Source organism: Sphingopyxis sp. LK2115 (assembly GCF_014595975.1).
GTDB lineage: Bacteria > Pseudomonadota > Alphaproteobacteria > Sphingomonadales > Sphingomonadaceae > Sphingopyxis.
In genome coordinates this window covers 1-54253 of the sequence record NZ_JABWGQ010000016.1, presented here as the reverse complement: position 1 = coordinate 54253, position 54253 = coordinate 1, and the positions used below count along the sequence as shown (strand labels likewise).

The 54253-nt window shown below is 67.0% G+C and carries 60 protein-coding genes and 2 pseudogenes (1 of these 62 cut by a window edge); 42 read left to right on the top strand and 20 right to left on the bottom strand.

Annotation, left to right across the window (positions count from 1 at the left end; translation table 11 throughout):
- The 20 genes and pseudogenes from HUW43_RS03155 to HUW43_RS03065 form a co-directional block, all read left to right on the top strand.
- A protein-coding gene (locus tag HUW43_RS03155) for an AAA family ATPase (protein WP_223181235.1) crosses the window boundary here: on the top strand, positions 1 to 1921 show its 3' portion. 401 nt of this gene lie to the left of the window's left edge; 1921 of the gene's 2322 nt are visible here — the last part of the coding sequence; its start codon lies beyond the left edge, outside the window; its stop codon occupies positions 1919 to 1921.
- 434 nt (positions 1922 to 2355) lie between these two features.
- Positions 2356 to 2889: a crossover junction endodeoxyribonuclease RuvC gene (locus HUW43_RS03150; protein ID WP_113453648.1), complete on the top strand. Its 534-nt coding sequence runs from the start codon at positions 2356 to 2358 to the stop codon at positions 2887 to 2889.
- The gene (locus HUW43_RS03145; RefSeq protein WP_188236048.1) at positions 2886 to 3338 is read left to right on the top strand and encodes a DUF6362 family protein; all 453 of its coding nucleotides are present in this window, start codon (positions 2886 to 2888) and stop codon (positions 3336 to 3338) included. The genes HUW43_RS03150 and HUW43_RS03145 overlap by 4 nt, the downstream gene beginning before the upstream one ends.
- 54 nt (positions 3339 to 3392) lie before the next feature.
- A complete protein-coding gene (locus HUW43_RS03140; protein WP_086620131.1) occupies positions 3393 to 3668 on the top strand; it encodes a DUF1778 domain-containing protein in 276 nt (91 codons plus the stop codon).
- Positions 3665 to 4183 carry a GNAT family N-acetyltransferase gene (locus tag HUW43_RS03135; protein WP_086620132.1) on the top strand — a complete coding sequence of 173 codons (519 nt, stop codon included), beginning with the start codon at positions 3665 to 3667 and terminating at the stop codon, positions 4181 to 4183. The genes HUW43_RS03140 and HUW43_RS03135 overlap by 4 nt, the downstream gene beginning before the upstream one ends.
- Positions 4184 to 4718: 535 nt before the next feature.
- The gene (locus tag HUW43_RS03130; protein ID WP_027442681.1) at positions 4719 to 6095 is read left to right on the top strand and encodes a site-specific DNA-methyltransferase; all 1377 of its coding nucleotides are present in this window, start codon (positions 4719 to 4721) and stop codon (positions 6093 to 6095) included.
- A 1-nt stretch (position 6096) separates the two neighbouring features.
- A pseudogene (locus HUW43_RS16000) lies at positions 6097 to 6606 on the top strand (DNA cytosine methyltransferase); the annotation flags it as partial.
- 202 nt (positions 6607 to 6808) lie between these two features.
- Positions 6809 to 7291 (top strand): hypothetical protein, encoded by a 483-nt coding sequence (locus tag HUW43_RS15615; RefSeq protein ID WP_027442683.1) that lies wholly within the window; start codon positions 6809 to 6811, stop codon positions 7289 to 7291.
- Complete coding sequence (locus tag HUW43_RS03120; protein WP_188236047.1) at positions 7288 to 7548, top strand: hypothetical protein; 261 nt, start codon at positions 7288 to 7290, stop codon at positions 7546 to 7548. The genes HUW43_RS15615 and HUW43_RS03120 overlap by 4 nt, the downstream gene beginning before the upstream one ends.
- Positions 7549 to 7577: 29 nt before the next feature.
- A complete protein-coding gene (locus tag HUW43_RS03115) occupies positions 7578 to 8156 on the top strand; it encodes an elements of external origin (RefSeq protein ID WP_223181234.1) in 579 nt (192 codons plus the stop codon).
- Complete coding sequence (locus tag HUW43_RS03110) at positions 8101 to 10143, top strand: phage terminase large subunit family protein (RefSeq protein ID WP_188236045.1); 2043 nt, start codon at positions 8101 to 8103, stop codon at positions 10141 to 10143. Before HUW43_RS03115 ends, HUW43_RS03110 begins: the two co-directional genes overlap by 56 nt.
- Positions 10144 to 10153: 10 nt before the next feature.
- Positions 10154 to 10366, top strand: a complete 213-nt coding sequence (locus HUW43_RS03105; RefSeq protein WP_188236044.1) for a phage head-tail joining protein — start codon at positions 10154 to 10156, stop codon at positions 10364 to 10366.
- Positions 10367 to 10369: 3 nt separating this feature from the next.
- Complete coding sequence (locus HUW43_RS03100; protein ID WP_188236043.1) at positions 10370 to 11842, top strand: phage portal protein; 1473 nt, start codon at positions 10370 to 10372, stop codon at positions 11840 to 11842.
- 10 nt (positions 11843 to 11852) lie between these two features.
- Complete coding sequence (locus HUW43_RS03095) at positions 11853 to 12191, top strand: MerR family transcriptional regulator (protein ID WP_188236042.1); 339 nt, start codon at positions 11853 to 11855, stop codon at positions 12189 to 12191.
- 10 nt (positions 12192 to 12201) lie between these two features.
- Complete coding sequence (locus HUW43_RS03090; protein WP_188236041.1) at positions 12202 to 13557, top strand: S49 family peptidase; 1356 nt, start codon at positions 12202 to 12204, stop codon at positions 13555 to 13557.
- 11 nt (positions 13558 to 13568) lie between these two features.
- The gene (locus HUW43_RS03085; protein ID WP_188236040.1) at positions 13569 to 13958 is read left to right on the top strand and encodes a head decoration protein; all 390 of its coding nucleotides are present in this window, start codon (positions 13569 to 13571) and stop codon (positions 13956 to 13958) included.
- A 94-nt stretch (positions 13959 to 14052) separates the two neighbouring features.
- Positions 14053 to 15075: a major capsid protein gene (locus HUW43_RS03080; RefSeq protein WP_188236039.1), complete on the top strand. Its 1023-nt coding sequence runs from the start codon at positions 14053 to 14055 to the stop codon at positions 15073 to 15075.
- Positions 15076 to 15077: 2 nt separating this feature from the next.
- The gene (locus HUW43_RS03075) at positions 15078 to 15392 is read left to right on the top strand and encodes a hypothetical protein (protein WP_188236038.1); all 315 of its coding nucleotides are present in this window, start codon (positions 15078 to 15080) and stop codon (positions 15390 to 15392) included.
- Positions 15389 to 16030 (top strand): DUF6441 family protein, encoded by a 642-nt coding sequence (locus HUW43_RS03070; protein WP_188236037.1) that lies wholly within the window; start codon positions 15389 to 15391, stop codon positions 16028 to 16030. The genes HUW43_RS03075 and HUW43_RS03070 overlap by 4 nt, the downstream gene beginning before the upstream one ends.
- A 19-nt stretch (positions 16031 to 16049) precedes the next feature.
- Entirely contained in the window at positions 16050 to 16481 is a 432-nt protein-coding gene (locus HUW43_RS03065; RefSeq protein ID WP_027443815.1) for a hypothetical protein, read from the top strand.
- Between the two features lie 149 nt (positions 16482 to 16630).
- Here the strand turns inward: HUW43_RS03065 and HUW43_RS03060 are convergent, their stop codons facing one another.
- From HUW43_RS03060 to HUW43_RS03035, 6 genes are all read right to left on the bottom strand, one after another.
- Positions 16631 to 16933, bottom strand: a complete 303-nt coding sequence (locus tag HUW43_RS03060; protein WP_027443816.1) for a HigA family addiction module antitoxin — start codon at positions 16931 to 16933, stop codon at positions 16631 to 16633.
- On the bottom strand, positions 16933 to 17217 hold the full coding sequence (locus tag HUW43_RS03055) for a type II toxin-antitoxin system RelE/ParE family toxin (RefSeq protein WP_027443817.1): 285 nt from the start codon (positions 17215 to 17217) through the stop codon (positions 16933 to 16935). The genes HUW43_RS03060 and HUW43_RS03055 overlap by 1 nt, the downstream gene beginning before the upstream one ends.
- A gap of 120 nt (positions 17218 to 17337) precedes the next feature.
- Complete coding sequence (locus HUW43_RS03050) at positions 17338 to 17532, bottom strand: hypothetical protein (protein WP_027443818.1); 195 nt, start codon at positions 17530 to 17532, stop codon at positions 17338 to 17340.
- Between the two features lie 3 nt (positions 17533 to 17535).
- Positions 17536 to 18243 (bottom strand): DUF3489 domain-containing protein, encoded by a 708-nt coding sequence (locus HUW43_RS03045; RefSeq protein ID WP_188236036.1) that lies wholly within the window; start codon positions 18241 to 18243, stop codon positions 17536 to 17538.
- A 23-nt stretch (positions 18244 to 18266) separates the two neighbouring features.
- Positions 18267 to 18482, bottom strand: a complete 216-nt coding sequence (locus HUW43_RS03040; protein ID WP_027443820.1) for a hypothetical protein — start codon at positions 18480 to 18482, stop codon at positions 18267 to 18269.
- A gap of 19 nt (positions 18483 to 18501) precedes the next feature.
- A complete protein-coding gene (locus HUW43_RS03035; protein ID WP_036857850.1) occupies positions 18502 to 18765 on the bottom strand; it encodes a hypothetical protein in 264 nt (87 codons plus the stop codon).
- Between the two features lie 170 nt (positions 18766 to 18935).
- Between HUW43_RS03035 and HUW43_RS03030 the strand changes: the two genes are divergently transcribed.
- The 3 genes from HUW43_RS03030 (at position 18936) to HUW43_RS03020 (ending at position 20887) form a co-directional block, all read left to right on the top strand.
- A complete protein-coding gene (locus HUW43_RS03030; RefSeq protein ID WP_188236035.1) occupies positions 18936 to 20207 on the top strand; it encodes a phage tail tube protein in 1272 nt (423 codons plus the stop codon).
- Between the two features lie 15 nt (positions 20208 to 20222).
- Entirely contained in the window at positions 20223 to 20660 is a 438-nt protein-coding gene (locus tag HUW43_RS03025) for a hypothetical protein (protein ID WP_188236034.1), read from the top strand.
- 71 nt (positions 20661 to 20731) lie between these two features.
- Complete coding sequence (locus tag HUW43_RS03020; protein WP_223181244.1) at positions 20732 to 20887, top strand: hypothetical protein; 156 nt, start codon at positions 20732 to 20734, stop codon at positions 20885 to 20887.
- An 8-nt stretch (positions 20888 to 20895) separates the two neighbouring features.
- Here the strand turns inward: HUW43_RS03020 and HUW43_RS03015 are convergent, their stop codons facing one another.
- On the bottom strand, positions 20896 to 21276 hold the full coding sequence (locus HUW43_RS03015) for a type II toxin-antitoxin system VapC family toxin (RefSeq protein ID WP_188236033.1): 381 nt from the start codon (positions 21274 to 21276) through the stop codon (positions 20896 to 20898).
- Positions 21276 to 21488, bottom strand: coding sequence for an AbrB/MazE/SpoVT family DNA-binding domain-containing protein (locus tag HUW43_RS03010; RefSeq protein WP_188236032.1), 213 nt, complete (start codon positions 21486 to 21488; stop codon positions 21276 to 21278). Before HUW43_RS03010 ends, HUW43_RS03015 begins: the two co-directional genes overlap by 1 nt.
- A 72-nt stretch (positions 21489 to 21560) precedes the next feature.
- On the opposite strand from HUW43_RS03010, the gene HUW43_RS03005 reads away from it, so the two are divergent.
- A complete protein-coding gene (locus tag HUW43_RS03005; protein ID WP_188236031.1) occupies positions 21561 to 24074 on the top strand; it encodes a phage tail tape measure C-terminal domain-containing protein in 2514 nt (837 codons plus the stop codon).
- A 7-nt stretch (positions 24075 to 24081) separates the two neighbouring features.
- Here the strand turns inward: HUW43_RS03005 and HUW43_RS03000 are convergent, their stop codons facing one another.
- Together HUW43_RS03000 and HUW43_RS02995 are read right to left on the bottom strand one after the other, a co-directional pair.
- A complete protein-coding gene (locus HUW43_RS03000; RefSeq protein WP_188236030.1) occupies positions 24082 to 24507 on the bottom strand; it encodes a type II toxin-antitoxin system VapC family toxin in 426 nt (141 codons plus the stop codon).
- Positions 24507 to 24752 (bottom strand): FitA-like ribbon-helix-helix domain-containing protein, encoded by a 246-nt coding sequence (locus tag HUW43_RS02995; RefSeq protein WP_188236029.1) that lies wholly within the window; start codon positions 24750 to 24752, stop codon positions 24507 to 24509. The genes HUW43_RS03000 and HUW43_RS02995 overlap by 1 nt, the downstream gene beginning before the upstream one ends.
- A gap of 83 nt (positions 24753 to 24835) precedes the next feature.
- On the opposite strand from HUW43_RS02995, the gene HUW43_RS02990 reads away from it, so the two are divergent.
- The 17 genes and pseudogenes from HUW43_RS02990 (at position 24836) to HUW43_RS02910 (ending at position 39537) form a co-directional block, all read left to right on the top strand.
- On the top strand, positions 24836 to 25465 hold the full coding sequence (locus HUW43_RS02990) for a DUF2460 domain-containing protein (protein WP_086620089.1): 630 nt from the start codon (positions 24836 to 24838) through the stop codon (positions 25463 to 25465).
- Positions 25462 to 28362: a DUF2163 domain-containing protein gene (locus tag HUW43_RS02985; protein ID WP_188236028.1), complete on the top strand. Its 2901-nt coding sequence runs from the start codon at positions 25462 to 25464 to the stop codon at positions 28360 to 28362. Before HUW43_RS02990 ends, HUW43_RS02985 begins: the two co-directional genes overlap by 4 nt.
- Positions 28363 to 28446: 84 nt before the next feature.
- Positions 28447 to 28641, top strand: coding sequence for a hypothetical protein (locus tag HUW43_RS02980; RefSeq protein WP_188236027.1), 195 nt, complete (start codon positions 28447 to 28449; stop codon positions 28639 to 28641).
- Complete coding sequence (locus tag HUW43_RS02975) at positions 28638 to 29081, top strand: hypothetical protein (protein WP_188236026.1); 444 nt, start codon at positions 28638 to 28640, stop codon at positions 29079 to 29081. The genes HUW43_RS02980 and HUW43_RS02975 overlap by 4 nt, the downstream gene beginning before the upstream one ends.
- Positions 29035 to 29211, top strand: coding sequence for a hypothetical protein (locus HUW43_RS02970; RefSeq protein WP_188236025.1), 177 nt, complete (start codon positions 29035 to 29037; stop codon positions 29209 to 29211). The genes HUW43_RS02975 and HUW43_RS02970 overlap by 47 nt, the downstream gene beginning before the upstream one ends.
- A gap of 17 nt (positions 29212 to 29228) precedes the next feature.
- Entirely contained in the window at positions 29229 to 30065 is an 837-nt protein-coding gene (locus HUW43_RS02965; RefSeq protein ID WP_188236024.1) for a hypothetical protein, read from the top strand.
- The gene (locus tag HUW43_RS02960; RefSeq protein ID WP_188236023.1) at positions 30058 to 30513 is read left to right on the top strand and encodes a C40 family peptidase; all 456 of its coding nucleotides are present in this window, start codon (positions 30058 to 30060) and stop codon (positions 30511 to 30513) included. The genes HUW43_RS02965 and HUW43_RS02960 overlap by 8 nt, the downstream gene beginning before the upstream one ends.
- Positions 30513 to 32759: a phage tail protein gene (locus HUW43_RS02955; protein WP_188236022.1), complete on the top strand. Its 2247-nt coding sequence runs from the start codon at positions 30513 to 30515 to the stop codon at positions 32757 to 32759. The genes HUW43_RS02960 and HUW43_RS02955 overlap by 1 nt, the downstream gene beginning before the upstream one ends.
- The gene (locus HUW43_RS02950) at positions 32756 to 33397 is read left to right on the top strand and encodes a DUF2793 domain-containing protein (RefSeq protein WP_188236021.1); all 642 of its coding nucleotides are present in this window, start codon (positions 32756 to 32758) and stop codon (positions 33395 to 33397) included. The genes HUW43_RS02955 and HUW43_RS02950 overlap by 4 nt, the downstream gene beginning before the upstream one ends.
- A 21-nt stretch (positions 33398 to 33418) precedes the next feature.
- A complete protein-coding gene (locus HUW43_RS02945; protein WP_086620099.1) occupies positions 33419 to 33616 on the top strand; it encodes a hypothetical protein in 198 nt (65 codons plus the stop codon).
- The gene (locus tag HUW43_RS02940; protein WP_086620100.1) at positions 33613 to 33819 is read left to right on the top strand and encodes a hypothetical protein; all 207 of its coding nucleotides are present in this window, start codon (positions 33613 to 33615) and stop codon (positions 33817 to 33819) included. Before HUW43_RS02945 ends, HUW43_RS02940 begins: the two co-directional genes overlap by 4 nt.
- Positions 33820 to 33934: 115 nt before the next feature.
- Positions 33935 to 34609, top strand: a complete 675-nt coding sequence (locus tag HUW43_RS02935; protein WP_188236020.1) for a YcbK family protein — start codon at positions 33935 to 33937, stop codon at positions 34607 to 34609.
- Positions 34606 to 34863 carry a hypothetical protein gene (locus HUW43_RS02930; RefSeq protein WP_188236019.1) on the top strand — a complete coding sequence of 86 codons (258 nt, stop codon included), beginning with the start codon at positions 34606 to 34608 and terminating at the stop codon, positions 34861 to 34863. Before HUW43_RS02935 ends, HUW43_RS02930 begins: the two co-directional genes overlap by 4 nt.
- Before the next feature lie 250 nt (positions 34864 to 35113).
- The gene (gene tnpA / locus HUW43_RS02925; protein WP_188236018.1) at positions 35114 to 35569 is read left to right on the top strand and encodes an IS66-like element accessory protein TnpA; all 456 of its coding nucleotides are present in this window, start codon (positions 35114 to 35116) and stop codon (positions 35567 to 35569) included.
- Positions 35563 to 35916, top strand: a complete 354-nt coding sequence (tnpB, locus tag HUW43_RS02920; RefSeq protein WP_067489571.1) for an IS66 family insertion sequence element accessory protein TnpB — start codon at positions 35563 to 35565, stop codon at positions 35914 to 35916. The genes tnpA and tnpB overlap by 7 nt, the downstream gene beginning before the upstream one ends.
- Before the next feature lie 128 nt (positions 35917 to 36044).
- Positions 36045 to 37604, top strand: a pseudogene (gene tnpC, locus HUW43_RS02915) (IS66 family transposase); the annotation flags it as partial.
- Positions 37605 to 37869: 265 nt separating this feature from the next.
- Positions 37870 to 39537: an alpha-amylase family glycosyl hydrolase gene (locus tag HUW43_RS02910; RefSeq protein ID WP_188236016.1), complete on the top strand. Its 1668-nt coding sequence runs from the start codon at positions 37870 to 37872 to the stop codon at positions 39535 to 39537.
- 198 nt (positions 39538 to 39735) lie between these two features.
- Here the strand turns inward: HUW43_RS02910 and HUW43_RS02905 are convergent, their stop codons facing one another.
- From HUW43_RS02905 to chrA, 4 genes are all read right to left on the bottom strand, one after another.
- Positions 39736 to 40362: a methyltransferase domain-containing protein gene (locus tag HUW43_RS02905; RefSeq protein WP_188236015.1), complete on the bottom strand. Its 627-nt coding sequence runs from the start codon at positions 40360 to 40362 to the stop codon at positions 39736 to 39738.
- A complete protein-coding gene (locus HUW43_RS02900) occupies positions 40359 to 40784 on the bottom strand; it encodes a phosphatase PAP2 family protein (protein WP_188236014.1) in 426 nt (141 codons plus the stop codon). Before HUW43_RS02900 ends, HUW43_RS02905 begins: the two co-directional genes overlap by 4 nt.
- A 194-nt stretch (positions 40785 to 40978) precedes the next feature.
- Entirely contained in the window at positions 40979 to 41707 is a 729-nt protein-coding gene (locus HUW43_RS02895; protein ID WP_188236013.1) for a superoxide dismutase, read from the bottom strand.
- Positions 41708 to 41717: 10 nt separating this feature from the next.
- Entirely contained in the window at positions 41718 to 43037 is a 1320-nt protein-coding gene (gene chrA, locus HUW43_RS02890; RefSeq protein WP_188236012.1) for a chromate efflux transporter, read from the bottom strand.
- Positions 43038 to 43406: 369 nt separating this feature from the next.
- On the opposite strand from chrA, the gene HUW43_RS02885 reads away from it, so the two are divergent.
- Entirely contained in the window at positions 43407 to 43607 is a 201-nt protein-coding gene (locus HUW43_RS02885; protein ID WP_055460702.1) for a hypothetical protein, read from the top strand.
- Here HUW43_RS02885 and HUW43_RS02880 read toward each other — a convergent pair.
- From HUW43_RS02880 to HUW43_RS02850, 6 genes are read right to left on the bottom strand one after another with little or no spacing between them, the layout of a single operon-like run.
- Complete coding sequence (locus HUW43_RS02880) at positions 43594 to 46566, bottom strand: type I restriction endonuclease subunit R (RefSeq protein ID WP_188236011.1); 2973 nt, start codon at positions 46564 to 46566, stop codon at positions 43594 to 43596. The genes HUW43_RS02885 and HUW43_RS02880 overlap by 14 nt on opposite strands.
- Entirely contained in the window at positions 46553 to 48679 is a 2127-nt protein-coding gene (locus tag HUW43_RS15610) for an NADAR domain-containing protein (RefSeq protein WP_223181233.1), read from the bottom strand. The genes HUW43_RS02880 and HUW43_RS15610 overlap by 14 nt, the downstream gene beginning before the upstream one ends.
- Positions 48679 to 49725: a hypothetical protein gene (locus HUW43_RS02865; RefSeq protein ID WP_188236010.1), complete on the bottom strand. Its 1047-nt coding sequence runs from the start codon at positions 49723 to 49725 to the stop codon at positions 48679 to 48681. The genes HUW43_RS15610 and HUW43_RS02865 overlap by 1 nt, the downstream gene beginning before the upstream one ends.
- A 41-nt stretch (positions 49726 to 49766) precedes the next feature.
- Positions 49767 to 51563: a DUF262 domain-containing protein gene (locus HUW43_RS02860; protein WP_188236009.1), complete on the bottom strand. Its 1797-nt coding sequence runs from the start codon at positions 51561 to 51563 to the stop codon at positions 49767 to 49769.
- Between the two features lie 2 nt (positions 51564 to 51565).
- On the bottom strand, positions 51566 to 53698 hold the full coding sequence (locus HUW43_RS02855) for an N-6 DNA methylase (RefSeq protein WP_188236008.1): 2133 nt from the start codon (positions 53696 to 53698) through the stop codon (positions 51566 to 51568).
- A gap of 10 nt (positions 53699 to 53708) precedes the next feature.
- Positions 53709 to 53909, bottom strand: coding sequence for a helix-turn-helix domain-containing protein (locus HUW43_RS02850; protein WP_223181232.1), 201 nt, complete (start codon positions 53907 to 53909; stop codon positions 53709 to 53711).
- Positions 53910 to 54253 lie beyond the last annotated feature (344 nt).

Sequence of the window (54253 nt, the reverse complement as noted above, 5' to 3'; positions counted from 1 at the left end):
CGCGGGTGACATCGCCGCCAAGCTCGACCACCTCATCCGGCATCTCGGCGAGCCGACACTGCTCGTCGAAAGCGGCGGCCGGACGCCGGACGGTCTCGACAAGCTGCATGTCTGGTGGCGCTTGAGTGAACCGGCCGAGGGCGAGGACATCGCGCTTCTCTGTCGGCTGCGCGGCGACATTGCGGTCAAGGTCGGCGGCGACACGCATTTCCGATCGGCCCACCAGCCGATCCGTCTGGCCGGCTCCGTCTATCACAAGGGCGGGTTCAAGCGCCTGGTCAACATCCGCCGCCACAGCCCGCGGGTCGAGGTCCATCTGCGCGACTTCGCCGAGCTAGTCGCCGACATGCCGCCGCTTGCCGGGGTCGGATCCGAGCCAGGCCCATCTTCGGACAAACCCTCGATCACCGATGTCCTGACGACACCGGTCCGCGAAGGCGGCTCGGACGACTGGACGCGCTTCCAGGGGGCGAGCGCCGCGATCGGCCACTACGTCCGCATGGCGCACGAGGGCCGCATGAGCCGCGACGACGCGTGGGAGGCGATCTGCCAGTACAACGCCGCCCAGCTCCGTCCGAGCTGGCCGCTCGAACGTCTCGCCTCGGAAGCACAGCGCCTCTGGCGGCTGCACGAAGAGCGCCACGGACCGGCCCTCGAACGGATCGCTGTTCCGCCGATGTCCGCGCTGCCGGTTTTCACGCTCGGCGCACTGCTCGACGACGTGAGCCCGATGCCCGAGGACATCATCGCTCCGCGGCTGCTGACGCCCGGCGGGATGCTGGTGCTCGGCGGCGCCCCCAAGGTCGGCAAGAGCGATTTCCTGATCAGTCTGCTCGTCCACATGGCGGCGGGCGTGCCGTTCCTCGGCTTCGCGCCAAGCCGGCCCTTGCGGATCTTCTATCTGCAGGCGGAGATTCAATACCACTACCTGCGCGAACGCCTTCAGGCGATCCGGATCGATCCGGCGCTCCTGGCCGCGGCGCGCGACAATCTCGTCGCCACGCCGAAGGTCCGCATGCTGCTCGACGCCGGCGGCGTGGGCCTGACCATCGCCGCGGTTCGCGCCCACTACGGCCATGGCGCTCCCGATATCCTCTGCATCGACCCGATCCGCAATCTCTTCGATGGGGGTCCGGACGGCGGCGGGGAGAACGACAACACCGCGATGCTCTTCTTCCTGCAAGAGCGGGTCGAAGCGCTGCGGGACGCCGTAGCCCCGGATGCCGGCCTGATCCTCTGCCATCACACCCGCAAGACCACGAAGAAACAGCTCGTCGAGGACCCGTTCATGGCGCTCTCGGGCGCGGGCAGCCTCCGCAGCTTCTACACCTCCGGCGTGATCATGCACCGTCCCGACGAGGGCCGGCCGGAGCGGATGCTGCATTTCGAGCTGCGCAACGGCCCCGGCATCGAGCCGATGATCATCGACAAGGCCGACGGGCGCTGGGTCGTGGTGGACCGCTCTGGCGAGCGCCTCGTGCGCCGCGAATTTGGCGAGAAGCTGGACGCCGAACGGACCCGGAAACACGACGTGATCCTTCAACTGCTCTTCGATGAGGCCGAGGCCGGCCGACTCTACACCGCGCTGCAGTTCGCCGAGAGCTTCGAGAACCAGGCCGGGCTCGGCGGCAAGGACACGATCCGCGAACGGATCAGCGTGCTGGCCACGAAGGGTTTCATCAAGTTCGTTCGCGATGGCGCGCCATTCGGCCTGCCAACCTCGCGTTCGAAGTTCGGCTATCTCTGCGTCGAGGGCATGACGTTCCCGACCGGAGAAGAGACGGCAGACCCCGACACCGGCGAGGTCGTGCCCGTCCGGATCCCGGTCCTTCCCAGCACCTACAAGTGCCCACAGAGCGGCGCGGCGCTGCCGGTCGAGAACCCTCTGGTCTGGGTCTATCAGACGGAGGAGACCTCGTGATGCGCCAGCTCATCCCGATTACGCGGACTTACGCAGAATCAAGTTGTGGCAAGTTGCGGCGAGCTGGGCGGCCAGCTTCCCAACTACTTTCGCTGCTTTTCGCGCCACCGCGCACCCCCCAGCCGTCCCGCGCACATTCAAGTTGGGAAAGCTCCTCCCAACTACCTTGGCTCCAGCGCGCCCCGCTGCGCGGCCTTTCGCAGATTCAAGTTGGGAACGCGACCCACGCCATGGGCCGTCCCAACTTCGATTTCTCCAAAAGATTCAACGTGTTGATGCGCTCTCGAAGTTGTGGGGGTGAAAGCCACCCCCTTCGGGGGTGGGGGAGAACCGCGCCAAGCGGGTTCTCCCACTCCCACCCCCAGGGGCTTCGCGCGCGCAGGCACCGTGCCGTCCATCCCCTCACCGACATCAGACGAGAAGGACCCACCACCATGAGCCAGTGCCCGTCACCTCTCCCCAAGAGCGCGCCCCATCCGGCCCCGGTCATCTCGACATCCGCGGGCAGCGCCATTCTCGCCCTGGATCTCGGCACCACCACGGGCTGGGCGAGCCTGGCGGGCGGGATCGTGCACAGCGGAACCGCCACCTTCCGCTCCGGACGCTTCGATGGCGGCGGCATGCGGTACCTGCGTTTCCAGCGCTGGCTCGAACAACTGGCCGACGACAGCGGTGGGTTGGCCGCGATCTATTTCGAGGAGGTCCGGCGCCATATCGGCACTGACGCCGCCCACCTCTACGGCGGTTTCCTGGCGACGTTGACCGCTTGGTGCGAGCGTGAGGGTGTCGCCTATCAGGGCGTTCCGGTCGGCACCATCAAGCGCTTCGCCACGGGCAAGGGCAACGCCGGCAAGGATGCCGTGCTCGCCGCAATGCGCCAGCGCGGGTTCCAACCCGCCGACGACAACGAGGCCGACGCGATCGCGATCCTGCTCTGGGCCTTGGAGACCCGAGGAGGCGTGCAGTGAAGTGGACACCGAGCCTCGTCGAGGAACGTCTCGCGGAAGCGGCCTTTGTGCTCAAGCGCCTGCCCGAACCCCGGCGGCAGGGCTACTTCAACGTCTGGCCGGAGGTCATCCATAGCTTCGCCGACAAGGTCGGACAGGAGCCGAAGCCGATGCGCGTCATCCCGTCACCCGCCGCGATCAGCCGGATGGAGGAGACGCTCAGCTGGACGGTGGGGCTCGATCCGATCGACGGCAAGATTGTCTGGCTGCGCGCCTACGGCGAGCGCTGGAAAACCATCTGCTGGACCGTGGGATTGCAGCGCTCGGCGGCGCACGAGCACTGGCTCTACGCGCTCTGCGTGATCGCGTGGCGGCTGAATCAGCGGAAAGTCCCGCGACTCCGGTCGCGGCGCTACGTGATTGAAATGGTTAAGGAGGCTTGCGACGATCCCGCTGGACATCCCAATTAACTTCTTGTCCGTACGTTGTCCGTATGATATGGAATCTGGGACAGGAGATCAGCCATGCCCGCAGCCGAAGCCAAGTCCGAACGTATCGAGGTGCGCACCACGCCGAGCATGAAGGCGCTGCTGCAGCGAGCGGCCACGTTTTCGCACAAGAACGTGACGGAGTTCCTGCTCGAAGCGGGCATCCATGCCGCCGAGGAAGCGCTGGTCGATCGGCGCTTGTTCCGGCTGGACGACGCCCAGTGGCAAGCCTTCCAGGATGTTCTCGACCGTCCCGTCCAGAGCAAGCCGCGCCTCGCCAAACTGCTCGCCAAGAAGAGCGTGCTTGAGTGACGGCGGAGGACCAAGCGTTCTCTGCCGTCCGAAAGCTCGACGCTTCCCATAGCGTTGACGCGTTTGATTGCGGCAAAGAGCCCCTGAATCGATTCCTGCAACGCCACGCGCTGGTCAGCCAGAAAGCGGGCAGCGCTCAGACCTATGTCGTTTGTCACGAAGGGCAGCGCGTCGTGGGCTACTACAGCCTCGCGGTCGGCGCCGTCGAACATGGCGATGCGCCTGGTCGGGTCGGCAAGGGGCTGGCTCGTCACCCGATTCCGGTGATGCTCCTCGCTCGTCTTGCCATCGACCGATCCGAGCAGGGAAAGGGACTGGGCAAGGGGTTGCTCAAGGACGCGCTGCTCCGCACGGCCCAAGCGGCCGAGATTGCTGGTATCCGAGCACTGCTCGTACATGCCAAGGACGACGAAGCGCGCGCCTGGTATGAGGCGCTTGACTTCGAGCCAAGCCCGACCGACCCGTATCATCTCTTCCTGCTGATGAAAGATCTGCGAGCGCTCCTCGGCGAGTGACCGCAATCTCGCGAAGCGAGGCGGAAAGTGTCCGCCGGACACTTTTCGAAGAGACGAAAACCCCGGTTCTTGGGTAGATTCTGGCTATCCTCGGGAGAGGCGCGCGCGTCGCGGCCTTGGTCCCGCTTCCAGACGAGTTCGCGGGTCCTTCCTGGCGGAAATCGTATGCTGGCGGGCGAGGCGCGGCGTATCGCTTGGCACAGGCCGATTTTTTGGGAAGCCACCCCTGCCAGACGGAAGCCACCGCCTGCCGAATGACACAAGAAAACCGCGTGATTTCCGTTGGATAGCCGAAGGCCCGGGCTGGCTTCCGGGTGGCTTCCTGCTGGCCTGCAGAATCCACCCGGAGTCCACAGGCGATCCACCGTGGAATCCACCGCAGGATCCACTCTCCCGTTCGCCCAATCGAGCAAGCTGCCCATCGGCTGCATGCGCGTCGAGGCTTCGGCCGCTGAGCCAGCCTGGCCAATCAGCGGCCACCAGCGCCGGTGCCGCCGCTCCCGCGTTCCTGACCCCTCATCGGTTCCTCTTATCCATGACCCTTGCCTTTGCACCCGACCGGATCGAGACGTGGCCGCTCGCGCGCCTCAAGCCCTATGCCGGGAACGCGAAGCAGCATGGGGCCGAGCAGGTGGCGAAGATCGCCGCCAGCATGGCCGAGTTCGGCTGGACCGTGCCCTGCCTCGTGGCCGAGGACGGGGAGCTGATCGCGGGCCACGGCCGCGTTCTGGCGGCGAGCCAGCTCGGGCTGAAGGAGGCGCCGGTGATCGTGCTCGGGCATCTCACGCCCGCGCAGCGCCGGGCCTACCGCATCGCGGACAACAAGCTGACGGAACTCGGAAGCTGGGACGAGGCGTTGCTCTCCGCCGAGCTGCAGGGACTGCTGGCCGAGGACTTCGATCTGTCGCTGGTCGGCTTCTCCGACGGCGAACTCGACAAGCTCCTCGCGCTCGACCCGGACGCAGACGATGAAGACGGCGGGGCTGGCGGCTCGTTTCCGCCGGTGACCATCCCCGAGCCGCCGCGCAACCCGGCCTCACGCAGGGGCGATTTGTGGATCCTCGGGCACCACCGTCTGCTCTGCGGCGACAGCACCAACCATGAGGACGTCCGCCGCCTGATGAACGGCGAGCGCGCCGTGCTCTTTGCCACCGACCCGCCCTATCTCGTGGACTACGACGGCGCGAACCACCCGACGCGGAACAAGGACTGGTCGCAGTCCTATGGGGTGACCTGGGACGACAGTTCGCAGGGCGCGGAACTCTACGACGGCTTCATCGCCGCGGCCATTGCCGAGGCGATCACCGAGGATGCCGCGTGGTATTGCTGGCACGCGTCCCGCCGCCAGGCGATGCTGGAAGCCTGCTGGGAGAAGGCCGGCGCCTTCGTCCATCAGCAGATCATCTGGGTGAAGGACCGCGGCGTGCTCACCCGCTCGCATTATCTGTGGAAGCACGAGCCCTGCTTCATGGGCTGGCGCCGCCCGCACCGTCCGCCGAAGGTCGCCGAGGAGACGCTGCCCTCGACCTGGGAGATGGCCGTGCCTGCCGGCGAGGAGCGCCCCGATCATCCGACGCCCAAGCCGGTGGATGCCTTCGCCATCCCGATGCGCCAGCACGTCGAGCGCGGCGGGCTGTGCTACGAGCCGTTCTGCGGCTCGGGCACTCAGATCATGGCCGGTGAGGCCAACGGCCGGCGTGTCTTCGCGATGGAGATCAGCCCGGCCTATGTCGATGTCGCGATCGAACGCTGGCAGGCCGCCACGGGCCGCGAGGCGATCCTCGAGGGCAACGGGCGGACCTTTGCCGAGGTGAAAGCCGAGCGGTTGGGCGACGGCACGGAACCCATGGCCGATACGCCGGACATGGACACCGCCCCTGAACCCGCGCGAAAGCGCAAGACCGCCGCGTGACATGCATGACTTGGCTTTACCTTCCTCCGGAGACGATTCCGGAGCGGGAGATGCGTGCCTGTTCGGCCTCTCCCTCTGCTCCGGCGCAGGCGGTCTCGACCTTGGGCTCGCCATCGCCATCCCCGGATATCGTGCTGTGGGCCATGTCGAACGGGAAACCTACGCCGCAGCCACTCTCGTGGCGCGGATGGAAGACGCGTCCCTGGATCAGGCTGTTGTCTGGGACGATGTTGGCACCTTCGACGGCCGCCCGTGGCGCGGCGCGGTGGACATCGTCACTGCGGGCTATCCGTGCCAGCCGTTCTCCGTCGCGGGCAAGCGCCGGGGTGCCGACGACCCACGCCACCTCTGGCCTCATGTCGCCCGTATCATCGGCGAGGTCGAGCCGCCCTTCGTCTTCCTCGAAAATGTCGCCCATCATCTCCGCCTCGGTTTCCCCGAAGTCGCCGCAGGACTGGTCGGCATGGGCTACCGCCTTGCGGCGGGCCTCTTCACAGCGGCGGAAGTCGGCGCTCCCCACAAACGCGAGCGTCTGTTCATCCTCGCCATTCGCGAGGGGGACGAGCTGGCCGACCCCGCGCGCCTGCTCTGGAACCCGGTCGAGTGGCGGGAACCGGACGGAACTGCTGCGGCTCTGGCCGACGCCCCGCGCCAGCGCCAACGAAAACCGGCAGACGAAGCCGACGCCCTCGCAGGCAGCGGGGCAGCACGGCATGAACCTCGCGACGACGGCCGCGTTGTGGCCGACGCCGCAGACCGACAGCTTTCGCAGCCGAGGTGGGGAAAGGAAGGACGAGAAGGGTCTGGACCGGATGGCGCGGGATTGGCCGACGCCGATGGCGAACGACGGCTGCAAGCCGAGCGCGGGCAACCGCAGGAGTGCCGACCTGACCCATGCGGCGGGGATGTGGATGACGCCGACGGCGCGGGATCACAAGGATGGGGCGACGACATTGGCGAACACACCGGTGAACGGCCTGCTTGGCCGCCAGGTCCTGGTGACGTCGATGGCTGGGCGCGATATCTCGCCATCGCCCCGGACCTTGAACCCGCTGTTCGTCGAGGCGCTGATGGGCTGGCCCACCGGGTGGACCGGCTTCGGCTCTGTGGCAATGGCGTGGTCCCGCTGGTTGCAGCGCATGCGCTGCGAACTCTGGCGGCTGAACTGCTGGGCGATGGATGAGGCAGAGGCATGAAGCAATCCCGCCTCATGTCGCTGGTCGAGTCCCTTGCCAACGTCGCCGTCGGCTACGGCGTCGCGGTCGTCACGCAGGTCCTGATCTTTCCGATCTTCGGCCTGTATGCGACGCTGGCGCAGAACCTGATGATCGGCGCCATGTTCACGCTGGTGAGCCTTGCGCGCTCCTATGCGCTGCGGCGGCTGTTCGAGCAGCTGCGCGAGCGCCAGGCGCTGGGGCAAGGATCGGCAAGGCCTGATCGGTCGGCGACATGACTGCCAACGGAACTCCCGCACCCATGGGCATGAGCGAGCGGCAATATGCGGCGCATGCCGGGATCTCGCGCGGCGCGGTGCAGAAGGCGCGCGCCGCCGGGCGGCTGGTGCTGCATCCCGACGGCTCGATCGATGCCGCCGCTTCCGATGTGCGCCGCGCCGAGGCCACCGATCCGGCCAGATCCCGCCGCGGCCCGGCAGAGCGCGTCAGGCCCGTGCCCGAGGCCGCCGTCGCCGCCGTGGGCGAGACCCTGCGCGAGCAGGGGCTGGCCGCGCCGCCGGCGAACAGCGCAATGACCTTCCTCCAGGCGCGCACCGCCAACGAGGTGCTGAAAGCCCAGGAGCGGCGCATCCGGCTGCAGAAGCTGAAGGGCGAGCTGGTTGAGCGCGCCCGGGCCGAGGCGCTGGTCTTCCGTCTGGCGCGCGAGGAGCGCGAGGCATGGGTCACCTGGCCGGCGCGGGTGGCGGCGCTGATGGCGGCCGAGCTCTCGGCCGCGTGCAGCGAGGAGGTGAACGTGGAGGTGGCGGCGATGCAGAAAATCCTGGAGGACCATGTCCGCAGCCACCTCGAGGAGCTTGCCGCCCCACGGGCCCCCGACCTCACCTGAGGCGCGCGCGGCGGGCGAGGCCTTCGCCGGCGCGGCTGACATCCTGCGCGCCTGGGCACGCGGTCTCGCGCCCGATCCGCTGCTCGCGGTCTCCGCCTGGGCCGATCGCCACCGGATGCTCGCCGCGCGCGCCTCGGCCGAGCCGGGGCGCTATCGCACGGCGAGAACGCCCTACATGCGCGAGATCATGGACCGGCTCGGTCCGCACGATCCGGTGCAGCGGGTGGTGTTCATGAAGGCCGCGCAGGTGGGCGCGACCGAGGCCGGCAACAACTGGATCGGCTATGTCATCCACCAGGCGCCGGGGCCGATGCTCGCGGTTCAGCCCACGGTGGAGCTGGCCAAGCGCCATTCGCGCCAGCGCATCGATCCGCTGATCGCCGAGAGCCCGGCGCTGCGGGAGCGGGTGAAGCCTGCCCGGTCCCGCGATGCCGGCAACACCATGCTGTCCAAGGAGTTCGCGGGCGGCATCCTGATCATGACGGGGGCCAACTCGGCCGTGGGCCTGCGCTCGATGCCGGCGCGCTACATCTTCCTCGACGAGATCGACGCCTATCCGGCCTCGGCCGACGAGGAGGGCGATCCGGTGAGCCTCGCCGAGGCGCGCTCGCTCACCTTCGCCCACCGGCGCAAGGTGCTGCTGGTCTCGACGCCCACCATCCGCGGGGTGAGCCGGATCGAGCGCGAGTTCGAGGCCTCCGACCAGCGCCGCTACTTCGTGCCCTGCCCGCATTGCGGGGCGATGCAGTGGCTGAAGTTCGAGCGGCTGCGCTGGCACAAGGGCCAGCCCGAGACGGCGGAATATGTCTGCGAGGGCTGCGAGGCGCCCATCGCCGAGCACCACAAGACGGCGATGCTGGAAGCCGGCGAATGGCGCGCCACCGCGACCGCCGCCGATCCTGCCACGACCGGCTACCATCTCTCGGCGCTCTACTCGCCGGTGGGCTGGCTGAGCTGGGCGCGGATCGCGCGCAGCTGGGAGGCGGCGCAAGGCTCTGACGAGGCGATCAAGGTGTTTCGCAACACCGTGCTGGGCGAGACCTGGGTCGAGAGCGGCGAGGCGCCCGACTGGCAGCGGCTCTACGATCGCAGGGAAAGCTGGCCGGCCGGCACCGTGCCCGCGGGCGGGCTGTTCCTGACCGCTGGGTCCGACGTGCAGAAGGACCGCATCGAGGTCGATGTCTGGGCCTGGGGCCGCGGCCTCGAAAGCTGGCTCGTTGATCATATCGTCATCGAGGGCGGGCCGGACCGGCAGGAAGCCTGGGAGCGGCTGAGCGCGCTCCTCGACCGCCCCTGGCCGCACGAGCACGGCGCGCAGCTGCGCATCGCCCGGCTCGCGATCGACACGGGCTACGAGGCCCCGGCGGTCTATGCCTGGGCGCGCAGCGTCGGCTTTGCGCAGGTGGCGCCGGTCAAGGGGGTGGAGGGGTTCAACCGGGCAAGCCCGGTCTCGGGGCCCACCTATGTCGATGCGACCGAGAACGGGCGGCGCCTGCGGCGCGGCGCGCGGCTGTGGACCGTCGCGGTCTCGAGCTTCAAGGCCGAGACCTACCGCTTCCTGCGGCTCGCGCGCCCGACTGCCGAGGAGCGCGCGGCCGGCGCCGGCTTCCCGCCGGGCACCATCCATCTGCCCGACTGGATCGAGAGCGAGTGGCTGCGCCAGCTCACCGCCGAGCAGCTGGTGACGGTGCGCAACCGGCGCGGCTTTGCCCGGCTCGAATGGCAGAAGCTGCGCGAGAGGAACGAGGCGCTCGACTGCCGGGTCTACGCCCGCGCTGCCGCCTGGATCGCCGGCGCCGACCGCTGGGGGGAAGCCCGGTGGCGCGATCTCGAAGGCCAGGTGGGTTCGCTCGATCGGTGTGCCCCGGTGGCGCCAGAGACTGCTGGTTCTCACCCCGGCACGCCAGGGATCGCCTCCGCGGGTCTGGTGCGACGAGCGCCAGCCCGGCGCGGCCGACGGGTGATCACGCCCAGCTATCTCGTTTGAGACCAGGACCATGACGCTTGAGGACATGATCGCGCGCCGCGATGCGCTGCTCGCCGCCCGTTGGCGCGGCGTGCGCACCGTCGAGATCGAGGGGCGCCGCATCACCTATGCGAGCGATGCCGAAATGGCCTCCGCCCTCGGCGACCTCGAACGGCGGATCGCCGAGGCGCAGACCGGCGCGCGCCGCCGCATCGTTCGCACGACGGCAACCAAGGGGCTCTGACCCGTGCTGGAATCGATCACACGGTGGCGCCGCCGCATCGGCGCGCTGGTGGGCGGCTTCGAAGCGGGGCAGGCAAGCCGCAGGCTGCGGCACTTCCAGCCGAGCCGGGCGCATCTCAACACGCTGATCGCGGCTGCCGGCGCCGACATCACCGCGCGCGCCCGCTGGCTGGTGCGCAACAATGGCTATGCGGCGAACGCGATCGAGAGCTGGGCCGGCAATGTGGTGGGCGACGGCATCAAGCCGTCGTCCCTGATCGCCGATGCCGAACTCAAGGCGCGCGTGCAGCGCCTCTGGCTCGACTGGACCGACGACAGCGACGCCGAGGGGTTCACCGATTTCTATGGCCTGCAACGGCGCGCCGCGCGCGAGGTGTTCATCGCCGGCGAGGTGTTCCTCCGCTTCCGTCCGCGCCGGCCCGAGGACGGGCTCGTGGTGCCGCTGCAGCTGCAGATGATCCCCTCCGAGATGCTGCCGCTCAGCCGCAACGAGCAGCTTCCCGGCGGCAATGTCGTCCGCCAGGGCATCGAGTTCGATGGCATCGGCAGGCGCGTCGCCTATCACTTCCTGCGCCGGCACCCGGGCGACGTGACCGATCCGGGGCTCATGGCCGAGACCGTTCGTGTTCCTGCATCCGAGGTCATCCACGTGATCGATCCGGTCGATGCCGGGCAGCTGCGGGGCGTCTCGCGCTTCGCGCCGGGCATCGTGAAGCTGTTCCTGCTCGACCAGTACGACGACGCCGAGCTCGACCGGAAGAAGGTCGCGGCGATGCATGCGCTCTTCATCACCACGCCGGCGCCGGCCGAGTCCTTCGATGTCGCCGAGAGCGACGAAGGCGGCGAGCGGACGATGGACCTGCAGCCCGGCCAGATCGTGATGCTGGAGCCGGGCGAGGAGGTGCAGACCTCGGCGCCGGCGGATGTCGGCCAGACCTACGAGCCGTTCCAGTATCGCACGCTGCTGCAGGTCTCGGCGGCGCTCGGCATTCCGTACGCATATCTGTCGAACGACATGTTGAAGGCGAACTACTCGAACTCGCGCCTCGCGCTCCTCGAGTTCCGCCGCCGCATCGAGGCCTATCAGCATTCGGTCATGGTCTGGCAGATCTGTCGGCGCGTCTGGGCGCGCTGGATGGATACGGCGGTCATGGCCGGCACTCTCGACCTTCCCGATTACGAGGCGCGCCGCCGTGACCACATTGCCTGCTCGTGGCTGCCGCCCAAATGGGACTGGGTCGATCCGCTGAAGGATGCCCGCGCCGAGATCGAGCAGATCGAGGCGGGGCTCAAGAGCCGCACCCAGGCCCTCGCCGAGCGCGGCTACGACGCCGATCAGGTCGATGCCGAGATCGCTGCGGACCGTGCGCGAGAGCGCCAGCTCGGGCTTGCCTTTGGCAAGGCGTCCATCCCAACCGACCCGTCCGGGACGGATGAATCCGTCCCCGCGACGGAAGCGCAATCTCTCGACACCTGAGGAGGTCGTGATGACCGAACGGACGTTCACGATCGATGCGGTCTGCGCGGCCACGGGCGTCAGCCCGGCGTGCATCCACAAATGGATCAATCTGCAATATGTCAATCCGATCCATCCGACGCGGCGCGGCGTTCACCGTCCCTTCACGCTCCGGGACGCCATCCATCTGGCTGCGATCAAACAGTTGCAGGTACTGGGGCTTCCCGTGTCGCGTGCGGCTACGATCATCGGTCACTCGCCCTTGGAGACGGCGGGGCAGGATGTTCTGACCGCCCGCATCGGCGACGCAGAAATTCGCCTCGACATGACCGCGATCGCCGCGCGCGTCCGTACGAGGCTCCTCGCCTAAGGACGTGCCAATGATGCATCGGTCCTATCTCGCTCGGCTCTTGGGCCAGCCGCTGGCGATCGCGCCGCGCGCGCTCGATGGACTGCTCGCCGCCGATCTGACCGTCGATACGCGATCCGCGATCATGCCGATCCTCCCCGACGCCGATCGGGCGGCATCGCGTGGCTTCACGGTGACCGAGAGCGGCATCGCCGTGGTGCCGGTGCTCGGACCGCTGGTGGGCCGGGGCGACTGGCTGACGGCGCTCTTCGGCGCGACCGACTATGGCGCGATCGGCAGCGCCGTCGCGGCGGCCTTCGCCGATCCCGCCACCCGCGCCGTGCTGCTCGAGCTCGACTCGCCGGGCGGCGAGGTCGGCGGCCTGTTCGACCTGGTCGATCGCCTCGTGTCCCTGCGCGAAGCCGCGCAGAAGCCGCTCTGGGCGGTGGCGAGCGAGAGCGCGCTGTCGGCCGCCTTCGCCATCGCCAGCGTGGCGGACCGCCTCTACGTTACCCGCACCGGTGAGGTCGGTTCGGTCGGCGTCGTCGCCATCCATGTCGACGAGAGCGCCGCCGACGCGATGGCCGGCCTCAAGTGGACGCTCATCCACGCGGGCGCGAAGAAGGTCGATGGCAATCTCCACGAGCCGCTCTCGCCTGAGGCCTTCGCCGACATCCAGGCCGATGTCGATGCGCTGCATGACGAACTCGTCGCGCTCATCGCGCGCAACCGGAACATGAGCCCGGACGCGGTCCGCGCAACACAGGCCGCTACATATCGCGGCCGGCGCGGCATCGACGTCGGTTTCGCGGACCGCTTGGGCAGCGTCGACCAGGCCCTCGCCGACCTCGCCGCGACGCTCGATCGACCGGTCCGAAGCCGGGGTCTCGCCCCGGCGAAGGCAGGCGCCCAGCGGCGCACCTCTGCCGTTCAACCTCCAAGGAGCAAGCTCGACATGACCACCGATACCGAAGTGGCGAACGATACAGCCGCCAACATCGAGACGGATGCGCCCGCCTCCAATCCTCCGGAATCCCAGGTGGACGACGGCCAGGCACCGGAACCTGCACCGGCGGCTCCCGTCTCCGCACCGGCTTCGCCCGAAGCCCCGGCTGAGACTGCAGCCGAGCGGCTCCGGGCCGAATATGCCGAGATCGCCGCCATCGCGGCGCAGGCGGGCCGGCTTGGGCTGACCATCGATGCGGCGGACGCCATGGCGAGGGGAATCAGGCCCGAAGCGCTGCGCCGCTCCGTGCTCGACGCACTCGCGGCACGTGCCAAGGCGAGCGCCGTGGTTGTCGCGGCGCCGCAGGCGCCTGGCCCTGGCGACAGCCCCATCGTCCGCCGTGCGCGAGAGCGCGCCGCGACCACCAACCGCAACGCATGAGGAGGTGATCCATGCCCGCGCTGACCATGCCGCCCACGCTGGGCGATCTTCTCAAGTATGAGCTCAATGCGAGCTACTGCCGCGAGGCTGTGACCCTCAAGGCCGGAACGAGCTATGCACTCGGTTCCGTGCTCGGGCGGATCACCGCTTCGGGCAAGTACCGACTTGCGCCGGCGGCCCAGGTTGTCGGTGACGAGGGCGCGGAAGTCGCAAGCGCCGTTCTGACCGAGGCGGTCGACGCCACGGCCGGTGACAGGACCGGCCTCGTCATCGCCCGCGGGCCCGCGATCGTTTCCAGGGCGGCGCTCGTCTTCGACGCCTCCGTCGATGACGCGGCCAAGGCGGCCGCCAAACACGCCGAGCTCAGCGCTGCCGGCATCGTGCCGCGCGACACCGCCTGATCTTCACGTTTCCCCTCTGACTCTCTGACCGGCTCCAAGGCTTCCGCCTCGGGGCTTTTTTCATGCCCGTTCCAGCCCAAGGAGACCCGACCCCATGGTCGCCATGATCAACCCGTTCGACGCGGGCGGCTACTCGCTCGCCGAGATGACCCAGGCCATCAACATCCTGCCCAATGTCTACACCCGGCTCGGGCAGATGGGCCTGTTCCGCTTCGATGGCATCACCCAGCGCTCCGTCGTCATCGAGCAGGCCGAAGGCGTGCTCAACCTCCTGCCCACCGTGCCGCTGGGCGGTCCCGCCACCGTCGCCAATCGCGACACGCGCTCCATGCGCTCCTTCACGGTGCCCTGGATCCCGCACGACGACGTGATCACGCCGCAGGATATCCAGGGCGTGCGCGGTTTCGGCGTCGCCGACGCCGCCGATCCGCTCGCCACCGTCATGGAGCGCAAGCTCACCCGCATGCGGGTCAAGCACGCCCAGACGCGCGAGTACATGGAGGTCAACGCGCTGCGCGGCATCGTCAGGGATGGCGCCGGCACCACGCTCTACAACTACTTCACCGAGTTCGGGCTGGCGCAGCAGGAGACGGACTTCCTGCTCGGCACCGCCGGCACCCAGGTCCAGGGCAAGGTGCGCGACGTGCTCAGGAAGATCGAGACCGAGCTCAAGGGCGAGACCATGACCGGTGTGCTCGCGCTCGTCAGTCCTGAGTTCTTCGACAGGCTGATCGGTCACGCCAAGGTCGAGGAGGCCTACAAGTACTATTCCTCGACCGGGGCGCAGCCGCTGCGCGAGGACACGCGCCGGCGCTTCCCCTTCGCCGGGATCGTGTTCGAGGAGTACAATGCCACCGTCACCCTCTCGACCGGCGCAACGGAAACGCTGATCCCCTCCGGCGAGGGCATCGCCTTCCCGCTTGGCACGCTCGACACCTTCGTCACCTACGGTGCGCCTGCCAACCTGATCGAGACGGTCAACACGGTCGGCCTGCCGATCTACGCGCGGCAGATCGCCCGGCCCGATGGCAGCGCGATCGAGGTCAAGACCGAGGCGTCGATCCTGCCTGTCAACAAGCGCCCGCGGCTCGCGGTGCGCATCTTCTCGAGCAACTGAGCATGAGCCCCTTCGCGGAGGCCATCGACGATCTCTTCGCCGATCCCAACCTTGCGCGCGATGGCCTCTGGCGGGCGGGCGGCAGCGGTGCGCCTGTGCCGGTGCGGGTGGTGCTGCGCCGTCCCGACCGGGTGGTTGGCTGGGGCGAGACCCGCCTGCACGCGCCGACCGCGCTTGCCGATCTGCGCATGGCCGAGGTGCCGCTGCTTTCTGCCGGAGACACGATCGAAGTCGCAGGCGAGACGTGGATCGTGCAGGGCGAACCGCTCGGCGATGCCGAGCGCCTCGTCTGGACGGCGGAGCTGCGCGGGCCATGAGGCTTGAGCTTACCACCATCGGCGATCTCAGGCAGATCATGGCCGAGGAGGTGGCCGCGGCTGAGCAGGCGGTGAGCGGCGCCGTCGCCGAGGCGACCGGCGGGCTCAAGGACGAGCTGCGCGCGCAGGTGACAGGCGCGGGGCTGGGAACGCGGCTGGCGCGCACCTGGCGCGGACAGGTCTGGCCCAAGGGCGAGGCGAGCCTCGGGGCGGCGGGGCTGGTGTGGTCGAAGGCGCCGCTGATCATCCGCGGCCATGCCGAGGGCGCGCTGATCCGCGCGCGGCATGCCACCTTCCTTGCCATTCCGACCGAGGCGGCCAGGGCGATGCGTGCCGGCGGGCGGCGGCTGACCCCGCGGCTGTGGGAGCAGCGCATGGGCCAGCCCCTGCGCTTCGTGCCGGGACGAGCGGGCCGGCCGGCGCTGCTGGTCGGCGAGAACCTGCGCGCGCGCAGCGGCCGGCGCGGCGGCTATGCCCGCGCGAGTACTACGGCGATGCGCACCGGTCACGGACTGGTGAGCGTGGTGCTGTTCGTGCTGGTGCCGCAGGTGCGCCTCAGCAAACGGCTCGATGTGGGCGGCGCGGCCGAGCGCTGGATCGCCCGGCTCGAGGACCGCATCGTGCGGCGCTGGAACTGACGACGATCGGGAAGATGCCATGTCGAAGCGGGAGGCCATCCTTGCCGCGCTCGCCGCGCAGCTCGGCGCTCGGCTGTCAGCGCCGGTGCGGCGCAATGCCGCACTACCGGAGAAGGTGCCGGCAGAGGGGCTCGTCATCCTGCGCGACGGCGAGCCCGGCGAGCCCGAGGTGACGCTGAACCCGCGGCGCGAATGGTACCGCCACCGCATCGAGCTCGAGGCCTATATGTCCCAGCCTGCCGGTGGCGGCGGCGAGGCGGGGCTCGATGCCCTGCTTGGCGCGATCGGCGCCGCGCTCACGGCAGACGAGACGCTCGGCGGGCTGGCCGAGACGCTCGTCCCCTCCGCCCCGGAGATCGGCGTGCTGGCCATCGAGGGCGCCGCACCGCTGCTCAGCGCGAGGATCGTGCTGACCGCCGAATATCTGGTCAGCGATCCGCTCGGCGGCTGAGCGGCAGACGGTCAGGCAATTGGGCAGAATGGGCGCGTCATGAGGCCCGAAAAGCAGGGGCCTCCCGAAGAGGCCCCGCGCCCAGCGGTCGAAACCACCGGAGGTGCGGCGGCGTCATAAGGCAATGTCCCGGCAACGTCCATGAGCGATCAGGCCGCGGGGCGCAGGTCCTCGACCACGATCTCGTCGGCCCGTGCGCGGGCACGCGCCATGTCGTGAGCCGTCTGCATGCGCATGAGCGTCTCGGCCCGGATACCGAAGGCCTTCTCGAAGCGGATCGCCATCTCGGCCGACAGCGCGGCCCGCCCGTTGAGCAGGCTGCTCAGCGCCTGGCGCGAGACATGGAAGCTGCGCGCCAGCCGATTGATGCTCACCCCGTAAGGCGTGAGCACCTCGTGCCGCAGCCATTCGCCGGGATGAACCGCCAAGGAGGGATGCATGGAAAGCGCCATCAGTGGTAATCCTCCAGATCGACTTCGGCGATGGTGTAGGCATCGCGCTTCACAAAGGTCAGCCGCCAGTTGCGGGTCACGCTCATGGCCCAGCGTCCGGCCTTGTCGCCGCTGAGCGGATGCAACCCGAAATTGGGCGGAAGCGCCAGTTCTTCGAAGCTTGCCGCAGCATCGATGAAGGCGAGCATCCGCCGGATCCGCGCGACATCGCCGACAAGGCCCTTGGGATCGCCCGTCTCGAAAAAACGGCGAAGGCCCTTGTGGACGATGCTTTCGATCTCCATGACCCACCCTGTCAAGCCTTGCTTGACATGTCAAGTCAGGCTTGTCGAGTCAGCCCGTCGGAGTCCACCTGCTTCAGCCGCACGATCCCGAGCAGCGTCTCCCTGAGCGTCTCGCTCGCCCTAGCGGCTGGCGCTGGCGGTGGGACCGACGCGCAGGGCCCCGGCGTGGCCGACGTGGTAGTGCCAGCCCTGCGGCGCCTTGGGATGGCTGCAGGTGGGCACGGTGGTGCGCTGCGTGGCCGCTTCGGGCACACGGCGCTCGCCCGCGGCGAGGAGAGCGGCGAGCAGACGGTCGTGCAGCTTGGCCTTGGCCATGGCTCAGCCTGCCGCTGCCAGACGATAGACCCGGCCCCGGCCCTCCTCCTTCTGCGAGGAGACGGCAAGGCCGAGGCGGCGGGGGAGCGCATGGGAGAGCGCGGCGCGCACGGTGTGGGGCTGCCAGCCCAGCGCGGCGCTGATCTCGGCCACGCTGGCGCCTTCGGGCGCCTCGAGCATGGCGATGAGCGCGGCCTGCTTGGTGCCTTGGCGAACGCGGCGCGGCGGCGCAGCGGCAGGCGGGGCGTTGACCGTTGCGGTCTCCGGTTCGGGATCGCACACATGGCAGCGGGTGGTGTGCTCCAGCTCGGTGCCGGCCTGATGCCGGTGGCGGCCCGCACCATCGCAGTGCGGACAGCCAGTCGCCGTTGGCGCTGCGGCATCGGGCGCGGCGCTGGTCTCCTGCGGGCCATCCGGTTCCGGTTCCGGCGCGATCCCGATCGCGGCAAGGCCTGCGTGGGTGATGTGGAGCAGGGTGGCGCGGCCGTCCTCGTCGTTGCGCCAGAAGGCGTTGCACGCAGGATCCGCCTTGGCCCAGCTCTTGGTGACGGTCTCGGCGATCAGCCCGCGACGCTTGAGCGCTTCCACCACCCGCGCGGCGTTGCGCGCGCGCAGGCCGCCGGAAAGGCTGGCGGGGAGCGGCAGGAGATTGCCATCCTCGCGCTGCGCGGCTGCGGCGAGCACCACGAGCTGCGTGTCGGAGAGTTTCATGATGCTGTTCCTTCCCTGTCCTGTCAGATGAACCCGACCCAGCCATTCCATGCCCGGCCATGGGTGATGACGTCCCCGGTCTGGCTGTCGGTCACCCGACCGTGGATGGTGCGGCGCGACGAGGCGGACGCTGCTTCGAGCGCCTCATGCAGCGCACGTCGCGCGTCGATATGGTCGCTGAAAGCCGCAAGCTCGCGGCTGCGGCGACGGCTTTCGATTGTGACCACATAGCGGGGCATGGCTTGGTCTCCCTGCCTCTCAGCCTTCGATCCCGAGGAAGCGGGCGACCTCGCGCAGCTGGTTGCGGGCGTGGGCGATGCTGCCGACATGGGCCCAGTTCACGCTCTCGGGCGCGGCATGGAAGTGCTCGTCGCTCAGCGCCCGCAGCTGGCCCAGCAGCGTGTCGATCTCGGCCTTGACGGCGATGAAGGCGGAAAGGGCCTGTTGCTGATTGCGGCGGGCCCCGTCGGCGCACCCCCCGTCGGCGCGGGCCTCATGGCGGGCGGTGGTGGTCTGGCTCATGGCTTGGTCTCCCTTGCGATGCACGTCCGCAACTCGCGGCGTGTCATCCTGTTCGCTCTGTCCGCGCTGCTTATCAACTCACCAAGCACATGATTTGGAACAATAATCCTGTCCCGCGCGCGCATGGCCCGCGCGGCATTCCCGTCCCCCAGTCCTGCCGGAGATGACCCATGCCCAAACTGCGTGCCTATGGCGCGGACGCGACGCTGAAGATCGCCCGCGAGACCAGCTATGGCGTGATGCCATCGAGCGGCTGGCGCAGCCTCGACTTCCGCTCGACCGACCTGTCCGCGATGCAGCCGCTCGGCGAGGATCCGCTGCTCGGGCGCGGGCGCAATGCGCAGGATCCCTGGCGCGGCCTCGTCACCGACGAGGGGCAGATCGATGTGCCGATCGACCTGCGCGGCACCGGCTTCTGGCTGACCGCGCTGTTCGGCCTGCCCGTCACCAGCAATGTGGCCGCGCGCGGATCGATCACCTTCGCCGCCAACCCTGCCGCGGGGCAGACGATCACGCTCAACGGGGTGGTGTGGACCTTCGTCACCGGCACGCCGGGGGCGCTGCAGACCCAGATCCAGGCGACCGTGACCCAGACCATCGACCAGCTGGTCACCAATCTCAACGCCTCGGCCAATCCCGAGATCAGCAAGTGCACCTACAGCCGTCCGGCCAGCACCCAGCGGCTCGAGATCGTCTTCGATACGGCCGGGCCTTCTGGCAATGCCTTCACCATCGCCGCCTCGCATGCTTCGCCCTCGGGTCCGCGGCTCACCGGTGGCGGGCATGAGCACCTCTGGCAGAGCGGGGCCGACGAGATCCCGAGCCACACGATCGAGATCGGCCATCCCAAGCTCACCACCCCGGTGTTCTTCCGCCATCTCGGCACCATGGCCGAAAGCATCGAGTTCGAGCTCGGCCAGGACGGCCCGGCCAATGCCCGCCTGCAGCTGGTGGCGCAGGGCGAGGAGCGCTCCGCCACCACCGTCGATGCCGCGCCCGCCAGCTGGGCGCCGCGGCGCTTCGCCCAGGCGCGCGGCTTCGTGCGCCGCGGTGGGCAGCCGCTCGCCGGGGTCACCGGCGGCAGTCTCACCTTCTCCAACAGTCTCGAGCGTATCCGCACGATCCGCGATGACGGCAAGATCGATGCCGCCGATCCGACGCTGGCCACCGCCAGCGGCACGCTGGCGCTGCGCTTCGATGGGGCGACGCTCATGGGCGAGGCGAGCGATGGCGATCCGGTCGCGCTCGAATATGGCCTCACCATGCCCGAGGGCTATGCCCTGCGCTTCGAGCTGCCGCGGGTGTTCCTGCCGCGCAGCAAATACGCGATCAGCGGCCCCGGCGGGGTCGAGGCCCGCTACGAGTGGCGCGCCGCCTTCGACGAGGCCGAGGGCACCATGCTGCGCGCCCGCCTGCTCAACGATGTCGCCAGCTATGCGTAAGGAGGAGTGTTCCCGATGATCCGTCTCGATCTTGCCCGCGCGCCGTTCTGGCTCGATCTCGGCCATGGGGTGCGCCTGCTGGTCGCGCCGCTCACCACCGCGCTGATGGCCGCCGCGCGCAGCGATCCGCTGGTCGCCGGCCTTGGCGAGGGCGCTTCGAACGAGGCGCTTGCGGTGGCCATGGCCAAGGCGCTGGCGCGGCTCGCGGTGCGCGACTGGGAAGGGGTGGGCGATGCCGATGGCAATCCCCTGGCCGTGAGCGGCGATGGCCTCGATGCCCTGCTCGACCTCCTGCCCTTCTTCGAGGCCTTCCAGCTCGGCTATGTTGCGAAGGGCCTGCTGCTGGAGGAGGAAAAAAACGCCTCGCACGGCTCGCCGAGTGGCACTTCGGCGGAGGCGAGCGCTATTGCCGCGCCTGCAGCACCACCTGCGCCCAGTGCCCTGCCGTCCTGAACCGACCGCACACGCTCGAGGGCGCTCTGGTCTGGGATCTGGCGCAGCGCCTCGTCGGCCAGCTGCGCGCCGTGCCGGGCGCGGTCCTTGGCCTCGACCTCGCCGCCGCGCTCGCCATGGCCGAGGCGCTCGGCATCGATGCCCGCGCGGCGGCCGAGTTCCTGCCCGCGATCGAGGCGATGATGGTGCGCGGGATCAATGCGCAGATGGCCGCGGAGAGGGGCTGAGCAGACACCTATTGGGGGCGTTTGGCGAAGAATTGCACGTCATCGAGACCCTCGAAATGGGCATCGCAGGTCAGCAGGCGCGCGCCATGGATGCGCGCGCTTGCCAGCATGACGGCATCGGCGGTGGCCAGACGATGCTCGCGGCAAAGCTCGGCTGCCAGCAGCGCGATGTGGGTGTCGAGCGTCACGACCTGGCAGGTCTGGGTGAAGGCGATGGTGCGATCGGCCGCGTCCTCGTCAACCTCGCGGGTGAGCCATTTGGCAAGCTCGAGCTGGACCATGGTGGGAACCAGCCAGCGATCCGGCTCCGGCAGCAGCGGGGCAAGGCGCTTTCCCGTTGCCGAGCCGACCAGCCATTCGATCCAGGCCGAAGTATCGACCAGGATCATCAGGTCCTGTCCGCCCGGTCGCGGAAATCCTCGGTTCTGGCGCCCTTGGCCATGCCTTCGAGGTCCGCCTTGCTCGGCACCGGCATGAGCAGGATGCCCGAGCCCTTGGGAATGAAGGCAAACTTCAGCCCCGCCCGCCAGTGCTGGGCCGAGCGGATCGCCTTGGGGATGCTGATCTGGAACTTCGAGGAAAGGGTTGCGGTCTCGGCCATCGGCTTGCTCCTGATTGATCGATCAAAGGAACGTAAGAAAAGCATTCTGACAAGGCAAGGATATCCCGACCCATGGCTGACAAACGCGTCTCGGTTCGGCTTGCGGTGGTGGGCGGGCGCGAGGTGCGCGCGGAGCTGGCCGGGATCGGCGAGGCCGGCGAGCGCAGCACGCAGCGCCTTGCGCGGGGGATGGATGCGGCGGGCGAGCGCACGGCCGCGCTGCAGGCGCGCATCCGGATCGCGGCCGCCGCCATGGCCGCGGCCTTTGCCGCCGGTGTGGTGACCATGGTGCGCTCCGGCCTCGAGCTCATCGACAGCCAAGCCAAGCTTGCCCAATCGATCGGCACCACGGTGGCCAGTGTGCAGACGCTGCAATGGGCGGGCGAGCTGGCCGGCGTGTCGATGGGCGAGATCGAGCAGGCCACCTTCCAGCTCACCCGGCGCCTGAGCGAGGCGGCGGCCGGCAGCGGCGCAGCGGTGGGCGCCCTGCAGCGCCTGCGCCTTTCGGCCGCCGCGCTCCAGGCCCTGCCGGTCGATCGGCGCATCATCGCCATCCGCGAGGCGCTCGAGCGCTTCGTGCCGCCGGCCGAGCGGGCGGCGGTGGCGAGCGACCTGTTCGGCAACCGCGCCGCGCTGGCATTCATGCGGATCGATACGGCCACGCTCCAGCAGGCGACCCGCGACGTCGCCGACTTCGGCGTGGCGGTCTCCCAGAGCGATGCCGCGGCGATCGAGGAGGCGGGCGATGCCATCGCAAGGCTGCAGCTGGTCTGGCAGGGGCTGGTCAACCAGCTGACCGTGGCCGCCGCCCCGGTGCTCATCGCCATCGCCGATGGGCTGGCCGCGCTGGCGCGGCGCAGCGGCGTGGTGGGCCAGGCGATCGGGCTGCTGATCGACAATATCGGCCGGCTGGTGGCGACCGGGCTTGTCCTGGCCGCCTTCATGGCCGGGCGCTGGGTGGCGAGCCTGGCGGCGGCCGCGCTCGCGACCGGCAGCCTTGCCACCGGGCTGGTGGTGCTGCGCGGCGCGCTGGCGCGCACGGGCATCGGCCTCGTGATCGTGGCGGCGGGCGAGCTGGTCTACCAGTTCTCCCGGCTCGTGCAGGGCGCGGGCAGCTTCGGCGAGGCCCTGGCGCTGCTCGGCGATCTCGCGCGCGAGGTGTGGGAGCGCATGGGCCTCCTCGCTGAGGTGGCCGGAGAGCGGATCGCCGCGGTCTGGCACGCGATCCGCGCCGCGGTGCTCGAGGCGCTCGATGGCGCGGTGCGCGGCGTGGTGGCCTTCGCCAACCGCACGGTCAACCTGTTCGAGGCCGCGCTGACTGCCGCGATTGCGATCTGGCAGCGCCTGCCGCAGGCGCTCGGCGATCTGGCGGTGCGCGCCGCCAATGCCCTGATCGGGGCGCTCGAGCGGATGCTGAACGCCGCCGTGCGCGGCATCAACCGCCTGCTCGCGGCGGCCAATGCCGGGCTCGACCTGTTGGGTTCCGAGCGGCGCATCGCGCTGGTGCCCGAGATCGACCTGCCGCGGATCGACAACCGCTTCGCCGGGGCCGCGGCGCGGGCCGGCAGTGCCGCAAGGCGCGCCTTTGCCGAGGCCTTCGCCGACGATCCCTTCGCCATGCCCGAAGGAATGGGGCGCATGGCGGGCGAGGCGCGAGAGCAAAGCGATGCGGCCTTTGCCCGCGCCGATGCCCTGCGCGCGCAGGCGCTCGCGCCGCTCGCCGCGCTCGAGGCGCTGGGCGAGGCGATGCAGCAGGCCGACCGCAGGATCGGCGAGGCTGGCGAGGCCGCCGCCATGCTCGACGAGCGCCTCGAGGCGATCGGTGGCGGCGGCAATGCGGCTGCGGCCGGGGGCGGCAACGGCGGATCGGCTGGCCGAGAGCCCGGCGGCGGCGCCGAGGGTTCGGCCGAGCGCGCGGGGCGTGCTTCGCGCGAGGCCGGAGAGGTGATCACGCAGGCGGCCGAGCAGGCCGCGCGCGGCTGGGCGGCGGTACGCGAGGAACTGGCGCGCTATGCCGAGGAGGCGGCCAACTGGGGCAAGGGGCTGGGCCAGGCGCTGACCGGCGCCCTGCGCTCGGCCGAGGATGCCTTCGCCCGCTTCGTGACCACCGGCAAGCTCGACTTTCGCGGGCTGATCGACTCGATCCTTGCCGATCTCGCCCGGCTGGTGTTCCGCCAGGCGGTGACCGAGCCGCTCGCGCGCATGTTCTCGCAAGGGCTGGATCTTGGCAACCTCTTCGGCTCGCTGTTCGGTTCGATCTTCCATGCCGGCGGGGTGGTGGGCGCGCCCGCGCCGATGCGGCGGGTGCCCGCGCTTGCCTTCGCTGCCGCGCCGCGGCTCCATGGCGGCGGGGTGGCCGGGCTCGGCCCGCACGAGGTGCCCGCGATCCTCGAGCGCGGCGAGGTGGTGCTCACCCGCCGCCAGGCCGCCAAGCTCGCCGGGCAGCTCTCCGAGCGGGCCGCAGCGGGCGATGTGGTGATCAACTTCAACGGGCCGGTGAGCAATCGCGAGGAGGTGCGCCGCTCAGCCGCGCAGGCCGGCGCCCGCCTCGCGCGCATGCTCGGCGAGGGGCGGCGGGGGGTCTGAGGCTCGGTCAAGGCAAGACGGACCAGGGATTTACGAGGTTCACACCGGTATCCTCGAAATGCCTGACGTTACGCGTCGCCAGCATGGTCTTGCGCGCCAGCGCGATGCCGGCGATCTGCACGTCACGGATTTCGATCGGCTTTCCTTGCTGACGCCTGCGCGCGGCGAGGCGGGCAGCGGCATCGGCTGCACCCTCGTCGAAGGGAAGAACCCGTCCCTCGAGGTCGGAAGCCAGAACCAGGTCGAAGGCTTCCTCAAGCGAACGGCGCCTGCGGCTCTCGCTCAGAAGCTCGATGCCGAAGCGGATTTCGAAGGCCGTGATGGTCGAGGTCCAGATCGAGCCGGATGGCAAGCTGTCGAGCCAGGCAATGATCGCCGGATCCGGTTCGTCGCGCATCAGAGCCGAGACGACGTTGGTATCGAGCAGGATCATCAGTCGAACACGGCTGGCTGTGCCATCTCACCGCGCAGCTCGGGAATGTCCTGCTTGAGTCCCAGGCCGGCAAAGCGGGCGGCGATGCGCGAACCGAGCGGGATGTCGGGCACATCCTCCTCAAGTGCCGCACGCCGCAGGATGCAGCGCACTTCCTCTTCCGTGCTGCGGCCATGGCGCCGGGCCCGTTTCTGCAGCCGCCGTTTGACCTCTTCATCGAGATTGCGAACCACCAGTTGAGCCATCGCATGCCTCCTTTTGATATCATGATATCGAATATGACGATGCGCGCCAAGCCCTCTCGAGTCAGTCGGGAGAACCGAGCCCAATGACCGACTTCGACGACGTGCTCTTTCCCATCGGCATCTCCATCGGCTCGAGTGCGGGGCCGGAGTTCTCGACCGAGGTGACAGAGGTGGCATCGGGCTTCGAGCAGCGCAACCGCAACTGGGCCGGGGCGCGGCGGCGCTTCAACGTGGCGCCGGGGGTGCGCACCCTTGCCGATCACGAGGCGCTGCTCGCCTTCTTCCATGCCCGGGCCGGGCGGGCGCGGGGCTTTCGCTTGCGCGACTGGTCCGACTGGAAGTCGTGCAGCGTTCGTGCCGCGCCTTCGCCCACCGACCAGCTGCTCGGCACCGGCGACGGGGCGCGGCAGTTCTTCCAGCTGATCAAGACCTATGGCAGCGGGCCGAGCGCGCATATTCGCCGCATCACCCGCCCCGTGGCGGGCAGCGTGCGCGTGGCGCTGGGCGGGATCGAGCAGGCCTCCGGGTTCACGGTCGCGCACGACACCGGTCTTGTCATCTTCGACAGTCCCGTGCCGGCCGGCGTGGCGGTGAGCGCGGGCTTTGCCTTCGACGTGCCGGCGCGCTTCGATACCGACCGGCTCGAGGCGAGCGCGCCGGTGCCCGGGGTGATGCGCTTCGACGAGATCCCGATCGTGGAGATCCGCGAATGAGCCGCCTCGTCACCTGGCCGCGCCGCGCCGAGGCCGATGCCACGATCCGCCGCTTCGAGCCGGCATACTGGACGGTCGACTTTCCGCTGCCGATGATGGCGAGCGTCATCACCACCGGGCCGGATGCGCTGCGAGTGCGCGCGGTGTTCCGCACCAACCGCGACCTTGCCGGCCTGATCTGGCACACCGAGGACCGGGCGGACCACGGCCTGTTCGCCTACCACCGCGCGCGGGACTGCCGCGGCTGCGTGCTGGAGTTCGACTGGTTCTCCTCTGGCATCCGGCCAATGGACCGGCTGCAATCGGTCTCGCTCACGGTCGAGACATACCGCAATGGCACCCACTACGTGCGGCTGTGGAACTATGCCACCAGCGGCACGCCCGATGCCTGCCACATCCGCATGGTGCTCGACGAGACCACGCGCGGCGGCTTCTACGCCGATGCGCCAGTGCCCTGGCACGATGTGAAGCGCCTGTTCATCTCGCTGCAGCCGCTCGCCGCCGGGCGGGGCGACTGCGCGCTCGCCGCCCCGGCGGCACCGGGGACCAGCACGATCACGCTCAACGTCGGCGATGGCGGACCGATCGCCCCGGGCGCGCGGGTCTATATCCTCGGCTCGCATCCCGATGTCCCGGCCTATACCGTCACTTCCGCCACCAGCGGGCCGGTGCAGACCCTCGCCATCACCCCGCCGCTGGTGACCGGCGGCGGCACCCCGATCCCGGCCGGGGCCGAGGCCTTCGTCGAGACCGCCGAGCCCGAGCCGCTCGGCGAGGCGCAGGCCGAGGTGAGCCTCACCAACATCACCGTCTCCGGCCCCAACAGCACCCTGCCGCTGCGCAGCGCCCCGCTTGACGCGCACGACCTGAGGATGGCCGATGGCTTCGACAACGCCTATCCCTTCACCCCTGAGCGGCTGGCGCGCCAGGTCCACGCGCTGGGCTATCGCGGGCCTTACGTGCTCTACATGGGCATCTCCAAGTTCCACGCGCTCGTCTGGGATGCGGGGGAACAGCGCCACGTGGTCGATGCGGGCGCCTATCCGCTCAACGCGCCGACGGTGCAGTGGCTTGCCGACTTCCTCGCGCGCCTGCACGCCCTGGGCTACACGGTGATCGTCTCGGTCTCCTTCGAGATCCTCGCCCGCTTCATGCCCTCGGCCTGGGCGCAGCGCGCGCATGACGGCACCATGGCCACGACCGGCTGGGAGCCGCCCTCGAGCCTGATCGCGCCGACCCATCCGCAGGCGCTGGCCTGGCTGCGCGCGGTGTTCCTCGCGGTGCTGGACCTGCTGCCGGAAGGCGCGCCGCGCCACTTCCAGATCGGCGAGCCGTGGTGGTGGGACGGCAGCTTCGGCAATCACGCCCCGCACATCTACGATGCCACCACCGAGGCGGCCTACACCGCGGCGACCGGCCAGGCGGTGCCGACGCCGCGGCTCGCCACCATCTTCGGCCAGCCCGCCGCGCAGCATCTGCCCTATCTCGCCTGGTGCCGCGACCAGCTGGGCGTCGCCACCCGCTGGCTGGTCGAGGCGGTGCGCGGGGCCGGGGCCGCAGAGCGCATGCCCCAGATCGAGCGGCGCTTTCGCGGCGGGGCCGATGCCTGGGACAGCCCCGGCGCGGGCGCGATCGAGACGCAGGCATATTTCGGCCGGGGCGGCAGCAACGGGAGCGAGGGGCGCAGCCACCTGCTGGTCTTCACCCCGCAGATCCTGCGCGAGGATGCGCCGATGCTGCGCACGCTCAACTTCCCCGAGGCCGACTGGCAGCATCCCGCCTTCGACGTGCTGCAGATCGAGGATTATGACTGGATCGCCGAGGCGCGGCACGATCTTGCCCGTCTGACCTGGCTGCTCGCCACCCGGGTGCTCGGCTATCCCAAGGAGCAGATCCACTACTTCGCCGGGTTCACCTTGAGGCCCGAGACCACCTGGATCTGGCACGAGACCGACCGGGCGATCTGGCGCGCCTTCCGCGAGGGGCCGGCCGAGGTGTTCGTCTGGAGCCGCGAGCAGGTGATGCGCGACGGCTGGACCTTCGACCGGCGCGACTGGAAGCTGTGGGGCGGCCTCACCCACCTTGCCCAGTGCTGGCGGATCGAACGCACCGACGGGGTGGTGCTGGGGTTCACCTCGCACGACCGGCCGCTGGTGGTGGACGGGCTCGCCTACCAGCCCGCCAATGCCTTCTCGGCCAGCCAGATCGCCTCGGCCGCCGACATGTCGGTGGGCGATGTCGAGCTGCTGGGCGCGCTCGATGCCGAGGCGATCACCGCCGCGGACCTGCTCGCCGGGGTCTATGACCATGCCGCGGTCGAGCTGTTCGTGATCGACTGGAGCGCGCCCGATCTGCCGCGCACCATCGTGCGGCGCGGGCGGATCGGCACGGTGAGCGCGGCGGGCGGCTCCTTCCGCGCCGAGCTGCGCGGGCTCGCCCAGGCGATCCAGCAGCCGGTGATCGACAGCTACAGCCCCGAATGCCGGGTCGATCTCTATTCGCCCCAATGCGGGGTGAGCCGCGCCGCCCATGCCGCAAGCGCCGTCGTCACCGCGCTCACCGATGGCAGCCTCGGCGCGGTGAGCGACAACCGGGTGTTCCAGGCTTCCGGCCTCGGCAAGCCCGACGGCTGGGCCGACTATGGCGAGCTCGTCTGGACGAGCGGCGCCAATGCCGGACGGCGCTGCGAGGTGCGCAGCCAGGTGGGCGGGCGGATCGAGCTGTGGGAGCCGATGGGGCGCGACATCGCCGTGGGCGATGGCTTCATCCTCCATGCCGGCTGCGACAAGGCGCTGGCCACCTGCCGCGACAAGTTCGCCAACGTGCTCAACTTCCGCGGTGAGCCGCACGTGCCGGGGCAGGATGCGATGCTGCGCTATCCCGATCCGCGCGGCTGAGCGCGGTCTTCGACCCTCTTTCCAGCCAAGCCTCATCACCTTGCGCCCCGCCGGGCTGGCGGCGGGGCGCCGATGGAGACTGCCATGATCCGCTATCTCGTCAATCGCATGCGCGAACCCTCGACCTGGGCGGGGTTCGCCGGCCTCGCGCTCGCGCTCGGGATCTCCGAGGCCGAGTGGCAGGTCTGGTCCGCCGCGGCCGCCGCGCTCGCCAGCCTCGCTGCCATGCTGCTGTGGGAGCGCCCCGGGGCCGACCGGGGCGAGGCGGGCGAGCCGTGAGCCCGTGGCGCAGCCTGCTGCCGATGGGCGCCGGCCTCATCCTGCTGGCGCTGGCCGCGCTCGTGCTCTGGCAGTTCGGGGCGGCGCGCAAGGCCGAAGGCGAGGCCCGCGCCGCGGCCGAAGCGGCGGCGCGCTGGCAGGCCGCGCTCGAGGCGCAGACCCGGCAGATCACTGCGCTCGAGGCTGCTGCAGCAGCGCGGGCGAGCGCGGCGAGCACCGCCCATGCCCTCACCCGCGAGAAGCTGCAGCCGATCATCATCCACTCGCTCGAGGAGGCCCGCACCCATGAGACCACCCCTGCCGGCGCTGTGCTGTGCCTTGATGCTGGGCGCGTGCAGTCCATCGAGGCCAGCGCCGCTGCCCTTGGCCTGGAAGGTGCCGCCGCCCCCGGCGGTGGCGCTGCAGCCCTGCACGCGCACCCCGCTCCCGACCGGCCCTGACGGCACGCTCACCGCCGCCGGGGCCGAGCGCGCGCTGCGCCAGCGCGACATCGACCTTGCCCTGTGCGAGGCCCGCCGCCGCGCCGCAATCGCGGCCTGGCCCGATGTGACCCCCGACCCTGCGCCCTGAACCCGAGGACCCCAGCCATGCCGATCACCACCCGTGACCAGCTGATCGATGCGCTTGCCAACGGCGCCAGTCGCATCGTCATCGACAAGGGCTCCATCGCCCTCGGCTCCGGCTCTGCCGGTCAATATGCCTCGCTGTGGCGCGCGACCGGCACGCCGGGGCAGGGCGCCATCCCCGGTGCGGCCGAGGTCTGCACCGGGGCCCTCGTCGGCGCCTTGCCCTTTGCCAACCAGGCCGCGCCGCGCCGCAGCTATCTCGCCTGGCTCTGGGCGGTCTCGAGCGCCAGCGCCACGACGCTGGAGATCCACGACCGGCTGGCGCACATGGGCGGGCTCAACCTCTCGGTGACGAGCGCGCAAACGGTTGGCGTGGATGTCCAGACGCTCGGCGTCGCAGCGGACCGGATCGGCCGCGCGGACTTCTCCGACCTGCAGTGGTGGTACGAGATCTACAGCCCCGGCGGCGCGACCGCGGCCAACGCCACCTTCACCGTCACCTTCGATGACGGCTCGACCGGCACCCTCAACCCGCTCGCCGTGGGCGGCAGTCTGGCGGCCGGGCGCCTCTTCAGCCTCGACGGCCTGCGCACCGCCGCCCAGCAGGGGCGCAACATCCGCGGGGTGAGCAGCGTCACGCTCTCGGCCTCGACCGGGGCGGCGGGCAGTGCCGGGATCACCGTCACCCGCCCGCGCACCGCTCTGCCCATGCCGCTGGCGAACTTCTCCAACGTCGCCGACTGGGCCCAGCTCGGCCTGCCCGACATCCCCAACGATGCCTGCCTGTTCCCGGTGATCATCCCCAGCAGCACGAGCACCGGCACGCTGCGCGGCGGGGGCAAGATCGTCCATGGCTGAGCCTGCCGCCCGCGTCACCGGCGCCGCGGTGGTGGCCGCCGCGCGGCGCTGGCTCGGCACCCCCTTCTGCCACCAGGGGCGGCGGCGCGGGGTGGGGGTCGACTGCGTCGGCCTCGTCATCGCCGTGGCGCATGAGCTCGGCCTCTCCGACTTCGACATCACCGGCTATGCCCGCCGGCCCGACAGCGACCTGCTCGCCCGCCTCGCGCACGAACTGATGCAGCCCATCGATCCGGCCGCCGCCCGGCCCGGCGACGTGCTGCTGATCGCCATCGAGGGCCGCGCGCAGCATCTCGCGATCCGCTCCGACCTTGCCGGCGATCCGGCGATCATCCACGCCCATGCGCCCCGGCGCCGGGTGGTCGAGCACCGCATCGACGCGGACTGGGCGCAGCGCATCCTTGCCGCCTTCCGCCTGCCGGGAGTGGCGCAGGAGGAGGCGGACTGATGGCCTCGCTCGTCCTCTCCGCGGTCGGCACCGCGATCGGCGGGCCGCTGGGCGGCACGATCGGCGGCCTCATCGGCTCGGCGCTCGACCGCACCCTGTTCGCCCCCACGGTGAGCGCCGAGGGCCCGCGTCTTGCCGATCTGGCGGTGCAGGCCTCGAGCTACGGCCAGCCCATCCCGCGGCTGTGGGGGACGGGCCGCATCGCCGGCAATCTCATCTGGTCGACCGGCCTCATCGAGACCAAGACCACCACGAAGCAGGGCGGCAAGGGCGGCGGGGCGAAGACCACCACCACCACCTACAGCTACCATGTCGACTGCGCGATCGCGCTGTGCCGCGGGCCCATCGCGGGCGTGCGGCGCATCTGGGCCGACGGCAAGCTGTTCCGCGATGCCGACGGGGTGCAGCGCCACGCCGAGGCGCTGCGCGTCTACCCCGGCAGCGAGGACCAGATGCCCGATCCCGCCATGCAGGCAGCCCTCGGTGCGGCGGGCTGCCCGGCGCACCGCGGTCTTGCCTATGTGGTGTTCGAGCGCCTCGAGCTTGCCGACTTCGGCAACCGCATCCCCAACTTCACCTTCGAGGTCGAGGCGCAGGCCTCGGCCACGGTGGCGAGCGTGATCGAGGAGCTGTGCAGCCTCGCCGGCGTGCCCTTCCTCGATGCCGCGCGCACCGGGCGCATCGACCTTGCCGGCTATGCCGTGGCGCGCCCGGCGAGCATCCGCCAGGTGCTCGAGCCGCTGCGCAGCGCCTTCTTCTTCGATGCCGCCGAGATCGAGGGCGCGCTCGCCTTCTTCCCCGCCGATGGCACGCCGGTCGCGCGGGTGCCCGCCGGCGAACTCGGCGCCCACCCCTTCGGCAGCGAGCCGCCGCCGCTCGAGCTCCGGCGCACGGCGGAGGCCGAACTGCCGCGCCAGATCACCGTGCAGCACCTCGATCCCGCGCGCGACTACCAGGTGAACGCGCAGCGCGCCCGCCGCTCGACCAGCCCCAGCACCGCCGATCTCTCGGTCGACCTGCCGCTGGTGCTCGAGGCCTCCGAGGCCAAGGCGATCGCCGAGCGGATGGTCTGGCTCCAGTGGCTCGGGCGCGACACGGTCACCTGCCAGCTGCCGATCGCCTATCTCCACGTCGAGCCGGGCGACAAGCTGGTGGTGCTGGATGGCGAGGGCCGCGCGCGCACCTTGCGGGTCACCCGGCGCGAGCTGCGCCTGCCGGGCAGCCTGCTGGTCGAGGCGGTGACCGACGGCGCCGCCGCGCTCTCGCGCATCGCCAGCGCCGCGCCGGCCCCGGTGCCGCCGCAGGAAGTGCTGCTGCCCGGGGTGACCACCGCCCACCTCCTCGATCTGCCGCTGCTGCGCGAGGAGGACGACGGGCCGCACCTGCTGCTCGCCGCGGCCGGGGCCTCGGCCGGCTGGCGCGGCGCGGTGCTCGAGCGATCGGCCGATGGCGGCGCCACCTGGGAGCGGCTCGCCGACCTCACCGAGGCAGCCGTGCTCGGCACCGCGCTCGACGTCCTGCCACCGGCCTCGCCCCATGTCTGGGACCGGGCAAGCAGCCTCACCGTCAGCCTCCTCGATCCGTCCGACACGCTCGAGAGCGTGAGCGAGGCGGCGGTGCTCTCCGGCGCCAATGCCTGCCTCGTCGGCGGGGAGGTGATCCAGTTCCGCGATGCCGAACTGGTCGCGCCGGGCACCTGGCGTCTTGCCACCCTGCTGCGCGGGCGGCGCGGCACCGGTGATGCGATCGGCGCCCATGGCCCAGGCGAGCGCTTCGTGCTGCTCACTGGCTCCGCCGGGAACGCCCGGCTCGCCCTGCCGCTGGCCGAGCGCGGGGCGCTGCGCCAATGGCGCGCGGTCTCGCTCGGCACCCGGGCCGAGGATGCGCCGACCATCAGCCTTGCCTGGCAGGCGCGCGCGCTGATCCCGCTTGCTCCCGTCCATGCGCGAGGTGAGCGCAACGGCGCGGGCGATCTGGCGATCCGCTGGATCCGCCGCACCCGCTGGCCCGCGCCCTGGAGCGACCATGTCGATGCCCCGCTCGGCGAGGCGGGCGAGGCATATCAGATCGACATCATGGCAGGCAGCAGCGTCAGGCGCACCATCGCCACCACCCAGCCGCAGGCGCTCTACCCGGCTGCGGACCAGATCGCCGACTTCGGCACCGTGCAACCTGCCGTGACCTGCCGCATCCACCAGCTGAGCGAGCGGGTGGGGCGCGGCGCAGCCCTGGAGGTGACCCTGTGACGACCACTCCCAACCTTGCCTTGCCCTTCATCGATGCCGCCCAGGCGCAGAAGGAGGTGACCCACAACGAGGCGCTGATCCTGCTCGATGCCCTGGTGCAGGGGCGGGTCAAGGGCCGCCACCTCTCCGCCCCGCCGGCCGCGCCCGCCGAGGGCGAGGCGTGGATCGTCGGGCCCGGCGCCACCGGTGCGTGGACGGGTCAGAGCGGCCGGATCGCACTGTGGCAATCGGGCTGGCGCTTCCTCGTGCCGCGCGCGGGCTGGCGGCTGTGGGACGAGCAGGCCCAGCGGCTCGTGACCTTCTCCGGCAGCGCCTGGGGCGACCTGCCGGCCGAGGCGATGCAGATCCCGACGCTGGCCCTCGGCTGGATCGGCTACGGATCGGGCTATGCCTCACCCCGCTACTGGCGCGATGCCCATGGGCGGGTGAGCATCGAGGGGCTGATGCAGGCCGGGAGCGACGGCACCGTGTTCACTTTGCTTGCCGGCTATCGCCCACCTGCGCGGCTGATGTTCGCCTGCTGGTCGGGCGGCGGCGCCTACCGGGTCGATGTGACGCCCGCGGGCGAGGTGATCCTCCAGGGATCGAATGCCGTGTTCAGCTCGCTTGCCGGCATCACCTTCCTCGCTGCCGGCTGATCGCATGAAAGGAGGAGCATCATGGAGCCATCGCTCATCCTCGAGCTTGCCACCCGCTTCGGGCCGGCCGGCCTCATCATCGGCTGGCTGGTGTGGGAGCGCATGACCACCGCCAGGGAGCGGCTCGCCTATGACCGCGAGCGGCTCGAGGCCGACCGCCAACTCGCCGCCTCGCTCGCCGCGCTCACCGCCGTCATCCAGGAAAGGCTGGGCCGATGAGCCGCGAAAGCCTTGCCGCCGTCCGGCTGCGCCGCGCCGCGGCCTGCGCGCTCGCCGAGGCCTGCCGCGCGCTGCTGGCGATGCCGGCGGGGAAGGCAGGGCGCGGAGGTTCGGCCCTGCCGGATACCGCGCCGCTCCCTCTCGGCGTGAAGGCGCGCCGTCCGCGCGATCGGCACGGTTGCACCGGTAACCTGCTGACCTGAACCGAACCGCCGCGGCATGGGGCCGACCGGCCCTCACGCCGCGCCTTCCATCCCATCCTTCGCGCCCGCCCCTCTTTTGCAGAGGGGTGGGCGTCATCCTGTCCGGAGACCGCTCATGACTGCCATCACCTATCGCCATTGGCGCGATGTGCCCAGCAACCGTTGGCGCTGGAAGAACTTCTCGCCTGCCGAGATCGCCTGTCGCGGCACAGGCGCCATCCGTGTGCACGAGGAGGCGCTCGACAAGCTCCAGGCGCTGCGCGACCGGCTCGGCAAGCCGCTTATTGTCCGTTCGGCCTATCGCAGCCCGCAGCACAATCGCGCCATCGGCGGCGCACCGCGCTCGAAGCACATGGACGGCACCGCCTTCGACATTGCCATGGCGAACCACGATCCGGTGGCTTTCGAGGCCGCCGCCCGAGCCGTCGGGTTCAAGGGGTTCGGCTACTATCCGCGCTCGGGCTTCATCCACATCGATCTCGGCCCGGCGCGTCAGTGGGGCGAGCGGTTCCCGGTCCGGGCGACGGCGTTCGCCGAAGAAACGCCGCCCGCACGAGAGGTCCTGGCCGACAGCCGCACGATGAAGGGCAGCGGCGCAGCTGGCGTGGCGACGCTGGGCGCCGCTGGCGTCGAGGTGGCGCAGAACGTCCTGGCGGAGACCCAGACCGCGATCCTGCCGCTTGTGCCCTATCTCGACACCTTGCGCTGGGTGTTCATCGTCGTGGCGATCGCGGGCCTTGCCGTGACGATCTACGCCCGCATCGACGACTGGAAACGGGGGCGTCGATGATCGCCGCTCTGTTCACCGGGATCGCCGCCGCCCCGTGGATGCGGGCGGCCCTACGCTACGGCGCCATCGCACTCGCGGTGCTCCTGTTCCTGCTCGCACTTCGGCGCTGCGGCGAGCGCGCTGGTCGCCTCGCCGAACGCCTCGAAACCTCGGAGAAGACCAATGACGTCCAACGCCAGATGCTCGATGCGGCGGCTCGCCGCCCTCGCGATCGTAACAATCTCGCTGACCGGCTGCACAACGGTCGCTTCTAAGCCCCGCGTCACGACCGTCTGCCCACCGGTGGTCGAGTATAGCCGCGAGTTCCAGGCACGCACAGCCGACGAGCTCGATCTGCTGCCGGAGGGGTCGGCTCTCGCCGAAATGCTCGCCGACTACAGCGTCATGCGGGATCAGGCGCGAAGTTGTGTAAGCGTCCGGCCAACCACGAGTTGCGGGGTTGCCGCTGAGCAATGAAGGACGGTTCCTGAAGGGAGCTCTTTCTGGACTCCATAAGGAGGTCTTGTGATCGACGGTGGTGGCGTGATCGTGCGGACGGAGCGGCGGCGGCGCTATTCTGATGCGGAGAAGGCCGCGATCGTCGCGGAGAGCTTGCGGCCCGATGTCACGGTCACGTCGGTCGCGCGCAGGCATGGCATCGCCAAGAGTTTAATCTACAACTGGCGTGCCAACCGGTGCGAGGCTGAAGCGATTGCAAGGAAGGCGCTGGAGTTTATCCCATGCGGCCAGTTCGTCGAGGCCACAGCGGACACTTCGGCTCCCGCGATCATCCCTGAGGGGCCAGAGCCGTCGGTCGGCCCTTTGGTGGCCGGTGTAGCGGCTTCTCCGCCGACCGAGCCGCCACGAGCAGGCACGATTGCCATCGAGCTCGCCAACGGAGCGCGCTTGACCGTCGACAGCTTCGTCAACGAGAAGGCGCTCGCCCGGGTTCTGCGCGCGTTGAAGGCCGTGCCATGCTGAGCCTGCCGCCGGGCACCAAGGTCTATCTCGCCAGCAAGCCGGTCGATATGCGCAAGGGCTTTGCGGGCCTGAGCGTGCTTGCCAGCGAAGTCTTCAGGCTCGACCCTTACAGTGGGCACGTTTTCCTGTTCCGCAGCAAGCGCGGCAACTACCTCAAGGCGCTAATCTGGGACGGCACCGGCCTGTGCCTTTTCGCCAAGCGGCTCGAGCGCCATCGCTTCGTGTGGCCGCCGCTGGTCGATGGGGGTGTGGTGCTGACACCGGCGCAGTTTTCGCTGCTTCTGGAGGCTATGGATTGGCGGCGGACGGTGGCGCCAAAGCCGCCCAAACGGCCTGTGCATATCTAACGAATCGGGCACGGTTTTCCTGCCTTCGGCTTGGTCAAGATCGCCCATCATGTTATCCGCTGTTCGTGTCTCCCGCCGACCTTGATTTACCCTCCGATCCGGACGAACTTCGGGCCTTTGCCGAGGCAATGAAGGAGCGCCTTTCCGCTTCGGAACAGGCGCTTGCTGACGAGCGCAAAGCACACGGTGCAACGCGAGACGAACTCGGTGCCGCGCGCAACGCGATCAAGCTGACGACGCTTCAGATCGAGAAGCTCAAAGCCCAGCTTGCCAAGCTACGGCGGATGAAGTTCGGCCAGTCGTCCGAGCGCATGACGCAGCTTGCCGACCAGCTTGAGCTGACGCTCGAGGATCTTGAAGCCCGGCAGGCCCATGCCGAGTGCGTCGTGCGCGGGCAGGTCGATCAGGACGAGAGTGAAGAGCCGAAGCCCAGGCGCAAACCCAAGCGCGCGCCGCTGCCCGATCATCTGCCGCGCGATGTGATCATGCATCCGGCGCCCGGCGCGGATCGCTGCGCGGCGTGCGGCGGTAAGGCGAGCGTTCTAGGTGAGGACGTCACCGAAGTGCTGGAATATGTGCCCGCAAGCTTCCGCGTGGTGCGCCATGTCCGTCCCAAAGTCGCCTGCAAGTGCTGCGATACCATCGCCCAAGCACCAGCACCCGCTCTGCCGATCCCGCGCGGCCGTGCCGGTCCCGGGCTGCTGGCGCACATAATCGTTGCCAAGTTCGCCGATCACCTGCCGTTATACCGCCAGTCGCAGATCTATGCGCGCGAGGGCGTCGAACTTCCCCGCTCGACGATGGCCGACTGGCTCGGTCAGGTCAGCTGGCTGCTCGATCCACTGGTCGAGCGGCTTTGCTCACACGTCATGGCGAGCCCGAAGCTCCACGCCGACGACACGCCCGTCCCGGTGCTGGCTCCCGGAACGGGCAAGACATCGACCGGGCGATTATGGGTCTATCTGCGCGATAACCGCCGATGGAGCCCCAGCGACAAGCCCGCAGCCCTGTTCCGCTATAGCCCCGATCGCAAGGGCGAGCGACCGCGCGAGCATCTTGCGGCCTTTGCAGGCTTTCTGCAGGCCGATGCCTATGCGGGGTTCAACGCCCTCTATGACTCAGGCCGCGAGCCCGGCCCCATCACGCCCGTCGCCTGCTGGGCGCATGCGAGGCGCAAGCTGCATGACGTGCTTGTTGCTGACCGCGGCTCTGCCGCGCGCAAGGGGCTCGCCATGATTGCGCAACTCTACGAGATCGAACGGTTGGTTGGGGGTGAGCCTCCCATGGAGCGTCTGCGCCAGCGATCGGCATCACAGCTCATTGCGCTCGATTTCTTCGCATGGGCAGACAGCGTGCTCGGCCAGGCATCGGCGCGCTCACCGCTTGCTGAGGCGCTGCGCTATGCCGTCAAGCTGAAGCCCGCGCTGCTCGCCTACACCCAGGACGGACGGCTCGAGATCGACAACAACCTTGCCGAGAACGCGCTGCGCGGCATCGCGGTCGGGCGCAAGAACTGGCTGTTCGCCGGCGCGGATTGCGGCGGCGAGCGGGCGGCCGCGATGTATTCGCTGCTCGAGACCGCCAAGCTCAACGGCGTGAACCCGCAGGTCTGGCTGACCGACGTCCTCGACCGCATCGGCAAAGGCCATCCCATCAACCGCCTCGACGAGCTCCTGCCATGGGCGTGGAAGGCGGCTCGTTCCAGTGACCCCGACGTTGCGTGAGGACCCATTGCGCCGATGGCAGCTATCTGCGATTTTCCGCCAGAAGCCGACATTCAGCAAGCGACCCCGAAGCGGTCGTTCCGAGTCTGGCAATCCAATTACGGATCAACATTCGTATTCATCGACCGTATGCTTGACCTGCTAAGTGGCTGAAGCGACGATGATCTTGTACTGGAGAGGGACCACAATAATGCGTCATGTCACTGCGCCTCGCGCGCTTGCAATCGCAATGGCCGGTGTTGCCGCTGCTAGCTTCCATCCAGTTCCGCTATTCGCGCAAGAGGAAACGCCGATTCAACCTGAGACGGTCGATCCGCGATGGCGCGCCACCACGATCTACTTCCTGCTCACCGACCGCTTTGCCAATGGTGACCCAACCAATGATCGCTCTGTCGGCCGCGAGCCGAACGGAGGTCCGCTGCGCAGTTTCGAGGGCGGCGATCTCAAGGGACTGACACAGAAGATCAAGCAGGGCTGGTTCAACGATCTCGGCGTCGATGCAATCTGGACAACGCCGGTGATCGAGAACGTCCACGGCTCCGTCGAGGAAGGCGAGTGGGGACGCACCTACGCCTATCACGGCTATTGGCCCAAGGACTGGACCGCAATCGATCCCAATCTAGGGACCGAGGCCGATTTCGCCGCAATGGTGAAGGCGGCACATGGCAAGGGGCTGCGGGTGATCGTCGATGTCATCGCCAACCATGCAGGGCCAGCGACTCCGCTCGACCCGCGCTGGCCCGAAACCTGGGTGCGCCGCACACCGGCTTGCGATTACCAGAGCTATGCCGGCACAGTCGATTGCGAGCTGTCCTTCACCTTGCAGGACATACGCACCGACAGCGAAACGCCCGTGGCGTTGCCCGACTTTTTGCTCGCGAAATGGCGCAAGGAAGGCAGGCTCAAGCGTGAACTTGCCGAGCTCGATACGTTCTTCGCTCGCACCGGCTATCCGCGTGCGCCCAAATACTATCTGGTCAAGTGGTTGACCGACTGGGTGCGAGATTATGGGATTGACGGCTTCCGGGTGGACACCGCCAAGCACGTCGATCCTGAACTGTGGGGCGTGCTCAAGAAGGAATCTGCCATCGCACTGGCTGAATGGCGCGCGCGCAATGCCGACAGGATCGCAGGGGATCGCCCGTTTTACATGGTCGGGGAGGTGTTCAACCATGGGCTGCTGGCCAACGGTCAATCGGTCGGCGCGGCCTATGATTATGGCGACCGGTTCGTCGACTTCCGCGATCACGGCTTCGACGGCACGATCAACATGGGCTTTCCCGCGCACCTCGCGATGCCGCTCCCCGCGCTTTATCGTGCATTTGACGCCGAATTGGCGACGGGTGCCTTCGCAGGACGAGCAACCTTGAACTATCTCGCGTCACACGACGACATGGCGTCGTATGATCAGCCGCGCGCAAAACATCTCGAGTCCGCCGAGGCGCTGCTGCTCGCCCCTGGCGGCGCGCAAATCTATTACGGCGACGAAATTGCGCGCTCGCTGGTGATCCCCGGCACCAAGGGCGACGCAACCCTGCGGTCAGTGTTCGATTGGCAGAAATCCGATACCGACGCCGGCCGCGCCATGCTTCAGCACTGGCAGAAGCTCGGGCAATTCCGTAAGCGGCATCCGGCGATTGGCGCAGGGCGGCACCACGAACTCGCCTTTAAGCCCTACACCTTCGCACGCATCCTGAACGAAGCTGGGCTGACCGATAAGGCCGTGGTGGCAATGACCGCAGGAACGAGCGGCCCGATTACCATCCGCACCGGGACGGTCTTCCCCGAAGGCACATTGCTGCGCGACAGTTACAGCGGCGAGATGGCACGGGTGGTGGCGGGGGAGGTGCATATCGCAAAACCGGGTCGCGTCGTCCTGCTCGAAGCAGTCGAATAAAATCCACCCTGGAAACTCTCAGCGAAAAGCCGCCATTCCGCTTTCCACCCACGACCGGCCATGAGCCGGGACAATGCTCGATCTCGAAAGCCGTATGGCGGCAATCCCCGGCTCACGAAAAATTCCCGCCATTCGGGAAGCGACCCCAATGCAGTCGCTCATCACAAGTTTGGCCACACCGAACAGGCAGAGAGCTGATCAGTCGCTGTCTCGCCGGAACACGCACCAGATGAACTTCTGCGCCGCGCCCCACGGGGTGAGGTGTTCCTCACGCCAGTCGTCAAGCAACGTGAACGCGCTACCGAGTGCAACGGCAAGGCTTGCCGCATCATGGCGCTGCACTGGCAGGCCGCTGCATTTTTCTGGTCCATCGGGCGCGAAGGTGGCGATGATGACGAGTGCACCGGGGGCGGTTCCAGCCAGCAGTGCACGCCGATAGGCGTCCCGTTGCTCAGGCTCGGTCAGGAAATGGAAGACGGCCCGGTCATGCCATACCCCGTAGCGATGCGGCGGGTTCCAGCGGGTTATGTCGGCGATCTCCCAGTGGACGCCCGCTGCCGCCTCGCCCAGTCGGGCTTGCGCCGCCTCCAGTGCCGGGGCGGCAATGTCGACCACGGTCACATCGCTCCACCCGTTTGCCAGCAAGGCATCGACGAGATTGGAGGCGCCCCCTCCGATAGCGACGAAGGGTGTCGTGCGGGGCACATCAAAGCGTGCAAGCGCGGCAAGCGAAGGGCGCGGTTCGCTCTGGAACCAGCTGACCTCGCTGGGTGCCTTGTCGGAATAGACCCGATCCCAGTGCTGATGCTGAGGTTCTTCTGTCATCGTGCGCCCTCCTTCACGAGCAACCGATTAGCTACTTCGCTTGCAGCAGCGGCCGCCAACAGACCCAGCAGAACCGAGGCGAGCATCTGGCTCGACCAGTGTCCCCCGAGCACCACCCGGGCCGCCACTCCGGCAAAGATCAGAGCAAGCGCAAGGGCGCGCAGCCCGTTCGCCGACCTGCCCGTTGCTGCCGCAAAGACAACGACTCCGAAGATGCTTCCATAAACGAGCCCGAAGGTGGAAGGCAGCCCGCTCGAACTGCTGGCGTTGGCAACGGCAACCAGATCCGCCGAAGGCCGCGGCGCAAAGATCACAGCGCGCATGCCCTTGTCGATCAGCCAGGCGAGACCGAAGGCAAGCGGGACCGAAAGCACTGCGCGCCAGCCAGCAGCAAGCCATACCAGCCCGACCCCGACCACCATGGTCGCAATTACCATTGGTGGCTTGGCTGTATCGGTAAACCATTCAGCCCAAGGCGGCGCATTACCAAACAGGGATTGCAATCCGCGTGTGGCCCCAACGTCGCCCGGCAATGGCCCCTGAACTGCGAGGCAGGTTCCGCCAATCGCAAGAGCCAACAAGGTAAGGATCAAGAGCCGGTTTGCAGAATGCCCCATCACGCAATCGCCGCACGATACCTTGCGTCCACCACCTCCCATTCAAGGTTGGCCATGAAGGCATCGACATACTTCGCTGCCGCCGCACCGTAGTCCATGTGAAAGCTATGCTCATACATATCGAGCGCGATCAGCGGCGCGCCGGTGGCTGCACCGTGCATGTGATCGAAGGCCCAGTAATTGTGCAGCGACTCGGTGTGGCGGTTGTAGCTGAGGATGCACCAGCCCGATCCGCCCGCCAGTGACATTGCGGTGCGGCGGAATTCGGCCTCCCACGCATCGAAGCTCCCGAACCACCCATCCAGCGCCTCGTAGATCGACCCGCCGGGATTGCCGTTGCCGCCCAGAGCATCGAAGTAATATTCGTGCAGCACCACCGATCCGGTGCGGTGCAGTTCCTCGCGCTTCAGCCCGGCATAGGCAACCGGCGGAAAGTCGGGATCGGCCATGGCGGCAGCAAGGCGGGTCTCGATGGTGTTGAGCCCGCGCACTGAGCCCTGATAATTGTTCTCCCAGTGCGAGGTAATCAGCCGCTCGGACAGGCCGGTGAGCTTGGCCGGATTGAACCGCAGCGGCTTCGGCGTGTGCTTGCCGGCAAAGGCAGCGGCACGGGAAGCGGCTGCGGCAGGATCTTGCGCCGAAGCTGCGCTTGCCGTTCCTGCCAGCGCGATGCCCGTGGCCGAAAGGGCTGCTGTGCCGATGGCTTGCCTGCGTGTGATGATGCTCATGTCGTCCTCCTCAGATTGCCAAAACCAGAACCATGCCGCCCAGCGCGGCGGCCATCAGAACCCGCAGCACCGACCATTTCAGCCCGAACACCAGTGCGCAGGCGAGCGCTGCCAGCACGCCTGCGCGCCATTCGAAGCTCGCCGGGTCCGGCCAGTATAACCGCAGCGGACCGAATTGGCGCTGGCCCACCTCAGCAAACAGCACATGCAGCGCAAACCATGCGGTGAGGTTGGCGATGACGCCCACAACCGCCGCCGTCACTGCTGCGAGCCCGCCCTTCAACCGCACAGCGTTACCCAGTCGGTCGATCCACGGCGCGAAGGCAAAGATCCACATGAAGCACGGCGCGAACGTCACCCACGTGGTCAGCCCCGCCCCCAGCAATCCCGCGAGGAAAGGCGAGAACGGTTCCGGCGCACGGAAGGCCGCGAGGTAACCGACGAATTGCGTCACCAAGATCAGCGGCCCCGGCGTGGTTTCCGCAAGGCCAAGCCCATCGGCCATCTCACCGGGACGTAGCCACCCGAAGCCCTGCACCGCTTCCTGCGCCATGTAGGCGAGCACTGCATAAGCCCCGCCAAAGGTGACGATGGCGAGCTGCGAGAAGAATACGCCGATTTCCCACAGCACGTGATCCTGCCCCAGCGTCAGCGCAATCAGCACCATCGGCGCGGCCCAGACCGCTCCCCAAAGGGCAACCGAAATGATCGTGCTGCGCCATGGTCGTTCGGGCAAATCGCCAGCGGGTGCTGTGGGTTTCAGCGCCAACAGGGCAGGGCGCCACGCTGCGACCGCCATTCCAATCACCCCGGAACCCAGCACGATCAGCGGAAATGGCAGATCGAACAGGAAGAGTCCGACAAACGCGGCCACCGCCAGCGCACGCTTCAATCCCGTATCGAGCGCACGTCCGGCAATCCGCAACAAGGCCTGCACCACAATCGCAAGCACTGCTGCCTTTACGCCCAGAAACAGCGCCTCGACCCATGCGAGATTGGCGGCAATGGCATAGAGCACCGACAGCGCCAGAATGATGGCCGCGCCCGGAATGACGAACAGCAGCCCCGCGGCCAGCCCGCCGCGCCATCCATGCAGCCGCCACCCGATCCATGTGGCGAGCTGCTGCGCTTCGGGGCCGGGGAGCAGGTGGCAGAAATTGAGCGCGTGGAGGAAATCCTCCTCGGCCACCCATTTGCGCTCTTCCACCAATTCCCGGTGCATCAGCGCGATCTGCCCCGCAGGTCCGCCAAAGCTGAGCAGGCCGATGCGGGTGAACGCCCGCAGCAGATCGACAAGAGCGACGGAATGGGTGAGAGCCGATGACGCCAAGATGACCTCGCACAAAAGACCTTGCCAACAACGGCAAGGCTACGAGGCAACGCTTGGGCTTTTCTCGGCCTGAACGGGAGGTTGCTTCGCCCCGTCGCCGATGGTTTAGAATGCTGCGCAAGTCTCGGCAAGGTCGAAACGGAAATTCCGCTATCCACCCAAACCCGGTCATTCCGGTGCCGCCACCCGCATCCCGAAACTGGCCATTGCCGACAACGGTTTCGACCGGACGCTTACGAAGTTGTCGCGGCCGAAGCCCTTAAACACGGCAATGGGAAAAGCGCGAACCAAAAGCGCCTTATCCTGTTGATAATAATGAAGAAACGAGCGTTCTAGGCGTCGTGTCCACTGCGCTGGAGGAGCCGGTCAATGCCCCCCAAGTATCCCAACATAACAGTCCAGCTGACTGGACATGACAGCAATGCCTTCATGATCCTTGGCTTGTGCCGACGGGCCGCAAAAGAAGCGGGCCTCTCGCAGCAAGAGATCGACGCGTTCTACCAAGAGGCCACAAGCGTGGATCATGATCATCTGATCCAAACCGCCATGCGCTGGTTCAACTGCCAATAGAAGCCGAGCTGGCTTTTGACGCAGTGTCCGCATAGGTTGCCGCGAAGATCGTCTCGGAAAGCCACTTCTTGAACGAGGGGTTGTCGCTGAACTGCTTGAACAGTTCCGTGTGGTCGGACAGCAGTTCGATCACGGCACGTTCAAGCGCCTTGTCGTGCTCAATGCGCGCGTTCTGCTTGTCCGAGTTCTTCATGGCGTTCTGATACGCCTTGTCGGCCGACACCTTAGCCGGAAGCTCCTCCGCGATGACCTTCCCGATTTTGTCCCGGTCCTTCCAGTCGATGTTGCCGAACATCTCGTTGAACGTCTTGAGGATGTTGCTCAACAGATCGAGCTCGGGCTCGGGTTTGCGACCGCCGCCAGCAGTAGGGACCGGTCCGATTTCGGCGTCCGCGTCCGGCAGCACGATGGCCATGGTTGCCTGGGCTTCGACGCGGTAGCTGTCCATGTCGATCGCTTCAAGGATCCCCTTGGACAGGTCCTGCTCCTCAGGCGCCGGCAGCTTGGGCGTCAGGAAGTTGAGGAAGATGGATAGCTTCTCCCAATCCGCATTGCTGTAGGGGAGGATCGCGGCCAAGAAGCCGTATGTCCTCGTGAACGCCTTCGCCTTGCCCTTGAAATCGACCTGCCCATCCTCATCGAGGTCGGTCTTGTAGACGGCAACACAGGCATCGAGAATCGGGTCGAGCTTGTCCCGGTCCGCTCCGCCGAGGTAGAGCGCCACCAGGTCCTCCACCTGGTCCCATGCATAGACCTGGTAGCCATCCAGCGCGGCCTTCAGATCGTGCAGCTTGTTTGGGTCGGTTTCCTCGCTGAGGATCGTGGTCCGGTAATAGGGCTCGAACGACGTCTTGATGGCCTCGAAATCGTTCATGAAATCCAGCACGAAGGTGTCGTGCTTTTGTGGATGCGCCCGGTTCAAGCGCGACAACGTTTGCACCGCCTTCACGCCGGACAGCGTCTTGTCCACATACATCGTGTGCAGCAGCGGCTCGTCATAGCCGGTCTGGAACTTGTCCGCGACAATCAGGAACCGGTACGGGTCCTTCTGGATCAGCTCCTCGATCTGGCTGCTTGGAAAGCCGTTCAAGGTCGCTTCAGTGACCTTCTGGCCGCCGTATTCATGCTCCCCCGAAAAGGCGACGATGGCTTGATAGGGGCTCTTGCGTTCCTTCAGATATTCCTGGAACGCGTGGAAGTACTGGATTGCGCGCTGAATCCCGTTGGTGATGACCATCGCCCGGGCCGCGCCGCCGATCTTGCGATACGCCATGACCTGGTCGTGGAAGTGATCGACCATGATCTCGGCTTTCTTGCGGATCGCGTGGTCATGGGATTCCACATACTTGCGCAGCTTTTTCTGTGCCCGCTTGGTGTCGAACTTGGGGTCGTCCTCCACCGTCTTCATAAGCCGATAATAGCTGTCGACCGGCGTGTAGTGTTTCAGCACGTCGAGGATGAAGCCCTCCTGAATCGCCTGCTTCATCGTGTAGCTGTGGAAGGGTACGTGCTTGATCTTGTCCCCTTGCGGGACCGGCGCACCGAAAACCTCCAGGGTCTTGTTCTTTGGCGTGGCGGTGAACGCGAAATAGCTGGCGTTCGGCAGCACCTTCCGCGCCTCCATCAGACGGTTGATGGCGTCCTCGACCGTCTCCTCTTCCTCCTCGGCGCCATTCGCGGCGAGCGCGATGTTCATCTTCGCTGCGGTCCGGCCACCCTGACTGGAATGAGCCTCGTCGATGATGATGGCAAAGGTTCGCCCGCGATGCTCGTCGCCGATCTCGTCTAGGATGAAGGGGAACTTCTGGACCGTCGTGATGATGATCTTCTTGCCGGCCTTCAGGAAGGCCCGCAGGTCGCCAGACTTTTCGGCGTGTCCCACCACGGATGAAACCTGCGCGAACTGTTTGATCGTATCGCGGATCTGCTTGTCGAGAACACGGCGGTCGGTGACCACGATGACGGAGTCGAAGGTCGTCTTGCCGCCGGTCTCCAGCCCGATCAGCTGGTGGGCGAGCCAGGCAATCGAGTTGCTCTTGCCCGAACCGGCCGAGTGCTGGATCAGGTAGCGCTTGCCCGCCCCCTTGGCTTCGGCGTCGGCCAGCAGCTTGCGCACCACGTCCAGCTGATGGAAGCGCGGGAAGACCTGCTTGGGCGGCTTCTTCTTGCCGCGCTCGTCGACCTCCTCGACCACCTGGGCGTAGTTTTCCAGAATGTCGGTGAGGTTCCGCTTCGTCAGGTATTCCTTCCAGAGGTAGTCGGTCTTCAGCCCGTGGGGGTTCGGCGGGTTGCCCGCGCCATCGTTCCAGCCCTTGTTGAACGGCAGGAACCAGGACGCCTTCCCCTTCAGGTGCGTGCACATCCGCACCTCGTGGTCGTCCACGGCGAAATGGACGACGCAGCGGCCGAACTGGAACAGCAGCTCCTTCGGATCGCGGTCGCGCTTGTACTGCTCGACCGCGTCCTCGACCGTCTGCTTGGTCAGGCTGTTCTTGAGTTCGAACGTGGCGACGGGCAGGCCGTTGATGAACAATCCCGCATCCAGCGACAGCTTGGTCGCGTCCTTGGAATAGTGCAGCTGGCGGGTGACGCTGAAGACGTTGGCGGCGAACAGCGCCTCCGCCTTCGCGTTCCCCGGCGTGGGCGTGCCATAGAACAGTTCCACCGAGCCCGGGCCGTGCTTCACACCGTTGCGTAGCACGTCGATAACACCGCGCTTGGCGATCTCGCCCTGCAGCCGATGCAGGAATTGCAGGCGCTTCGGGCCGTCCACACCGATCCCCAGCGCCTCCACAGCCTCTGGCTGCGTAGCGTTCAGGAAGTCGAACAGCTTTGCGACATCAAGAGCGTGGTCCCGGTCGAAATCCGTCGAGTCGCCTGCGACATAACCCGCCTCGTCGATCAGCGAACGGACGATCAGGGCTTCGAGGCCTTTTTCACTGGTGTCAGTCGTCGGCATCGGCCCCCTCCATCGCTTCGGCATCGCCGTCTTCCAACACGTCGTCCAGTGCGTCATCCTCGTCGGCAATCGGCTCATCCACCGGCGCGGCGATCTCAATGTGGCGCACGTCCAGCTTGCCGGTGACAACATCGGCAATCAGGCGCTCGCGATATTCGCTGATCAGTGTGATCTCGTTTTCGGTTCGACTGATTGCATTGCTGAGCGTGCTGGTCTCCGCCGAAATCGAAGCCAGAATTTCCGCCTGTTCTTTATCGTTGGGTGGAAATGCGAAGCGGAGATTGCCGATAAAGCCCCACTCAGCTCGCGGCATCTTGGCCCCAAAGGTGGAGCTATTCACGATATCGATAATGGTCTTGGAGCGAAGCTTTACCTCAAGGAACTCAGCCATGGGTGCTTCCTCCGTGGGCCTCAACACCAGAAACTCGCCAACACAAACGCCAGGCTGTTCGGGGCGGGTCACCTTGGCAAGGTAAGGACGGAGCTTGCCGAATAGTACATCATTCGCGGCGAAACGCTTCACTTGGCTATCGAAAGCAATATCATCGCCTGGTGGGGTAATCTCACCTGTCCAGCTCTTCACATGTTCCAATGCGATGTAGGTTTCCCCCTCGCGCAACGAGTTCGTTTGTTCCGTGACGTTGCGGACCAGTGTTTTCAGCCGCTTGACCTCCCAATGGGCTGGAACCTCGGGCATCCAGTCGATGCCAGTGGGCTTCATCGGGGCGTCAGGGTTCAGGCCGCGCGTGACGGCCCGGTTGATGATCGCCTGCTTTTGCTCGTTCAATAGCCCGATCAGCCGCCGCTTGTTGCGGATCAGGCGCGCGGCGAGGCGCCCATGTGCGTCGAGGAAATCGGCAATTCTTGTCTGCTCCTCAGTCGGAGGAAACGCAGACGGCATCTGCTTGAACTCGTCCCAATAGAGCCGGTTGCGGTCCGAGACGATGCCGCGCGAGAACTTGTTCACCTCACGCATGTAGGCGGTGGTGCGGAAGAGATAGGTGTAGTAGCGCGGATCAACTTCTGGGAACGGGCGCGCCACGACATAGGCAGGGCTGATCAGGCCATCCACAGGCGCAACACCCACCGCGCCCTGCCACATCCGCATCATGTTGTAGGCAACGTCGCCCTTGGCTGCGCGCTTGTACTTGCTGCGGTCCGCCATTTGCTGTTTCCGCGCGCCATTCTCCATATCGCGCACGCGCACGCCCGTCCGCAACGATACCTCCAGGATCGGCAAGTCCTCAAAGCCGGTCTCGACGCGCTCAGCGAAAAGACGACCGTTGCGACGCACATCCCAATGCTCCGGGATCTCACCAAGCCAGGGCAGACCGCTGTCTCGGTACTGCGGAAAACGCCCTAAAGCGCCGCGGCGCCTATTGCTGTCGGCGGCTGAATGGGCGGGTGCGGGCTTGGTCTCGGAATTCATTGGTTGCTCAAACAGGGATGGCTGGGGATCGCTGGGCGGCGGAGCGGCGACGGGTGCAGGCGACTGCCGCGCGGCCCAACCCGGAATCTGCGCATTGTTCGGGGCCTGCACGGCCTCGATGGGCTCTCCAAACAGCAGGAAGTCGGGAATGGCCAGCGGCTCGATGAACCGCAGGCTCTCCGCCTCGTCGCCCTTCAACTGCTCGCGCAGCTCCATCAGCAGGCGACCCAGCACGTTCATGCCGACGAGTGTGCCGTCCGGCTGCTCCGTGGCTCCCCAGAAGTCCTTGCGGCGGACCTTCTTCTCGACAATCGGCATGTCCGCCGTGGACAGCAGCAGCTTGCCGAAGGTCTGCCAGTTCTGCGCCAGCTTCACGCGCAGGCACCAGCGCATGATCTTCACCCGCACCGCATCCCAGTCCGGCCGGGTGTCGGAGCGGAACGGCTTGCTCCGCATCTTTGCGGTCATGGGGCTCGGATCGTCGATGATCTGGCGCTGGACGTCCGGCCGGCGCGGGAAACGGCAGGCCTGGTAGAGTGCCTCCGACGTGCGGATCCGCACGCCGTTCAGGACAATCGGGAAGCCCGGCGCCATGTTCGACAGCCCGCCAAAGCGCTCGTTCGTCTTAAGGAAGACGGCGCTCTCCGCTGGATGGTATGTGCGAACCTGGCTGGGCTGGGCCATCAGAAGTCTTCCTGTGCCAGCATCGCCATGAACCTGCGCAGCGACGTGTCGCTGTTCGTCGTGCGGGGGAACAGCGGATACCAAGGATCCCCCGCCCACAGCGCCAGCGGCGCATTGTTGGGGCAATTTCTGAAGGTTACGATCAGCGAGCCGAAACCGAGCGTTTCGAGGAGCATGTTTCCCAATGGGCGCTGATACTTATTCAGGTTCGGGCACATCTGCCGAATGCGCACACCGGCCTTCAGAAATTCATCTTCCAAAAGCTGGCGCGCTTCATCACTTGAAAAAATTCCCTTTCCACCGACCTGTCCCGGCGTTCGCAGGTGTGGCTTGTGGGTCATCGCTCCCACGTATTCCGCGACTGCCGCGTCATCTGGGATACGAACAGGCCGCAACACGTCTGACGAATCAGTGTGAGCTCTCTGATTTTCGAGATCTAGCTCGCACCACCAATGAAAGGTGATATCCTTCCCGGCGTCCTTCGCCGCCTTCAGTATGTTTCCCTTGTTGTGCTGTTCCGCATAATATCTGGCACCAGTGTGCATTGCGATCATTACTATGTGCACTGTGGCTTTCGCGGGCGCGTCTCCGGCGATCCATTTCTCGATGTCTTGCTTAACGCGGTTTCCTGTGAATGTCGCGTCATCAATGTAAACAAAGACCTCCGCGTCCTTACCGCACTCGGAGACTTCGAAACCGCAATTCGCCTTGAGCAACTTGCTGAACAGAGCGAGCATCTCCTTCTGGCTTGCCCCGCCGCCTTGGATGTCGAGAAACTTGACGCTCCTCCAGAACGCGCACGGATCTTCGCCAACCAGCTCTTTGGTCTGAAACAGTCCGGCTAGAAATTTCGCAGTTCTCGCGCGGGAGAAGTAGGTCTGCTTCAGGACGTGGTCCATCTCCCGCAGAATTGGCAGCTGAACTGCGGCGTCGAACTGACCGACCCAACGCTCGATACGCTCTGGCGTCGGGGCTTCCCCATCAGCCTCACGATAGTCGGCCGTCGTCGCCGCGATGGACGCGAGAAGATCGTCCCGCTCAGCCATTTCCGTTCTCCCCCTGCCTGTCGCTTGCCCACCGCCGCATCTCAAAGCCCTTCGAAGTACGTCTTGATCTTCGCTGCCATCAGCTTTCGGCGCGCTTCGAGGAAGTCTCCAAAATCGGGAATTTCCCCATCGAGCAGCGCTTCGGGCAGGCAGCTCATGCGGAGATTGGCCCGCATCTCGGCCATGTCCGTGATGCCGCCGTACTTCCTTGGCCCGCCGTTGCACTGCTCGGCCAGCTCGGCGAAGTAGACCTCGGGCGCTTTGTCGCCGATGGCGATGTTGATCTCGCTCTGGGCCAGGACAAAGTTGGCGATCTGGTTGTAGCGCCCCCGCGTCAGCCCCTGGTTCTTCAGGTGGTTGCGCGGGTAGACGTGATGCACGTCGCTGCGATTCAGCAACAGGTCGCGCACGGTGATATCCCGCGACAGGAAGCCGAGGTCCCCTAGCTTCACCTGTGCCGCCTGGTAGACGAGGAAGTAGGGGCTCGATGCCGAGGAGGTATCCATCTCCTGCGGGAGCAGCGTGGACCAGAAGCTCTCAGGGAGCTCCGCATCGATAACCGCCTCGCAATAGGACGTAAGGCCGCGCGCTTCAATCTGTCGGATATCGAAATCGAACGCCGTCTCCGGGCTGCCGGAGTAGCGTCCCCTTAGCAGCGACATGACATACCAGCGTCTTACCAGCCGCTCGATGTCGGCAGCCGGCATGCCTTCCGCACGGCCGCGCAGGTAGAGGATGTAGGCGAAGTTGATGGCATTCTGGCTGCGGATGAGGTTCGAAGTGATGAACCCGGCCGAGCGCAGAATCATCGTCAAACGATCGAAGTGCGTCTTGTTGATGAAGTTGAGAACGCCGGTCTTCAGGCGGGCGAACGCCTCCTCGGCGACAGCTTCCTCATACTGCTTGGTCTCGAAGTTCCGCCCTGATAGCAAGGCCACGAGATCCTGCAGCTTGCCGCGCCGGAACTCGGACGTGAATGCCACGCGCAGCATGTCGGTGTAGGAAGGGTCGTAGAGGTCGTCGTTGACGTCCTTCAGCCACCGCATTTTCGGGAGGAATTCGGACGAGGCGAATGCCTTGTCGCCCTTCTCGATGCGCGAGAGGAACTCGGGCGCGACGGCCAGATGGCAGAAATAGTCGATGGCCTTGCGCAGCATGTTGCCGCCGTAGGTGTCGTTGGCCGCGATCTTCGACATCGCGAAATCCGCTTGGCTAAGCGACGCACCGGCCGAGTTCACCCGGATGAAGATCTCGGTCACGGTTTCGATGTCGAGGTCTTCGGCCAGCTCGATGATGCCGACGTGGTTGTTGATGATCTTCCGGACGCGTTCCAGGATGCGCGAAACCTGCTTGCGGTCGGCATCGGGGTTACGTTCGGAATACTCGTCTGTCAGCTCGGTGAGGCTGGCATCAGGAGAGAAGACCGCAGCGAGATCGGGAATCCAGGCCGCGTCCTTGCGGATCGCGGGGTTCGAAACCTCGAACCGCTCCTCGACTGGATGGAACGCAATCCTGATCCGGACGGTCTCGTAGTCCTTGGTCAGCACCTCTTGTCCGAGCAGCGCCGCCATCAGCGCCGTCACGCGCTGCTGCCCGTCGATCAGGATGCGCTTGCCGGACGATGTCGTACCGTCCTTCAGCCGGACGGATGGATTTCGCCAGGCGATGAGGTATCCGACCGGATAGCCCTGATAGAGGGAGTCAAGCAGGTTCCGGACCTTCGTCGCATCCCACACGAACGGACGCTGGATCTCGGGGATCGCAATCTCACCGGACTTCACCCAAGTCAGAAGCGTTTCGATCGGATGGGGAGTGACGGAGTAGCGCTGGGTGGCCATTCTTAGTGCCCTCCCATGAGGACGTCTTCGAGCAAGCCCTCCGTCTCTTTCTCCAGCGCTCGGATATCGGCCTCGATTTCATCGAGTGTGCGCAGCGGCTGCGGCTTGTAGAAATGCCGCGTGAACGAAATTTCGTAACCAATCACCGTTTTCGAGGCGTCGATCCAAGCGTCGGGGGCATGCGGCAATACCTCGCGCCGGAAGAAGGCTTCGATGCCGCCGTCTTCGAGGAACGGTACCTGTTCGGTATCCCTGAGCTCGGTGTCAGGCTCATACTCCACGACCGACGCTTTGCCGCCAACCGTCGTGTGATAGCTGCCATACAGCGCTTCCCGCGTCGCATCCGACCCCGCCTTCGGCTTCGAGGTCTTGCGGATCACCGGTTCCGCTGCGGCATCTTTCTGGCCGAGCGCCGACATGAGCAGCTTCTGCCGCTTGGCCGTCATACGGAGGCCAAGCGAGCTGGCGACATCCTCCACCTCGGCAACGAAGGCATTGAAGTCCAAATGCGGGCCCGGACCACGGGCTTCCGCCACCGCCTCGATGGCGCGGACGAGATCGCTTTCTCCCGCTTCGGAGCACGTCTTGCGGAATCGCCGTAAGGCTCCTTCCGTCAGCTCCGCCTTCAAGCGCAAGGGACGCTCGACTGTGATCTTCCAATAGCCGAACGCCTCGTTTGGGAAGACCTTGGACGTCTCGTCTTCCTTCTGTAGGAGGAACGCGTCACAGATGCGTTTGATATCGTCAACGCCGAGTTCGCAGTTCTTTTTCCCGAGATTTTTGCGGAGCGGCTTGAACCAAGCGGTGGCGTCAATGAGCTGTACCTTGCCCTTGCGGTTCTCGGCCTTGCGATTGCTCAAGACCCAGATGTAGGTTGCGATGCCAGTGTTGTAAAAGATGTTCAGCGGCAGGGCGATGATGGCCTCGAGCCAGTCGTTTTCGATGATCCAGCGGCGGACGTTGCTTTCACCGGAACCCGCATCTCCCGTGAAAAGCGAGGACCCGTTATGGACCTCGGCGATCCGGCTCCCAAGGGGAGACGCCTTCTTCATCTTGCTGAGCATGTTGGCCAGGAACACCATCTGGCCATCGCTGGATCGGGTGATCAGGCTGAACTCAGGATCGCCTCCGTGCTCGATCACGAAGCGAGGGTCACGCAGTTCTTTTTTCCCCCCCATGCGCTCCAAGTCGGTCTTCCAAGACTTGCCGTAGGGGGGATTGGAAAGCATGAAGTCGAACTCGCGGGACGGGAACGCATCCGCTGACAACGTAGATCCGAACTTCATGTTTTCGGCCTCAACGCCTTCTCCCTTCAGGATCAGGTCGGCCTTGCTGATGGCGAATGTTTCCGGGTTGACTTCTTGTCCGTAGAGGTGAACCGAAACTTCCTTCCCGTGGTCGGTTGCCAGCTTGATCAGTGTCTCTTCGGCGACAGTGAGCATGCCGCCCGTGCCGCAAGCGCCGTCGTACACGAGGTATGTGCCCGACTGGATGTGGTCGGCGATCGGCATGAAGATGAGGTAGGCCATGAGCTCTACCACGTCGCGCGGCGTGAAGTGCTCGCCTGCCTCCTCATTGTTCTCTTCGTTGAAGCGGCGGATGAGCTCCTCGAAGATCGTGCCCATAGAATGGTTGTCGAGGCCGGGAAGCCGGACGCTCCCGTCCTGGTGGAGGACCGGCTTTGGGCTCAGGTTAACTGAGGGGTCCAGAAATTTTTCGAGCAGGAAACCGAGGACATCTGCTTCGACGAGCGTGGGAATCTGATTGCGGAACTTGAACTTATCCAGCACTTCCTGAACGTTCGGCGAGAATCCGTCGAGGTACGCCTCGAAATCGGCCTTCAGCTGCTGTCGTCGCGCTCTGGAGGTCAAATCGCGCAGGCGGAACTGAGATGTGTTGTAAAATGCCTCTCCCGATGCTTGGCACAGAGCGGCATGCTGGTTCGCGACCCCCGCCTTATCGAGCTGGGTCTTCATGGAGAGCACCGCTTCCTTCGTCGGCTCCAGCACAGCATCGAGACGACGAATAACGGTCATGGGCAGAATGACATCTCGGTACTTCCCCCGGACGTAAACGTCTCGAAGGACATCGTCGGCAATATTCCAGATGAAGTTGCTGATATTCAAATCGCTCACGTGCCGCCCCTCACGCCTTGTTCTGCGCTGCTTTTTTCTGCTGATCGATCCAGCTATCGAGGTCCGACCGCTTAAACCGCCATGCACCGGCGACCTTAAAGCCCGGCAGATCCCCGCGCTTGGCGAGCCTGTAAACGGTCTTCTCGTCGACGTTCAGGTAACCTGCCACGTCCCTTACGGTCATGGCCTGGTCAGGCGTATCCGCCATCATCCAGCCCTCACTGTTTTTCTGACCATAACAGGAGAACGCAGGGCAAACTAGTCCATTCTCGGGCACTCTGAGGTTGGCAAGGGGTAAAGTCGTAACCCAGAAATCCGTCTCGCAAGCTGAACGTCGTCTTTCCGATCCAAAGATGAGCCGAAGGAGCAAGAGGGAGACCAGTGCGACGTGAAGGTCCAGGAAAAGGGTCGGCCAACAGGGGCCGACCCTTGCTCGTCCTCGGATTGTTAGGCTTCCGCCTGCTGAGTGTGACCCGGGTCGGAGGTGCTGGAGCGGACAATCGACGTTAGCGTCCGCGCTCGTGGTGTAATTTCCGGTGTAGGCGATGGTGTATT

What these genes read in the sequence shown, in the direction of transcription:
- HUW43_RS02880 (WP_188236011.1), bottom strand. Translation starts at nt 46,566, where the DNA reads ATGCCGACGACTGACACCAGTGAAAAAGGCCTCGAAGCCCTGATCGTC.
- HUW43_RS03150 (WP_113453648.1), top strand. Translation starts at nt 2,356, where the DNA reads ATGAGCCAGTGCCCGTCACCTCTCCCCAAGAGCGCGCCCCATCCGGCC.
- HUW43_RS03055 (WP_027443817.1), bottom strand. Translation starts at nt 17,217, where the DNA reads ATGGAGATCGAAAGCATCGTCCACAAGGGCCTTCGCCGTTTTTTCGAG.
- HUW43_RS03030 (WP_188236035.1), top strand. Translation starts at nt 18,936, where the DNA reads ATGCCCAAACTGCGTGCCTATGGCGCGGACGCGACGCTGAAGATCGCC.
- HUW43_RS02955 (WP_188236022.1), top strand. Translation starts at nt 30,513, where the DNA reads ATGGCCTCGCTCGTCCTCTCCGCGGTCGGCACCGCGATCGGCGGGCCG.
- HUW43_RS03000 (WP_188236030.1), bottom strand. Translation starts at nt 24,507, where the DNA reads ATGATCCTGCTCGATACCAACGTCGTCTCGGCTCTGATGCGCGACGAA.
- HUW43_RS02985 (WP_188236028.1), top strand. Translation starts at nt 25,462, where the DNA reads ATGAGCCGCCTCGTCACCTGGCCGCGCCGCGCCGAGGCCGATGCCACG.
- HUW43_RS03040 (WP_027443820.1), bottom strand. Translation starts at nt 18,482, where the DNA reads ATGCCCCGCTATGTGGTCACAATCGAAAGCCGTCGCCGCAGCCGCGAG.
- HUW43_RS03120 (WP_188236047.1), top strand. Translation starts at nt 7,288, where the DNA reads ATGAAGCAATCCCGCCTCATGTCGCTGGTCGAGTCCCTTGCCAACGTC.
- HUW43_RS02900 (WP_188236014.1), bottom strand. Translation starts at nt 40,784, where the DNA reads ATGGTGGTCGGGGTCGGGCTGGTATGGCTTGCTGCTGGCTGGCGCGCA.
- HUW43_RS02910 (WP_188236016.1), top strand. Translation starts at nt 37,870, where the DNA reads ATGGCCGGTGTTGCCGCTGCTAGCTTCCATCCAGTTCCGCTATTCGCG.
- HUW43_RS02930 (WP_188236019.1), top strand. Translation starts at nt 34,606, where the DNA reads ATGATCGCCGCTCTGTTCACCGGGATCGCCGCCGCCCCGTGGATGCGG.
- HUW43_RS03085 (WP_188236040.1), top strand. Translation starts at nt 13,569, where the DNA reads ATGCCCGCGCTGACCATGCCGCCCACGCTGGGCGATCTTCTCAAGTAT.
- HUW43_RS15615 (WP_027442683.1), top strand. Translation starts at nt 6,809, where the DNA reads ATGAACCTCGCGACGACGGCCGCGTTGTGGCCGACGCCGCAGACCGAC.
- HUW43_RS02940 (WP_086620100.1), top strand. Translation starts at nt 33,613, where the DNA reads ATGAGCCGCGAAAGCCTTGCCGCCGTCCGGCTGCGCCGCGCCGCGGCC.
- HUW43_RS03110 (WP_188236045.1), top strand. Translation starts at nt 8,101, where the DNA reads ATGTCCGCAGCCACCTCGAGGAGCTTGCCGCCCCACGGGCCCCCGACC.
- HUW43_RS02965 (WP_188236024.1), top strand. Translation starts at nt 29,229, where the DNA reads ATGCCGATCACCACCCGTGACCAGCTGATCGATGCGCTTGCCAACGGC.
- HUW43_RS03095 (WP_188236042.1), top strand. Translation starts at nt 11,853, where the DNA reads ATGACCGAACGGACGTTCACGATCGATGCGGTCTGCGCGGCCACGGGC.
- HUW43_RS03075 (WP_188236038.1), top strand. Translation starts at nt 15,078, where the DNA reads ATGAGCCCCTTCGCGGAGGCCATCGACGATCTCTTCGCCGATCCCAAC.
- HUW43_RS03015 (WP_188236033.1), bottom strand. Translation starts at nt 21,276, where the DNA reads ATGATCCTGGTCGATACTTCGGCCTGGATCGAATGGCTGGTCGGCTCG.
- HUW43_RS03010 (WP_188236032.1), bottom strand. Translation starts at nt 21,488, where the DNA reads ATGGCCGAGACCGCAACCCTTTCCTCGAAGTTCCAGATCAGCATCCCC.
- HUW43_RS03080 (WP_188236039.1), top strand. Translation starts at nt 14,053, where the DNA reads ATGGTCGCCATGATCAACCCGTTCGACGCGGGCGGCTACTCGCTCGCC.
- HUW43_RS03050 (WP_027443818.1), bottom strand. Translation starts at nt 17,532, where the DNA reads ATGGCCAAGGCCAAGCTGCACGACCGTCTGCTCGCCGCTCTCCTCGCC.
- HUW43_RS15610 (WP_223181233.1), bottom strand. Translation starts at nt 48,679, where the DNA reads ATGGCCCAGCCCAGCCAGGTTCGCACATACCATCCAGCGGAGAGCGCC.
- HUW43_RS03065 (WP_027443815.1), top strand. Translation starts at nt 16,050, where the DNA reads ATGTCGAAGCGGGAGGCCATCCTTGCCGCGCTCGCCGCGCAGCTCGGC.
- tnpB (WP_067489571.1), top strand. Translation starts at nt 35,563, where the DNA reads ATGCTGAGCCTGCCGCCGGGCACCAAGGTCTATCTCGCCAGCAAGCCG.
- HUW43_RS02995 (WP_188236029.1), bottom strand. Translation starts at nt 24,752, where the DNA reads ATGGCTCAACTGGTGGTTCGCAATCTCGATGAAGAGGTCAAACGGCGG.
- HUW43_RS03140 (WP_086620131.1), top strand. Translation starts at nt 3,393, where the DNA reads ATGCCCGCAGCCGAAGCCAAGTCCGAACGTATCGAGGTGCGCACCACG.
- HUW43_RS02945 (WP_086620099.1), top strand. Translation starts at nt 33,419, where the DNA reads ATGGAGCCATCGCTCATCCTCGAGCTTGCCACCCGCTTCGGGCCGGCC.
- HUW43_RS03045 (WP_188236036.1), bottom strand. Translation starts at nt 18,243, where the DNA reads ATGAAACTCTCCGACACGCAGCTCGTGGTGCTCGCCGCAGCCGCGCAG.
- HUW43_RS02850 (WP_223181232.1), bottom strand. Translation starts at nt 53,909, where the DNA reads ATGATGGCGGATACGCCTGACCAGGCCATGACCGTAAGGGACGTGGCA.
- HUW43_RS03035 (WP_036857850.1), bottom strand. Translation starts at nt 18,765, where the DNA reads ATGAGCCAGACCACCACCGCCCGCCATGAGGCCCGCGCCGACGGGGGG.
- HUW43_RS02990 (WP_086620089.1), top strand. Translation starts at nt 24,836, where the DNA reads ATGACCGACTTCGACGACGTGCTCTTTCCCATCGGCATCTCCATCGGC.
- HUW43_RS03090 (WP_188236041.1), top strand. Translation starts at nt 12,202, where the DNA reads ATGATGCATCGGTCCTATCTCGCTCGGCTCTTGGGCCAGCCGCTGGCG.
- HUW43_RS03005 (WP_188236031.1), top strand. Translation starts at nt 21,561, where the DNA reads ATGGCTGACAAACGCGTCTCGGTTCGGCTTGCGGTGGTGGGCGGGCGC.
- HUW43_RS03070 (WP_188236037.1), top strand. Translation starts at nt 15,389, where the DNA reads ATGAGGCTTGAGCTTACCACCATCGGCGATCTCAGGCAGATCATGGCC.
- HUW43_RS02960 (WP_188236023.1), top strand. Translation starts at nt 30,058, where the DNA reads ATGGCTGAGCCTGCCGCCCGCGTCACCGGCGCCGCGGTGGTGGCCGCC.
- HUW43_RS02865 (WP_188236010.1), bottom strand. Translation starts at nt 49,725, where the DNA reads ATGGCTGAGCGGGACGATCTTCTCGCGTCCATCGCGGCGACGACGGCC.
- HUW43_RS03105 (WP_188236044.1), top strand. Translation starts at nt 10,154, where the DNA reads ATGACGCTTGAGGACATGATCGCGCGCCGCGATGCGCTGCTCGCCGCC.
- HUW43_RS03025 (WP_188236034.1), top strand. Translation starts at nt 20,223, where the DNA reads ATGATCCGTCTCGATCTTGCCCGCGCGCCGTTCTGGCTCGATCTCGGC.
- HUW43_RS02885 (WP_055460702.1), top strand. Translation starts at nt 43,407, where the DNA reads ATGCCCCCCAAGTATCCCAACATAACAGTCCAGCTGACTGGACATGAC.
- HUW43_RS02895 (WP_188236013.1), bottom strand. Translation starts at nt 41,707, where the DNA reads ATGAGCATCATCACACGCAGGCAAGCCATCGGCACAGCAGCCCTTTCG.
- HUW43_RS03060 (WP_027443816.1), bottom strand. Translation starts at nt 16,933, where the DNA reads ATGGCGCTTTCCATGCATCCCTCCTTGGCGGTTCATCCCGGCGAATGG.
- HUW43_RS03130 (WP_027442681.1), top strand. Translation starts at nt 4,719, where the DNA reads ATGACCCTTGCCTTTGCACCCGACCGGATCGAGACGTGGCCGCTCGCG.
- HUW43_RS03115 (WP_223181234.1), top strand. Translation starts at nt 7,578, where the DNA reads ATGAGCGAGCGGCAATATGCGGCGCATGCCGGGATCTCGCGCGGCGCG.
- HUW43_RS02905 (WP_188236015.1), bottom strand. Translation starts at nt 40,362, where the DNA reads ATGACAGAAGAACCTCAGCATCAGCACTGGGATCGGGTCTATTCCGAC.
- HUW43_RS02935 (WP_188236020.1), top strand. Translation starts at nt 33,935, where the DNA reads ATGACTGCCATCACCTATCGCCATTGGCGCGATGTGCCCAGCAACCGT.
- HUW43_RS02980 (WP_188236027.1), top strand. Translation starts at nt 28,447, where the DNA reads ATGATCCGCTATCTCGTCAATCGCATGCGCGAACCCTCGACCTGGGCG.
- HUW43_RS02860 (WP_188236009.1), bottom strand. Translation starts at nt 51,563, where the DNA reads ATGGCCACCCAGCGCTACTCCGTCACTCCCCATCCGATCGAAACGCTT.